Origin of the sequence: Sorangium sp. So ce119 (assembly GCF_051524405.1) — a bacterium.
Classification (GTDB): Bacteria; Myxococcota_A; Polyangia; order Polyangiales; family Polyangiaceae; genus Sorangium; species Sorangium cellulosum_G.
Genome location: NZ_CP150310.1, coordinates 2,031,029 through 2,087,965, shown reverse-complemented (window position 1 = coordinate 2,087,965; position 56,937 = coordinate 2,031,029). Strand labels below are relative to the sequence as shown.

Annotated in this window: 47 protein-coding genes and 1 tRNA gene (2 of these 48 only partly in view); 23 read left to right on the top strand and 25 right to left on the bottom strand. The window is 73.5% G+C overall.

Annotated elements, in window-relative coordinates:
- Positions 1-527: the 3' end of a sensor histidine kinase gene (locus WME76_RS08215; protein WP_437959621.1), read on the top strand. It extends 541 nt beyond the left edge of the window; the window shows 527 of its 1,068 coding nt (coding positions 542-1,068); its start codon lies off the left edge, out of view; its stop codon occupies positions 525-527.
- Between the two features lie 49 nt (positions 528-576).
- Positions 577-1,281 (top strand): response regulator transcription factor, encoded by a 705-nt coding sequence (locus WME76_RS08210; RefSeq protein WP_061616527.1) that lies wholly within the window; start codon positions 577-579, stop codon positions 1,279-1,281.
- A gap of 121 nt (positions 1,282-1,402) precedes the next feature.
- Here WME76_RS08210 and WME76_RS08205 read toward each other — a convergent pair whose 3' ends face one another.
- Entirely contained in the window at positions 1,403-1,840 is a 438-nt protein-coding gene (locus tag WME76_RS08205) for a hypothetical protein (RefSeq protein WP_061616526.1), read from the bottom strand.
- A gap of 129 nt (positions 1,841-1,969) precedes the next feature.
- Positions 1,970-2,437, bottom strand: coding sequence for a DUF3293 domain-containing protein (locus WME76_RS08200; protein ID WP_061607955.1), 468 nt, complete (start codon positions 2,435-2,437; stop codon positions 1,970-1,972).
- A gap of 311 nt (positions 2,438-2,748) precedes the next feature.
- Between WME76_RS08200 and WME76_RS08195 the strand changes: the two genes are divergently transcribed.
- From WME76_RS08195 to WME76_RS08160, 8 genes are all read left to right on the top strand, one after another.
- The gene (locus tag WME76_RS08195) at positions 2,749-3,822 is read left to right on the top strand and encodes an ABC transporter ATP-binding protein (RefSeq protein WP_437959620.1); all 1,074 of its coding nucleotides are present in this window, start codon (positions 2,749-2,751) and stop codon (positions 3,820-3,822) included.
- Complete coding sequence (locus WME76_RS08190) at positions 3,819-4,565, top strand: ABC transporter permease (RefSeq protein WP_061618146.1); 747 nt, start codon at positions 3,819-3,821, stop codon at positions 4,563-4,565. Before WME76_RS08195 ends, WME76_RS08190 begins: the two co-directional genes overlap by 4 nt.
- Entirely contained in the window at positions 4,565-6,346 is a 1,782-nt protein-coding gene (locus tag WME76_RS08185) for a GldG family protein (RefSeq protein ID WP_437959619.1), read from the top strand. The genes WME76_RS08190 and WME76_RS08185 overlap by 1 nt, the downstream gene beginning before the upstream one ends.
- Positions 6,346-8,721: a DUF4340 domain-containing protein gene (locus WME76_RS08180; protein WP_437959618.1), complete on the top strand. Its 2,376-nt coding sequence runs from the start codon at positions 6,346-6,348 to the stop codon at positions 8,719-8,721. The genes WME76_RS08185 and WME76_RS08180 overlap by 1 nt, the downstream gene beginning before the upstream one ends.
- 63 nt (positions 8,722-8,784) lie before the next feature.
- Complete coding sequence (locus tag WME76_RS08175; RefSeq protein WP_437959617.1) at positions 8,785-9,699, top strand: SH3 domain-containing protein; 915 nt, start codon at positions 8,785-8,787, stop codon at positions 9,697-9,699.
- Positions 9,700-9,785: 86 nt separating this feature from the next.
- On the top strand, positions 9,786-10,589 hold the full coding sequence (locus WME76_RS08170; protein WP_437959616.1) for an alpha/beta fold hydrolase: 804 nt from the start codon (positions 9,786-9,788) through the stop codon (positions 10,587-10,589).
- A 223-nt stretch (positions 10,590-10,812) separates the two neighbouring features.
- Positions 10,813-11,385 (top strand): hypothetical protein, encoded by a 573-nt coding sequence (locus WME76_RS08165; RefSeq protein ID WP_437959615.1) that lies wholly within the window; start codon positions 10,813-10,815, stop codon positions 11,383-11,385.
- Positions 11,386-11,700: 315 nt separating this feature from the next.
- Positions 11,701-12,042, top strand: a complete 342-nt coding sequence (locus WME76_RS08160; protein ID WP_437959614.1) for a hypothetical protein — start codon at positions 11,701-11,703, stop codon at positions 12,040-12,042.
- A gap of 86 nt (positions 12,043-12,128) precedes the next feature.
- On the opposite strand, the gene WME76_RS08155 is transcribed toward WME76_RS08160, so the two are convergent.
- The 10 genes from WME76_RS08155 to WME76_RS08110 form a co-directional block, all read right to left on the bottom strand.
- Positions 12,129-12,614, bottom strand: a complete 486-nt coding sequence (locus tag WME76_RS08155; protein WP_437959613.1) for a response regulator — start codon at positions 12,612-12,614, stop codon at positions 12,129-12,131.
- A 325-nt stretch (positions 12,615-12,939) separates the two neighbouring features.
- Positions 12,940-13,012, bottom strand: a tRNA-Phe gene (locus WME76_RS08150).
- Between the two features lie 110 nt (positions 13,013-13,122).
- The gene (locus WME76_RS08145) at positions 13,123-14,097 is read right to left on the bottom strand and encodes a hypothetical protein (RefSeq protein WP_437959612.1); all 975 of its coding nucleotides are present in this window, start codon (positions 14,095-14,097) and stop codon (positions 13,123-13,125) included.
- On the bottom strand, positions 14,094-16,208 hold the full coding sequence (locus WME76_RS08140; protein ID WP_437959611.1) for a M1 family metallopeptidase: 2,115 nt from the start codon (positions 16,206-16,208) through the stop codon (positions 14,094-14,096). Before WME76_RS08140 ends, WME76_RS08145 begins: the two co-directional genes overlap by 4 nt.
- 110 nt (positions 16,209-16,318) lie before the next feature.
- The gene (locus WME76_RS08135) at positions 16,319-17,653 is read right to left on the bottom strand and encodes a hypothetical protein (protein ID WP_437959610.1); all 1,335 of its coding nucleotides are present in this window, start codon (positions 17,651-17,653) and stop codon (positions 16,319-16,321) included.
- A gap of 34 nt (positions 17,654-17,687) precedes the next feature.
- Positions 17,688-19,517 carry a molecular chaperone DnaK gene (gene dnaK, locus WME76_RS08130; protein ID WP_061619411.1) on the bottom strand — a complete coding sequence of 610 codons (1,830 nt, stop codon included), beginning with the start codon at positions 19,515-19,517 and terminating at the stop codon, positions 17,688-17,690.
- Between the two features lie 279 nt (positions 19,518-19,796).
- Positions 19,797-21,620 (bottom strand): DnaJ domain-containing protein, encoded by a 1,824-nt coding sequence (locus WME76_RS08125; protein ID WP_437959609.1) that lies wholly within the window; start codon positions 21,618-21,620, stop codon positions 19,797-19,799.
- Positions 21,621-21,718: 98 nt separating this feature from the next.
- Positions 21,719-22,321, bottom strand: coding sequence for a hypothetical protein (locus WME76_RS08120; protein WP_437959608.1), 603 nt, complete (start codon positions 22,319-22,321; stop codon positions 21,719-21,721).
- A complete protein-coding gene (locus WME76_RS08115) occupies positions 22,321-23,175 on the bottom strand; it encodes a hypothetical protein (protein ID WP_437959607.1) in 855 nt (284 codons plus the stop codon). Before WME76_RS08115 ends, WME76_RS08120 begins: the two co-directional genes overlap by 1 nt.
- Complete coding sequence (locus WME76_RS08110; protein ID WP_437959606.1) at positions 23,172-23,846, bottom strand: RNA polymerase sigma factor; 675 nt, start codon at positions 23,844-23,846, stop codon at positions 23,172-23,174. The genes WME76_RS08115 and WME76_RS08110 overlap by 4 nt, the downstream gene beginning before the upstream one ends.
- A 305-nt stretch (positions 23,847-24,151) precedes the next feature.
- Here WME76_RS08110 and WME76_RS08105 point away from each other — a divergent pair, with 305 nt between their 5' ends.
- From WME76_RS08105 to WME76_RS08095, 3 genes are all read left to right on the top strand, one after another.
- Positions 24,152-25,078 carry a rhomboid family intramembrane serine protease gene (locus WME76_RS08105; protein WP_437959605.1) on the top strand — a complete coding sequence of 309 codons (927 nt, stop codon included), beginning with the start codon at positions 24,152-24,154 and terminating at the stop codon, positions 25,076-25,078.
- A 142-nt stretch (positions 25,079-25,220) separates the two neighbouring features.
- A complete protein-coding gene (locus WME76_RS08100; RefSeq protein WP_437959604.1) occupies positions 25,221-25,925 on the top strand; it encodes a PA14 domain-containing protein in 705 nt (234 codons plus the stop codon).
- 127 nt (positions 25,926-26,052) lie between these two features.
- Positions 26,053-27,372 carry a GTP-binding protein gene (locus WME76_RS08095; protein WP_437959603.1) on the top strand — a complete coding sequence of 440 codons (1,320 nt, stop codon included), beginning with the start codon at positions 26,053-26,055 and terminating at the stop codon, positions 27,370-27,372.
- A gap of 30 nt (positions 27,373-27,402) precedes the next feature.
- Here the strand turns inward: WME76_RS08095 and rodA are convergent, their stop codons facing one another.
- From rodA to WME76_RS08055, 8 genes are all read right to left on the bottom strand, one after another.
- Entirely contained in the window at positions 27,403-28,536 is a 1,134-nt protein-coding gene (gene rodA / locus WME76_RS08090) for a rod shape-determining protein RodA (RefSeq protein ID WP_437959602.1), read from the bottom strand.
- Positions 28,533-30,488, bottom strand: coding sequence for a penicillin-binding protein 2 (gene mrdA / locus WME76_RS08085; RefSeq protein WP_433935566.1), 1,956 nt, complete (start codon positions 30,486-30,488; stop codon positions 28,533-28,535). The genes rodA and mrdA overlap by 4 nt, the downstream gene beginning before the upstream one ends.
- Positions 30,485-31,009 carry a hypothetical protein gene (locus WME76_RS08080; RefSeq protein ID WP_061608177.1) on the bottom strand — a complete coding sequence of 175 codons (525 nt, stop codon included), beginning with the start codon at positions 31,007-31,009 and terminating at the stop codon, positions 30,485-30,487. Before WME76_RS08080 ends, mrdA begins: the two co-directional genes overlap by 4 nt.
- Before the next feature lie 4 nt (positions 31,010-31,013).
- A complete protein-coding gene (gene mreC, locus WME76_RS08075) occupies positions 31,014-31,871 on the bottom strand; it encodes a rod shape-determining protein MreC (protein ID WP_433935565.1) in 858 nt (285 codons plus the stop codon).
- Between the two features lie 147 nt (positions 31,872-32,018).
- Positions 32,019-33,053 (bottom strand): rod shape-determining protein, encoded by a 1,035-nt coding sequence (locus tag WME76_RS08070; protein WP_276598056.1) that lies wholly within the window; start codon positions 33,051-33,053, stop codon positions 32,019-32,021.
- 114 nt (positions 33,054-33,167) lie between these two features.
- The gene (rpmG, locus tag WME76_RS08065; RefSeq protein ID WP_061616520.1) at positions 33,168-33,329 is read right to left on the bottom strand and encodes a 50S ribosomal protein L33; all 162 of its coding nucleotides are present in this window, start codon (positions 33,327-33,329) and stop codon (positions 33,168-33,170) included.
- A gap of 194 nt (positions 33,330-33,523) precedes the next feature.
- The gene (locus WME76_RS08060; protein ID WP_437959601.1) at positions 33,524-34,459 is read right to left on the bottom strand and encodes an RNA recognition motif domain-containing protein; all 936 of its coding nucleotides are present in this window, start codon (positions 34,457-34,459) and stop codon (positions 33,524-33,526) included.
- Between the two features lie 514 nt (positions 34,460-34,973).
- Positions 34,974-35,936: a prolipoprotein diacylglyceryl transferase gene (locus WME76_RS08055; protein WP_433935562.1), complete on the bottom strand. Its 963-nt coding sequence runs from the start codon at positions 35,934-35,936 to the stop codon at positions 34,974-34,976.
- A gap of 227 nt (positions 35,937-36,163) precedes the next feature.
- Here WME76_RS08055 and WME76_RS08050 point away from each other — a divergent pair, with 227 nt between their 5' ends.
- From WME76_RS08050 to carB, 5 genes are all read left to right on the top strand, one after another.
- Positions 36,164-36,688 carry a MogA/MoaB family molybdenum cofactor biosynthesis protein gene (locus tag WME76_RS08050; protein ID WP_437959600.1) on the top strand — a complete coding sequence of 175 codons (525 nt, stop codon included), beginning with the start codon at positions 36,164-36,166 and terminating at the stop codon, positions 36,686-36,688.
- The gene (locus WME76_RS08045) at positions 36,685-37,902 is read left to right on the top strand and encodes a molybdopterin molybdotransferase MoeA (protein WP_437959599.1); all 1,218 of its coding nucleotides are present in this window, start codon (positions 36,685-36,687) and stop codon (positions 37,900-37,902) included. The genes WME76_RS08050 and WME76_RS08045 overlap by 4 nt, the downstream gene beginning before the upstream one ends.
- A 195-nt stretch (positions 37,903-38,097) precedes the next feature.
- Entirely contained in the window at positions 38,098-39,816 is a 1,719-nt protein-coding gene (locus tag WME76_RS08040) for a carbamoyltransferase family protein (RefSeq protein ID WP_437959598.1), read from the top strand.
- Between the two features lie 355 nt (positions 39,817-40,171).
- Positions 40,172-41,338: a glutamine-hydrolyzing carbamoyl-phosphate synthase small subunit gene (carA, locus tag WME76_RS08035; RefSeq protein WP_437959597.1), complete on the top strand. Its 1,167-nt coding sequence runs from the start codon at positions 40,172-40,174 to the stop codon at positions 41,336-41,338.
- Positions 41,339-41,341: 3 nt separating this feature from the next.
- Complete coding sequence (gene carB / locus WME76_RS08030) at positions 41,342-44,614, top strand: carbamoyl-phosphate synthase (glutamine-hydrolyzing) large subunit (RefSeq protein ID WP_437959596.1); 3,273 nt, start codon at positions 41,342-41,344, stop codon at positions 44,612-44,614.
- A 282-nt stretch (positions 44,615-44,896) separates the two neighbouring features.
- Here the strand turns inward: carB and WME76_RS08025 are convergent, their stop codons facing one another.
- Positions 44,897-46,048, bottom strand: coding sequence for a collagen-like protein (locus WME76_RS08025; protein WP_437959595.1), 1,152 nt, complete (start codon positions 46,046-46,048; stop codon positions 44,897-44,899).
- An 824-nt stretch (positions 46,049-46,872) separates the two neighbouring features.
- On the opposite strand from WME76_RS08025, the gene WME76_RS08020 reads away from it, so the two are divergent.
- Positions 46,873-47,019, top strand: coding sequence for a hypothetical protein (locus WME76_RS08020; RefSeq protein WP_437959594.1), 147 nt, complete (start codon positions 46,873-46,875; stop codon positions 47,017-47,019).
- A 99-nt stretch (positions 47,020-47,118) separates the two neighbouring features.
- Here the strand turns inward: WME76_RS08020 and WME76_RS08015 are convergent, their stop codons facing one another.
- The 4 genes from WME76_RS08015 to WME76_RS08000 form a co-directional block, all read right to left on the bottom strand.
- Complete coding sequence (locus WME76_RS08015) at positions 47,119-47,733, bottom strand: HMA2 domain-containing protein (protein WP_437959593.1); 615 nt, start codon at positions 47,731-47,733, stop codon at positions 47,119-47,121.
- Positions 47,730-48,017 carry a hypothetical protein gene (locus tag WME76_RS08010; RefSeq protein WP_437959592.1) on the bottom strand — a complete coding sequence of 96 codons (288 nt, stop codon included), beginning with the start codon at positions 48,015-48,017 and terminating at the stop codon, positions 47,730-47,732. Before WME76_RS08010 ends, WME76_RS08015 begins: the two co-directional genes overlap by 4 nt.
- Positions 48,014-51,190, bottom strand: coding sequence for a cation-translocating P-type ATPase (locus WME76_RS08005; RefSeq protein WP_437959591.1), 3,177 nt, complete (start codon positions 51,188-51,190; stop codon positions 48,014-48,016). The genes WME76_RS08010 and WME76_RS08005 overlap by 4 nt, the downstream gene beginning before the upstream one ends.
- 164 nt (positions 51,191-51,354) lie before the next feature.
- Positions 51,355-52,452, bottom strand: a complete 1,098-nt coding sequence (locus WME76_RS08000) for a polyprenyl synthetase family protein (protein WP_437959590.1) — start codon at positions 52,450-52,452, stop codon at positions 51,355-51,357.
- A 279-nt stretch (positions 52,453-52,731) separates the two neighbouring features.
- Between WME76_RS08000 and WME76_RS07995 the strand changes: the two genes are divergently transcribed.
- The 4 genes from WME76_RS07995 to WME76_RS07980 form a co-directional block, all read left to right on the top strand.
- Positions 52,732-53,118: a hypothetical protein gene (locus WME76_RS07995; RefSeq protein WP_437959589.1), complete on the top strand. Its 387-nt coding sequence runs from the start codon at positions 52,732-52,734 to the stop codon at positions 53,116-53,118.
- 226 nt (positions 53,119-53,344) lie between these two features.
- Positions 53,345-54,556: a TolC family protein gene (locus tag WME76_RS07990; RefSeq protein WP_437959588.1), complete on the top strand. Its 1,212-nt coding sequence runs from the start codon at positions 53,345-53,347 to the stop codon at positions 54,554-54,556.
- Positions 54,553-55,908, top strand: coding sequence for an efflux RND transporter periplasmic adaptor subunit (locus WME76_RS07985; RefSeq protein ID WP_437959587.1), 1,356 nt, complete (start codon positions 54,553-54,555; stop codon positions 55,906-55,908). Before WME76_RS07990 ends, WME76_RS07985 begins: the two co-directional genes overlap by 4 nt.
- Positions 55,909-55,922: 14 nt before the next feature.
- Positions 55,923-56,937: the beginning of an efflux RND transporter permease subunit gene (locus WME76_RS07980; RefSeq protein ID WP_437959586.1), read on the top strand. The gene runs 2,201 nt beyond the window's last position; 1,015 of the gene's 3,216 nt are visible here — the first part of the coding sequence; the start codon lies at positions 55,923-55,925; its stop codon lies beyond the right edge, outside the window.

Here is a 56,937-nt window from a genome sequence, read left to right as displayed (position 1 = left end):
ACATCGACGTCGACGCGAACCTCCCGCCCGTGCTCTGCGATCGGAGCGCGCTCGTCGACGCGATCGTCAACCTGCTCTCGAACGCCTACAAGTACGGCGGTCAGCCGAGGAAGATCTGCGTCTCCGCCCATGTCGTCAACCGGTCGGCGCTGATCACCGTGCGAGACAACGGCAAGGGCATCGCTCGCAAGGAGCACAAGCGGATCTTCGAGAAGTTCTACCGGGTCGACGATCTCCTGGCCCGGCAGCAGGAGGGCTCCGGGCTCGGGCTGTCGATCGTCAAGCACGTCATCCGCGCGCACCGGGGCAGGATCCTCGTGGACAGCGAGCCGGGGAAGGGCAGCACGTTCACGCTCGTGCTGCCGATCCGGAACGCGCCCAGGACGAGCCCCGCCGGGAAGCGTTCGCCCAACGCGCCGGGCGCGCCGGGCGCCGCGCCCAACGCCGTCCCCGCGCGTGACGCCGTCGCCGTCGCCGCGCCCCCCGAGGCCGCGAAGCACGCCGCCGGAGCGGACGCGCCGCCGTAGGCGCGGCGCCTCCGGTCCGGACATGGACATGCTAGAGGACGTCCCCAGCATGACCCGGAACCCTCAAGCCTCAGCGCGGACCGTCCTGCTCGTGGAGGACGATCCCAGCATCGCGATGGGTCTCGAGATGAACCTGACCGCGGAGGGCTACCGCGTCCTCGTGGCCGAGGACGGCGAGCGCGGCCTCGAGCTCGCCCGCGCCGGCGGGATCGATCTCATCATCATCGACGTGATGCTCCCCCGCCTGAACGGCTTCGAGCTGCTCCGCATCCTGCGGAGCGAGCGGCGCACCCTGCCGGCGATCATGCTGTCCGCGCGCGGCGCCGAGATGGACAAGGTGATGGGCCTCGAGCTCGGCGCCGAGGACTACGTCACGAAGCCGTTCAGCCTGGCCGAGCTGCTCGCCCGGGTGAAGGCGGTGCTCCGGCGCGACGCGATCGCGCGCGCGGACGCGGAGCAGCTCCGCGCCGGCGACATCGTGATCAACGCGGCGACGCGCGAGGTCCGCCGCGGCGACGCGCTGATCGAGCTCACGGCGACCGAGTTCGACGTGCTGCTCTGCCTCGCCGAGGCGTGCGGCCGGGTCCTGTCCAGGGAGCAGATCCAGGCCAAGGTGTGGGGCCCGACGCACCACGGGACCCCGCGCACGATCGACAACTTCATCCTCCAGCTCCGCAACAAGCTCGAGGACGACGCCGCCGCGCCGCGCCACCTCGTGACGGTGCGCGGGGTCGGCTACCGCTTCGTGCCCTGATCACGGGTCGCTAGGCCGTGGACAGGCGCGCGCGTCGTCGCGCCGCGCGAGGCGCGCGCGCCTGCCTGTCCACGACCGGCGCGAGCGCCCCGCCGAGCCCGGCCCCGGTGGGCCGGCCTCTTCAGGGCGCCTGACAGAACTTGTTGATGTTGTCGACGAGCGGATCTTCCTGCTTGATCGCCTTCTCGATCGCGGCCTGAGCGGTGTTGCTCTTCTCCGCGTCGTTCGCGTCGGCCGCGGTCGCGAGGTCGCGCGCGGCCTTGGCGACGTCCTTGGCCATCGCCTGGTACTCGCCCGAGAACTTCTGCAGCTCCGGGGTGGTCAGCTTCACCTGCGCCGCGTCGGCCGCCACCTTGTCCATCGCATCGGCCATCGCCTTCAGCTCGCTCGACCCGCCCTGGTCGGTGCCAGCCTTGGTGCCCTTCTCGATGCTCTGAACGCCCTTGTTGATGACCTCGATGAGCGCGTTGCACTCCGAGACCTTGTTCTGGCCGCAGCCGCCAGCGCCGGCGACGAGCCCGAGCGCGGCGAGCGCCGCGAGGGTGACCTGGGTGCGCATTCTGCTGTGTCTCCTCATGTGGTGAGCGAGGCCGGTCCGCCCATCCCTAAACGCCTGGGCATGAACCCACATTTTGCGGGTATGTTTCAACATGGAATCGGCGATCCGCGTCCGCGGCCGCCCCCAGCGTCACGACCGAACGCGCCAGTTGCCCTGGAAAGTTCGGCCGATGTCGTCTGCCGTCGGGTCCGTGATGATGAGCTCCGGCCGGCCGCCTTGCGCGAAGACGATCGTGTTCTGCCGGAAGACCCGGCCGAAGGCGATCGCCTCGTCGCGGTCCATGCCGTGGACGAGCCAGGCCGGCTCGCGCCAGATGCCCTCCGGCTCGGCCTCGGATCCCACGCACGGCTCCACCCGGTAGCACCCGAGGATCAAGAGATCGCGGAGCACGTGGTGGCGCTGATCGTTCACCCGGCGAGGGATGAGCATCGAGCGCGGGTTGTAGGCGGTGAGCACGGCGAACTTGCGGGTCAGGAGGTCGGGGAGCCCGGCCTGGTCCTGGACGATCTCGCCGTCCAGCGACACGCGCAGCGTGCCCGCCGCCGTGGGGAACTCGTAGATGGTCGAGAAATACGACCGGAGGAGCGTCTGATCCATCGTGAAGCGGTGGGTGTGAGGGGGCCGCGGCGCTCGGCGCACCGGGTGCGTCGCACGGCGGAGGGGCCCGTGGCCTGAGCGCCCGGGCCGCCGGGCACGACGGCGGAGGGTTACCAGAGACGCGCGGCTCTGGCTACTCGGCGGCGATCGACGCGCCCCGCGTCCGCCGCGGCGCCCGGACGCCCGGCGCGCGCTTCCCCTACCCCGCCCGGTGCGCTAAGCGTTCCGCGCGATCGTTCCAGCGTGCGTGCGCGTGCCGGCGCGCGCAGCACGGTTCGCCGCGCCGACGGCCCCGACCCCCCGATGTCCCGATGATCGAGGTCGAGCACCTCTCCAAGTCCTACGGTCCTCACCAGGCGGTGAGCGATCTCTCGTTCCGGGTGAACCAGGGCGAGATCGTCGGCTTTCTCGGCCCGAACGGGGCGGGCAAGAGCACGACCCTGCGCATCCTCGCGGGGTTCCTCGGCGCGACCTCCGGCCGCGTGCGGGTGGCCGGGTACGACATCGCGGAGGAGCCGATGCGCGCGCGGGCCTCGCTCGGGTACATGCCCGAGACCTCGCCGCTCTACCCGGAGATGCGCGTCTCGGAGTACCTCGCCTTCCGCGCGGAGCTGAAGCTCGTGCCCCGGCGCGCGCGCCGCGACGCGGTCGCGCGCGCCCTGCGCGACGCGCGCGTCGAGGACGTGGCGAGCGTCATGATCGGCCACCTCTCGAAGGGCTACCGGCAGCGGGTCGGCCTCGCGGACGCGCTCGTCGGCGACCCGCCGCTGCTCATCCTCGACGAGCCGACGGCGGGCCTCGATCCGAACCAGATCCGCGAGGTGCGCGCGCTCGTGCGCCGGCTCGGGCGCGACCGCACCGTGCTCCTCTCGACGCACATCCTCTCGGAGGTCGAGGCGACCTGCACGCGGGCGGTCGTGATCGCGCGCGGGCGGCTCGTCGCCGAGGGGTCGATCGACGAGCTGCGCGCGATGCGACGCGCCTCGGGCGTTCGCCTGGTCGTGCGCGGCGCGGCGGACGCGGCGCTCGCGGCGGCGCGCGGCGCGGCGGACGTCCGCTCGGCCGAGGCGGAGCCGGCCGGCGAGGCGGCGCGGATCACGGTCGAGTTCGACGCCGCCGCCGACCCTGGCGAGGCCACCGAGCGCCTCGTGCGCGCGCTGGTCGGCGCGGGCATCGGCGTGCGCGAGCTCGTCCCGCACGCCCCCTCGCTGGAGCAGGTCTTCTCCGAGCTGACCGCCGGCGACGACGGCGGCGAGCAGGGCGCCGCCGGGGGGCCGGCCGCCCCCGGGCCGGTCGGCGGCAGCGAGGCGCCCCCGCGGGCGTCCCGGAAGAAGGGCAGCGCGGGGCGCCGCGGCACGGGCGGCACGGAGAAGGAGCGGCGGTGAGGGGCTTCTGGCCGATCTTCAAGCGCGAGCTCTTCTCGCTGTTCGTGACGCCGCTCGCGTGGGTGCTGATCACCACGTTCCTGCTCGTGCAGGGCGTGCACTTCTTCCTGATCGCGACCCAGTTCGCGGGCGAGGTGGAGCTCTCGGCCGACACGGGCCCGGTGCAGGTCTTCTTCGGCCAGACGATCCTGATCTACCTGCCGCTGCTCTTCGTGTGCCCGCTGCTCACGATGCGGCTCTTCGCCGAGGAGCGCAGGAGCGGCACAATCGAGGCGCTGCTGACGGCGCCCGTGGGGTCCACCGGCGTCGTGCTGGCGAAGTACGCCGCGGCGCTCGTGACGTACGTCGCGATGTGGGCGCCGACGCTGCTCTACGTGGTCCTCATCGGGAGGACCGGCGAGCTCGACTGGCGGGTCGTTGGGTCGAGCTACCTCGCCGTGGTCGCGATCGGCGCCGGCTACCTCGCGATCGGGACGATGACGAGCGCGCTCACGAAGAGCCAGCTCATGGCCGCGGTGCTCAGCACGATGGCGGTGATGGGCCTGTTCATCCTCGGCATCGGGGAGTTCATCTTCCCGGACGGCCCGGCGCACGACCTCTGCGCCTACGTCTCGGTGTGGACGCAGATGAACGATTTCTCCCGCGGGATCGTCGACCTGCGCCGGCTCGTGTTCGACGCCACGGTGATCGCGCTCCCGCTGTTCGTGACCGTGCGCGCGGTGGACGCGTGGAGGTGGGGCTGATGGCCGAAGAGCAGCCCCGCCAGGCCCCGCCGTCTCCGCAGGCCGGGACTCCGCCTTCGCGGGTCCCTCCGTCCGCGCAGGTCGGGACTCCGCCTTCGCGGGTCCCTCCGTCCGCGCAGGCCGGGCCCCCGCCTCCGGGCACCTCGCTCGGCGAGAAGCTGTCGGCGAGCGTCGGCATCATCGCCGCGATGGTGCTCGCGGTGCTCGTCAACCTGCTCGTCGCCCGCCACTACAGGCGCTGGGACTGGACGCAGGGCGGCCTGTACACGCTGAGCGACGCGACGGTCTCGACGCTGCGCGCGCTCGAGGAGCCGATCCGCGTCTACGTCCTGCTCTCCGAGGGCGACCCGCTGACGCTCTCGGTGCGGCACCTGCTCGACGCGTACCGCGCCGAGACGTCGCGGATCCAGGTCGAGGTGACCGACCCGGACCGGCGCCCGGCCGAGTTCCTGGCCGTGCAGCAGCGCTACGGCGTCGTGGCGGGCAAGACGGAGGACGGGCGGATCGTCACGGACGCGGCCATCATCGTCGCGCGCGGCGACAGGCCGCACTTCCTGACCGCGAGCGACCTGGTCGAGGTCGAGGAAGAGGACGACCTGCGGGCGCGCCCGCGGCTCGAGCAGGCGCTGACCGGCGCGATCCGCAGCGTCGTGCGCAGCGAGCGGCCGATGGTCTGCTTCGCCGGCGGCCACGGCGAGAAGTCGATCGAGGTCGGCGGCGCCGGCGGGCTCGCCGCGCTCAAGGACCGGCTCAACAAGAACAACTACGAGGTCGTGGAGCTCGACGGCGGCCACGGCGATCACGACCACGACCACGATCACGGCGACGAGCCCGGCGCCGCGCCGAAGGAGCCCGCGCCGGAGGTCGATCTCGGCCGCTGCCGCGTGCTCGTCCTCGCCGAGCCGAGCCAGCCCGTGCCCCCGCGCGACGTGGCCCGCTACCGCGCGTTCGTCGAGGAGGGCGGCAGCGCGCTGCTCGCGCTCGGCCCCGTGCCCGACGAGAGCGACCAGCGCTACGTGGACCTCGGGCTCTCGGGCCTCCTCGCCGTGGCGGGGGTCGAGCTCCGGTCGGACTTCGTGTTCGAGCTCGATCCGAAGCTCCGCTCGACGCAGGGCTTCGGCGAGACCTTCTCGCCGATCGTGAAGCCGCACCCGATCACCGAGGGGCTCGTCAAGGCGGCCGATCTGGGCCTCGGCCCGGTGCTCACGGTGGCGAGCTCGCTCGCGCCCACGAAGGGCGGGCCGATCGCCCCGGCGCCGCTGCTCGTCACGAGCGACCGGGCCTTTGGCATGGTCGATTTCTTCGGCTGGGCCAGGGACCCGTCCGAGCCGAAGCCGCGCGACGGCGATCACCCGGGGCCGCTCACGGTCGCCTACGCCGCCGAGCTGCCGAAGCCCGCCGGGTCGACCGCCGCGCACGGGCCGCGGGTCGTGGTGATCAGCTCGCCGGGCGCGCTCTACGGCGCGAACTGGCAGAGCCCCGAGCTCCGCGGGACGGCCGTGTTCGTCGAGAGCGCGCTGTCCTGGCTCGCCGCGAGCCCGCCCATGCTCGACATCCCCGACAAGCCCGCGGTCACGGCGGGCCTCCGCCTCAGCGAGGACTCGCTCGCCGGCATCTTCCGCTACGTGGTCGTGTACATGCCGCTCGCGGCCGCCTTCTTCGGCCTCGCCGTGCACCTCTCGCGGCGCGGCTCCGAGCGCCGCGCCGGCGACAAGGGCGGCCCCGGCTCGCCCGCCGGGCGCGGCTCGCCGGGCGGATCCGAGCGCGAAGGGGCCCCGTGATGCGGTCCCTCCGCCGGCACGCGACGACGCTGATCCTTGTCGCGCTCGCCGCCGCGGCCGCCGTCGCGCTCCTCGTGCTCGACCGGGGCTCGGTGTCCACGGACGAGGCCGAGCGCCGCCGGAAGAACCTCTTCGAGGCGTGGCGGCCCGACGAGATCACCGAGCTCACCGTGACGATGGCGTCGCCCGGCGCCCCGCAGACCGCGCGGCTCACCCGCGGCGAGGTCGACGACGCGGGCCAGCGCCCCTGGAACGTCGAGATCGACGGGCAGCGCTACCCGGCCGACGAGCCCACGGTCGACCAGCTCCTCGGCACCCTGGAGTTCGCGACGGCGGAGCGCCGCGTCTCCGCGGAGGCGGCCGACGCGGCGGCCCTCGGCCTGGCCTCGCCCCGGCTCACGATCGCGCTCGCGATGGGCCCGCGCCGCGAGCGGCTGCTGCTCGGCGGCAGCGCCCCGACGCCGCCCGGCGCCGTCTACGCCGAGGTCGCCGGCCGGGGCGTCTTCGTCATCACGAAGCAGCTCGCCGCGGCGCTCGACATTCCGCCGGATCGCCTCCGCTCCCGCAGCTTCGTCCCCTACCTCGCCACGGAGCTCTCGGGGCTCACGCTCGACGGCGACGGCGGCCCGCGGCGCTTCTCGCGCGCCCCGTGGGGTGGCGGCCGCGGCGCCGGCTTCCGCTTCGCCGAGGGCGCGCCCGAGGGCAGCGGCGTCCGGGTCAGCGCCGAGGCGATGGACCGCGTGCTCTCGACGCTCGGCCGCCTGCAGGCCGATGGGTTCCTCCCCGACGAGGTGGCGCAGCAGGCCGCGGCCTCCGGCGGCCCCCGGGTCACCCTGACGCTCCTGCCGAGCGACCCCTCGGCGAAGCCCGGCGTGATCGAGCTCGGCGGCGCCTGCCCGGACCGGCCCGACCACGTCGTCGCGGTGCGGCGCGAGCCCACGCGCGCGGCCGCCTGTGTGCACGAGAGCGCGCTCGATCCGCTCACCGAGGACGCGTCCCGCTTCGTCGACCTCGCCCTCGTCGGCGCGCCGCTCGACGAGGTCGCCGAGGTGAAGCTCGCGGTCGGCGACCGCCGCGAGGGCGGCGCGCGCTCGCTGGAGCTCGCGCGCGCCGGCAGCGAGTGGCACCTGCGGGCCCCGGAGGACCGGCCCGTCCCGACCGAGACGGGCCGCGCGCTCGTGCAGGCGATCCTCGACGTGCGCGCGACGCGCCTGCTCCCGACGGCGAGCGACCCCCGCGCGCTCGGCCTCGATCCGCCGCGGGCCACGCTCCGCGTCCTCTCGACGCCGGCGGAGTCCCCGCGCGAGGGCGAGCCGCAGGAGCGGATCGAGACGCTCGAGATCGGCGCCGAGCAGGCCGGCGTGGTGCACGTCCGGCGGCTCGAGGACGGCGCGATCGCCGAGATCCCGGCCGCGGCCGCCGGGGCGCTCCTCCCCTCGGAGGTCTCGCTGCGCTCCATGCAGGTGTTCGATTTCCCGCCCGATCGGATCAGCGCGCTGCGCGTCGAGCGCCCCGGCCTGGTCCAGCGGCTCCGCCGGACGGGCGACGGCGCCTGGCAGCTCGTCGAGCCGAGCGGCGCGGGCCTGGCCGCCGACGACGCGCTCGCGGAGGAGCTCGCCGAGCTGCTCGGCGGCCTCAAGGCCGAGCGCTGGCTCGCGCCGGACCCCGGCCAGGGCTACGGGCTCGCCGCGCCCCGGCTCGTTGTCGAGGCCGAGCTCAGCTCCGCGCCCGACCCTGGCGGCGCCGCGGGCGACGCCGCCGCGCGCGCGGCCCGGGTCGAGATCGGCGCGCGCGCCGGCGCAGGCTCGTTCGCGCGCGCCGGCGCAGGCGCCGCGGTGTTCGTCGCGCCGCCGGCGCTCGAGGCCGCGGCCGGGCGCCTGCTCCTCCGCCGCGACGTCTTCGCCGTCGCGCCCGAGGACGTCGCGCGGGTGACGCTCACCCCGGCCAGCGGCAAGCCGGTCGTGCTCGAGGCCTCCCCGGGCGGCTTCACCGTCGCGGGGGCGGCCGATCAGGCGCGCGCCACCGCCGCCGCCGCGGGCGTCCGCGACGCGCTCGCCGACCTGCGCGCCGAGGGCGCCGTCGCCCTGGGCAAGCCGGAGCAGCACCACGGCCTGACCCCGCCGCGGCTCCGGATCGCCGTCGATCTGGCCCGGCCGGCCTCCGCGCCCGCCGGGGGCGGCGCGGGCGCGCCGCGCCCCCCGGGGGGGTCCTTCACGATCGCGATCGGCGCGGGCGACGCTTTCCGCGGCACGAACGTCGTCTATGCCCGGCGCGACGGCGTGAGCGCTGTCTACGCCATCGCGCAGTCCAGGGTGCGACCGCTCCTCGAGGCGGCCGGCGTCGCGGCGGCCGCAGCGCCCGCGGGTGCTCGCTGAGCGGCCCTGCTCGAACGGACTATTTCGTTCTGGCGGCCCACCTGTGCTAGGCGACGTGCAGGCATGGCGAAGGCGGACATGGCGAAGCGGCAGCGCCCGCTGACGGTCGACATCCCCCGTCCCGGCGATGAGCAGCCGGTCTGGTCACGGGTGGGGGTGATCGCGCTCGTGGGGTTCGTCGTCGGCGTCGCCTGGCCCAGGCTGGCCGGCGTCCGCATCGGCCCGAGCGTCCCTGGCGACCTCAAGCCGACGACGGCCGAGAGCGCGGCCCCCGCGGCGCCCTCCCCCGCTGCCGCCGCGCCCGGCACCGCCGAGCCCGACGCGAAGCCCCCCGAGGCCACCGCGAAGAACCAGCAGCAGATCGTGGTCGGCCCGGGCAGGATCACGCGCTGCTCGGACAAGAAGAACAAGAAGATCGAGGAGTGCGGCGAGCTCCAGTTCGACCCGCTCGCGCTGCCGCGGCTGAAGGAGCTCGCGCAGTGCCCGGCGGCGCTCGGCGTCGAGGGCAAGCTCCCGATCGGCTTCGAGCTCGACTTCGAGAAGAAGGAGGTCCAGGTCGTCAAGGGGAAGAAGACGGGCCTGCCCTCCTCGACGGTCAGCGGCATTCTCCAGTGCGCCGCGCGCGAGTTCTCGAACGTTTCCCTCGAGGAAGTCCCCCACAAGTACCGCCGTTACTCCCTTGTTTACACCGCCACCTTCGTCCCCCCGGGCGCGCAGCCGGAAGCTCCGAAGACCGAGGCGGGCGGCGAGGAGCAGGAGCAGGCTGCCGGCACGACCACGAGCGAGACCGCGGCGAGCGGCCTCGCCACCGTGAGCTGGGATACCGCGCTCGTCCGTGGGGCGCCCAAGGAGGGCGATGTGGTCATGCGCCTCGTGCGCGGGACTCGCGTCAAGCTCGTTGGCCGACAGAACGATTGGTACAAGATCGAGCACCGGGGGAAGACAGGATGGATGTACCGCGGCGCCATCGGCCTCTAGCCGGGTTTGCCGCGGCCGGCGCCGCGCTGACGCGCCGGGGTGGCCGCGCCTGACCAGCCTGGGACCGATCCTCCAGGAGGTGCTCGATGGCTCGGTTGGACCTCGGAGGTTGTGAGCTCTACTACGAGGAGCTCGGGCACGGTCGTCCGATCGTGTTTCTCCACGGCGTCTGCATGAGCGGGCGTTTCTTTCACCGCCAGCTCCCGTACTTCTCCGCCGGCCACCGCGCCGTCGCGCCCGACCTGCGGGCGCACGGCCGCTCGACCCAGGTGCCGTCGGGCCACACCCTCCCCACCTATGCGCGCGATCTCCGCGTGTTCCTGGAGCGGCTCGCGCTCGACGGGGTGGTGCTCGTCGGGTGGTCGATGGGTTGCCTCGTGATCTGGGAGTACGTGAGGCAGTTCGGGACCGCGCGCCTCGCGGCGACCGTGCTCGTCGAGCAGTCTCCCTCCGACTTCAAGTGGCCAGACTGGCCGCTCGGCGCGTTCGACCTCCCGGCGCTGACAGAGGCGATGGAGCAGCTCCAGACGGACCGCGACGCCTTCGCGCGCGAGTTCATCTCTCTCATGTTCAAGGATCCGCCGGGCGAGGCCGACCGGCGGTGGATGTTCGATGAGATCACCCGCATGCAGGAGTCGATCGCCGGGTCGATCCTCTTCGATCAGACGATGCGGGATTATCGTCCGGTCCTCCGTTCGCTCGCGGTTCCATCGCTGGTCGTCATGGGGCGGGACGAGAAGCTGGTCCCGGTCGCGGCCGGCGAGCACCTCGTTCGCCACCTCCCCGACGCGCGGCTCCTCGTCTTCGAGGAGAGCGGCCACTGCCCCTTTCTCGAGGAGCCGGACCGGTTCAACGAAGAGGTCCACCGGTTCATCCGATCGCTGCCGTGACGGGGCGCCCGCAGGCCCCGCGCGCCCGGCTGCGCGCATCGCCCGGGCGGATCCCGGAGCGATTCCAGGACGCGCGCCCGGCTGCGCGCGTCGCCCGGGCGGACCCCGGTGCGATTCCAGGACCGCGCGCCCGGCTGCGCGCATCGCCCGGGCGGATCCCGGAGCGATTCCAGGACCGCGCGCAGGCGGGCGCGCGCCGGTTCGCGTAGAATGGGCCGGTCCGATGTCGCGCAAGCTCTCGCTGCCCCTGGTCAAGCTGGACAAACTCGTTCGCGTCGCGGCGTCCGCCTCCCCGAAGCCGACGGTGGACGCCGTGCGCGAGCGCCTCGGCGGGCGCGCGTCGACCGAGCCGGGCGTGGGCGACCTGGTCACGCTGACCACCGCCGCAGGCAAAGCGCTGCCCGGCGTGGTCCTGTTCAGGCGCGGCGCCACGGTCGACATCTGGATCGACGCCACGGAGACCCAATCTTCCGTCCAAGACGAACAAAGGCGCTCGTTGCTCGCGCACGCCACCACCAGTCGCGGCGTGGTTCACCGCGCGCAGCACGCGGACACCGCGCCGCTGCGCGTCCCCGCGCCGGAGGCGCTCGTCGCGGTCGCGTCCGACGCGCGCGTCTTTGCTGCCCTGAGCGAGGGTCAGCGCATCCGGTTCCAGGACGGCGGCGATCTGGCCGAGGGCACGCTGGTGGAGAAGTGCCGTTTCGGCGGCCTGGTGCAGCGCGACGACGGCGTCCTCCTCGGCGTCGGCTTCCGGCGGCTCTGGCCGGCGCAGCCCGCGGACGCGAAGCGGAACTGAACGAGACCGCGCGAAATCGCGCGTTCTGTGCGATGACGGGTCGAGAACCCCGCATGAGCGGGTATCCATGTCCGACATCGCTCGTCGCCGGCGCGGAGTATCCGCCGTGGAGGCGTCCGATCTCGCTCATGTTGCCTGGCAGCAGCGGAGTCACCGCGGACCCGCGCGGGCCGCGGGAGCGCGACGGGGAGCTCGCGGAGGCCGCGCCGAGCGCCCCGGGACGGCGAACGTGCGGCTTGTACCTCCTCCGCGGACGCGATAGACAAGCCACATCATCGTAGCTCGCGCGCCGCGCGACCAAGTTGGAGGTACACGTTGAAGCTCGCTTGCTCGTTCACGGTCGCCCTTGCGCTCGCCCTGCTCCCGGGCTGTGGGAGCTCGATCTCGAGCCTGTGCGAGGACAGGTGTGATTGCACCGGGGACTGCAGCCCGGATGACGAAGACGACTGCATCGACAACCTGGAAGACGCCGAGCACGAGGCGGAGGCACAGGGCTGCGAGGAGCAGTTCGACGCGGCCATCTCGTGCGTGGAAGACGAGTTCGCGTGCCGGGGTGGGGACGTCGACGTCGACGGGTGCCGTCAGGAGGTCGACAACCTGGGGAGCTGCACCGATCTCCCGACCGGCCTCCTGTTCTGGGCCGCCATCAATGACTGAGGGGTGACCGCGCGCCGCCCGCCTGTTCGTGCGGAGGTCTGGCCCGGCCCCTGGAGCCCCGCCTCCGACGCCCCGACGCGAGCTGCCTATTCGCCGAGGTGGGTGCGGACCTTCGTGAGCAGCGTGTCGCTGTCAAAAGGCTTGATGAGGTAGTCGGTGCATCCGTTGGCGAAGCCGATCTTGATGCTCGTCTGATCGCTCCTCGTCGTCATCATGATGATCGGCACCGTCTTGGTCGCGTCGAACGCGCGGAGCCATCTACAGGCCTGAAAGCCGTCCATGGCGGGCATGACGACATCCATCAGGATGAGATCGGGGCGCTCGGCCACCGCCTTCGCAATGGCCTCCTTGCCGTTGCGCGCGATGACGATGTCGTAATCGTCCACGCCGAGCGTGAGCTGCTGCGACAGCAGGGAAGTCAGCGAGTCGTCGACGACGAGGATCTTCTTCTTCTTCGCTGCCTCGCTGGCCTGGTTAGCTGGCGCGGTCGGCCGGCTCCGCGGCGCCGAGTCGGAAGCGGAGGCCGTTTCCGGAGAGCTCTTTCGCGAGGAGTCGACACGACGATCGGTCATGAGGGAGCCTCCATGAGGAGGCGCCGTTCCCTGGGGCGCCTCCGGAGTGTTCAGGTTGCAACGAGTGGTCCCCCCGCCACCTTATCAGGATCGCTACCGCACCGGAACCAAGTTCCACTGTCACCCGATGTGGGCCAAACCCGCGAAAGTACTCCTGAACAGAGCGTCGCGCCCACGCCGGCGACCCGCTGTTGAGATCGCCTGAGAAAGGCGGAATCAACCTGGATGCAACAACACGAGCGGATCCGGGCGAGGCAGAGGCTCACGCACGAACGTGAGGACGGAGCGGCAGCGCCTGCTCGCCGGCACAAGAAGGAAGGAATAGTGCCCAGGGACGGAATCGAACCGCCCACACGAGGATTTTCAATCCTCTGCTCTACCAACTGAGCTACCTGGGCTTGCTGCGGGCCCCGCGCTTACGCCGAGGCGTCGGTCACGGGCGGGCTACGTTACGCGGATGGGGGGCCATGTCAAGCGATTCTGCATCGTGTTCCGCCCGTTCATGCTTTCAAAGCCCAGGAGCCGCGGCGCGATCGGACAGCCGCAGGGCGGCCGCGAGCCAGGAGGCGCGCAGGTAGGCGGCGACGGCGAGCGCGATGAGCTGCGCGGCGAAGGCGGCGGCGACCCGCGGGCCGGTTCCGACGCCGGCGAGGTGGATACCCCACGCCCCGCAGGCGAGCGCGACGATCGCGAGGGCGCCGCGGGAAGCCCAGGCCCAGGCCGCCGCGAGCGGCGCGGCCTGCAGGGTGGCGAGCCCCCTCGAGGCCGCGGCGTAGAAGCCCCGCTGCTCGTCGACGAGGGCGACGCGCGCGAGATCGTGGAGCAGGCCGATGGCCGCGACCGGCACCAGCGCGGCCGCGGCGACGACGACCGCCGCGATATCGCGGCTGCGCGGCAGGACCAGGAGCTCTGCGCACAGCTGCATCCCGGGGAGCAGGACGAGCGCCGCCGCGGTGACCTGGGCCCCGAGCGCCAGGCCCCAGAGCAGCGCGAGCGGGCCGAGGGCGCGCGCCACGCGGCCTCCGAGGGCCTGCGCGGAGAGCGGCCCGCCCTGGCTCAAGGCGGCGAGGAGCACCGCGAGCGGGACCAGCCCGAGCGCGGCGGCGATCAGGGCGCCCGCGCCGAGCTGGGCGGCCAGCGACGAGGCGGCGACCGCCGCGAGGCGGCCGAGCTCGGTGAGCATCAGCCCGCCGGGGTCGAAGAGGATGGCGTCGCCGCGGGGGTGGTGGCCGACGACCTCGGCCGCGAGGACGGACAGCGGGGTCGCGACGACGACCGAGGCGACCGCCCGGTGGCCGAAGTAGAGCGCGACCGCGCCGAGCCGCTGGTGCGCGGCGGGGCGCCGTGGGGCCGGTGGGGCGCCTGGCAGCTCGGCCCGGGTGACGGCCGGCGAGCTCGGCGTCCTCGTGGCCTCCTCCGCTGCGGCCCCTCCTGCCGCCGGCGCGCCCTCCTCCGTCGCTGCCTGCTCCGCCGGCGCGCTCATGGTCCGAGGAGCGTGAGCGCGAGCCCGACGCCGAAGCTCGCGCGCGAGAGCACCGCGGGCGCGAGGAGGTCTCGGTCCGAGCGGCGCGCGTTGTTCGCGAGGTCGTCGTCGAGCAGCACCCGGCGGTCGGGATCGATCACCACGGCGACGAGCGGCGAGGCGCCGGCGTACGCGATCCTGGCGACGCTCTCGCGCGCCGGCCACCGCGCCCGCTGCACGCCGCCGTCCGCGCCGTGCAGCTCGACGTCGACGGGGAGCACGAGGGAGCCGCGGCGCCGCACGACGGCGTGCCCGCGGTAGGCCGGCGCCTCGCTGCCGCCCTCGGGCGGAGCGTCCGCCCCGGCGTCCGCGGGCGGAGCGTCCGCCCCGGCGTCCGCTGGGGGAGCGTCCGGCGCGGCGTCCGCGGGCCACGACTGGAACGTCGCGACGGCGTAGTCGACCCATGCGCCCTCGAAGAGCCCGGCCCGGAGCGCCTCGGCCGCCTCGTCGCCCGCCTCCCGCCGCATCGCTTCGAGCAGCGCCTCGGGGCCCGGGTGCCGGAAGCGGTTCTCGCGCGCGTAGCGGCCGACGGCGCGGCGCACCACGTCTTCCCCGTACACGCCCGCGAGGGTCGCGAGGAGCACCGCGGGCCGCGTGTACGCGAGCCCGGCGTAGTCCTCGCCGTCGATGAACGCCGTCGCCGGCTGCGCGACGGCGCCGTTGTGGCCCGACGCGATCGCGCCGACGCGGTACTGCGCCAGGAGGTCGAGCTCGATCCCGAGCAGCCGCGCCGCGGAGCCGTCACCGTAGCGCGCGCGCAGCGCGTCGGCCTCGGCGTACGTGGTGAGGCCCTCGTCGAGAAACGGGTGGCGGTGCTCGTTCGTGGCGACCAGGCCGTAGAACCACTGGTGCGCGAGCTCGTGCATCGTGACCGTCTCGACGAAGCGCACGCCCACCGCGGGCCAGAGCCAGCTACCGCCGGTCGTGATGAGCGTCGGGTACTCCATCCCGCCGGCCTCCTCGGCGCCCTCGGGCGGGTGCACGATCGTGAGCGTGCCGTACGGGTAGCGGCCGAACGCCGCGCCGAGGCGCGACAGGCCGAACCGGACCAGGTCGATCTCGAGCGCCGCCTCGCGCTCGTTGCCCGCTGGGAACAGGCACCGGATCGCGACGCCGTCCTCGGTCGTCGCGCGCATCTCGCGGAAGCGGTCCCACGCGGCGAACGCGAAGTCGTGCACGTCGTCCTGCACGAACCGGCGGACCGCCCGCCCGTCGCGCCGCTGCTCCTCGACGAGCCGGCCCGTGGCCCCGACCGTGAAGCCCTCCGGCACGTCGACGGTCACGTCGTACGCGCCGAAGTCCGCGTAGAACTCCGAGAGCCGGTGGTAAGCGAAATGCGCCCAGGTCCCGTCGGGCTCGAGGCGCGCGATCTTCGGGAACCACTGCCCCACCATGTGGAAGCTCCCGTGGTGGCCCGTCCTCAGCGCGAGCGAGGGGAGGTGCGCGTCCCACGCGAGGTCGATCGTGATCGCGTCCCCGGGCGCCACGGGCTGCGGCAGCTCCACGCGGATGTCGGTCTCGTCCTCGGGGTCGCCGGGCGTCGTGGGCTTCCCCCCGGGCCACACGTCCGCGCCTCCCATCTCGCGCACGGCGAATCGCGTTACCTGGATGTGCCCGTAATCATACAAAATTTCGCTGCCGCGAAAGCCGCCGACGGGCGCGCGGAGGAAGGCGGTGCGCGGGTTCTTGAAGCCGTTCAGGTAGAGGTGGACGAACAGCTCGCGCTGCGGCGCGCGCGAGGCGTTGCGCCAGACCAGCGTCCCCTCGCCGCGCATCGTGTGCTGCGCCGGATCGAGGCTCGCCCGCAGCGTGTAGCTCGCGATCGGGTCGGCGCGCGCCGCCAGCGCGGCGTCGGGTGAGGGCGCGGACGCCGAGGGGGCCGGCGCAGGAAGGACGGCAGCGGCAGCGCCTGCCGGGGCGGCAGCAGCGGCAGCAGCGGCAGCGCCCGCGAGGTCGGTCGGCGGCGGCGGCGAAGGGGCGCCGAGCGCGATCGTGGCGAGGAGCGACGCGCCCGCGCGGCCGGCGAGCAGCGCGAGGAGGAGACCGACAGCGGCCTGGAGAGCCGTGCGCACCCGCGCAACCTAGCGAGCCAGGGCCATCGCGGAAAGCTGTGTCGGGGGTCGCCGCGGCCCGCCCGGCGCGATCCGGGGCACGACGCCGCGATCTCAGGCCATCCCGGCGGCTAGGCGCTGCAGACGATCCCCTCCTGCACGAGCTCGTACAGGATCCGGAGGGCCTCGAGCGTCTGCATGCCCGACACGTCGAGGATCTCGTCGATCGAGCTGTACCCATCGATGCACGACAGCAGGAAGCCCGCGCGGTGATCGAGGTTCAACGAGCGGAGCTGGTCCGGCGACACCGCGATGCGGAGCACGCGCGAGCCGTCGCCGAGGCGCGACTGGTACATCTGCCGCAGCATCTCGACGCAGCTATCCGCGTACTGCCGCGCCACCCAGTCCTTCGGGTTCTCCTCGAGCAGGCCCTCCGCGAGCACGAGCGCGCCGCCGAAGTCGCCCTGGTCGAACCGGTGCTGCATCTGCTCCCGCGGCCCCGGGATGCTGAGCTGGGGCGCGGTCGCGCGGGAATGAACCCCCCGGTCACCCCTCGTGGCGGACGCCGGCGAGCGCTCGGTCTCGAGCGGGCGCGGCGCGCGCGGACCGCCCTGCACGTCGCCCGAGACCTGGTACGAGGTGGATCCGGCGAGCGCGCCCGTCCCGCCGCGGAAGGCGGGCTCGTCGTCCTCCACGATCAGGCCGTAACGGAGCGTGCCGGGCGGCGGCGTGATCGGCTGCTCTTCCAGGGGAAGGCCCGGATCCTCGAAGCCGAGCCCGAGGTCGAGGCGGAAATCGATGCCCAGCGGCCCGCCGTCGTCCGGACCGGGCGCGCGGCCCCTCGCGATCGACGGGATGCGAACGTCCCGCGAGTCGACCGGGGGGCCGCCGAAGACGTCGATCTCGCCGAAGCCGTGCGGGTACGGCTCGCCCGGCTCGCGCAGGAGATCGTCGTCGAGGTCCGGCCCGAGCTCGCGCTCGACGTCGAGCGACCCGAACCCCAACCGCCCGCCGGGACGCGACGGCACCCCCGGCTCATCGCACTCCAGGCCGAGCTGCGCGCCCTCCCGGGACGGCGCGCCGTGCTTGCCCGAGAAGGCGCTGCCGGGCGGCGGCTCCCAGGGGATCGTCCTGCGGGCGGGCGGCGGCGGGTACCCCTCCGCCGGGACCTCGGGCGGGCGCGGCCGCTGGGCGGTGATCTCGGAGCTCGAGTGAGAGCGACGGGTCATCATCTTTGCCACGTATTCGCTGACCGGGATCGGCGGCGGAAGGGTGATCTTCCCCTCGGCGTCCGGCTTCAGGGGAACGCCGGACGGCGGGGTCTCCATGCGGGGTGACCCCTGCCCCTCGCGCGCGCGCGCGGCGTGCGCGAGGATCTCCTTGGAGGCGACCGGCTGGGTGTCCTCGAGCTCGTCCACCTCGTCGTGCCCCCAGGAGGCATCCAGGGTCTTGGAGTCAGGCGGCACCGACCGCATTGTCTTCCCTCATCGCGGCCACGGTTCACCCCTGCGGCCGGGCTACGACACCCTTGAACATCCGGTGGGTGCGCGAGAGCGCCTCCATCTGCTCCTTGACCGCGGCCGCGTCGCGCCGGCCGATGGCCTGACGCGAGCGGTCGACGATCCCGCGCGCCTTGCCGATGGCGTCGCGGCCGAAATCGCTCGACGCCACGATCTGCTCGACCTGCGGGAACATGCGCTCGATCTCGGCGATGAGCTTCTCGGCCTCCTGCCGGACGCCCTCGAACTGGTCGCTCGCGCGGCGATCGACGAGGTACTCCTTCGCCGCCTCCATCATCTCGCCGACCTCCTCCTTCGTGAGGCCGCTCGAGGCGGTGACCTGGATCGACTGCTGCTGGCCCGTCTCCAGATCCTTCGCGCTCACGGAGACGATGCCGTCGCTGTTGATCTCGAACGTCACCTCGATCTCGACCTGGCCCTTCGGGGCGCGGCGCAGGCCGGTGAGGATGAACTCGCCGAGCAGCTCGTTGTCGGTCGCCTTCGTGTGCTCGCCCTGCATGACCAGGATCTTGACCGCGGTCTGGTTGTCGCGGCTCGTCGTGAAGATCTTCGACCGGGCCGTGGGCACGGTCGTGTTCTGCGGGATGAGCTCCTCGAAGTTGGACCCGAACGTCATGATGCCGAGCGCGTGCGGCGTGACGTCGAGCAGGATCATCTGCTTCGTCTCGTCCACGAGCGCGGCCCCCTGCACCGCCGCGCCGAGCGCGACCACCTCGTCGGGGTGCACCCCCTTGCACGGCTCGCGCTCGAAGAAGTCGCGCACGGCCTCCTGCACCCGCGGCATGCGGGTCATGCCGCCGACGAGCACCACGTCCTCGATCTCGTCGCGCTCGAGCCGCGCGTCCTCGAGGGTCTGGCTGCAGATCTCGATGCACCGCTCGACGAGGTCCTCGCACAGCCCCTCGAGCTCGGCCCGCGAGAGCGTGCGCTGGAGGTGCAGCGCCTCGTTCCGCGCGCTCGAGATGATGAACGGCAGGTTGATCTCGGTCTCGAGCACGCTGGAGAGCTCGCACTTCGCCTTCTCGGCCGCGTCCTTGAGCCGCTGGAGCGCCATCCTGTCCTGCCGCAGGTCGACGTCGTGCTGCTCCTTGAAGCCCTGCACCAGCCAGTCGATGACGCGCGCGTCGAAATCCTCGCCGCCGAGGAACGTGTCGCCCGCGGTGGCGATGACCTTGAAGACCCCGCCCGCGCCGATCTCGAGCACCGAGATGTCGAAGGTGCCGCCGCCGAGGTCGAACACGGCGATCGTCTTCTCGACGTTCTTGCCGAACCCGTACGCGAGCGCCGCCGCCGTCGGCTCGTTGACGATGCGGATGACGTCGAGCCCCGCGATCTGGCCCGCGTCCTTCGTCGCCTGCCGCTGGTTGTCGTTGAAGTAGGCGGGGACGGTGATCACCGCCTTCGAGATCGGCTCGTTGAGGTAGTCCTCGGCGAACAGCTTCATCTCCTGGAGGACCATCGCGCTGATCTCGGGGACCGAGTACGTCTTGTCGCGCAGCTGGATGCGGACGTCCCCGTGCGGCCCCTCGACGATCTTGTACGAGGCGGTCAGGATCGCGTTCTTCACCTGCGGGGACGACCACTTGCGGCCGATCAGCCGCTTGGCGGCGTAGACCGTGTTCTCGGCGTTGGTGATCGCCTGCCGCTTCGCGATGTGCCCGCAGAGCCGCTTGCCGGCCTCGGTGATCGCGACCATGGACGGCGTCGTCTTGTACCCACCGCGATTCGGGATGACGGTCGGGACGCCCTCCTCGACGATGGCAACACACGAGTTCGTGGTGCCAAGGTCAATGCCGATGACACGCTCCATCGATGCCGCTGCTCCTCTTGTGATCTTCGGCCCGAACGGCCGCCGAGGTCACGATGCTAGAACGTTTCGCGGAGCCGAGCGGGCCAATCGTGCGGTGCCCCCGCGGAAGTCGGCGCCTCCCCGCCCACCCCGGGTCGGCGCGGCGGAGCCATCACGCGACGAGCGGCCACGACGCACACGCGCGCGCACCTGTCGACGCCTGAAGGAAACAGGGCTTCGTCCCTCGCGAAATTCAGCCGCCGGGGAGCCGAAGCGCCGGCGGGATCTGCGGCGGCGGCACTAGACTTGCTTCCCGTATCGCTTCGCCTGCTCGCGCGCTTGCGCGACGAGGCCGCGCAGCCTGGGCTCGTTGCCCGCCAGCTCGGCGGCGCGGTCGAACTCGCCGTTCGCGCTCTTCGCGAGCGCGGCGGCCGAGTACGCCAGCGCCAGCGTCAGCCGGTACTCCACCGACGAGGGCACGAGCTCGACCGCACGCCGCGCGAACTCCACCGCGCGCCGCGTGTTCTCGCCGGTCTGCAGCGTCGCGTAGGCGACCCGCTCGTGCGCGCCGGCGTCGTCGGGGCGACCGTTACACACCTTCGCGTAGCTCAGCGCCGCGTCGAACCAGCGCCCATTCTGCGCCTCGTAGTGGGCCTGCTTGAGGTAGCCGTCCGCCAGCGTCGCCGCCGCGAGGCGCTGCGCGTCGGCCGACGCCTTCTGGAGCGCGACGTCGTCCGGCGCGAGCGACGCGGCGATCCGGTACGCGTTGGCCGCGGCCGCGTAGTCGTTCCGCTCGAGCGCGACCCGGGCCGCCTCGGCGTGCCGGGCGATCTGGTTGCGCAGCGCCTCGCTGCGCGCGGCGTCGTACCGCGCCTTGAGCGACTCGACCGCCCGCATCGACTCGGGCGAGCGGAGGCCGGCCGGGGCCCTCGGCGTGGTCACGACGACGGTCGTCGCGACAGGCGCCGCAGGAGACGCCGCGACCGACGCCGCGGCGGTCGCCGCGGAGGGCGCGCCCGCCGGCCCGCGCCGCAGGCCCCCGGTGAGCTTGCGCGCGAACGTCTCCCGTCGATCCTTCGCGCTCGGCGCGGGCGCGACCGGCGCGCTCGCCGCCGCGGCCCGCGCCGGCGCGCCGCCGTCCGCCGAGCTCCCCTCGTGGGACGGCGGCGCGGGCGTCGCGGCCCAGGCGGACGTCGCGGGCGCGGCCTGCTCCGCGGCGGGCGGGCGCGCAGCCGCCTGCTCCGCGGCGGGCGGGCGCGCAGCGGCCTGCTCCGCGGCGGGCGGGCGCGCAGCGGCCTGCTCCGTGGGCGCGCGGTCGGAGGAGTAGCGCCCGGGAGACGCGGCCACATCGCGCGGATCGGCGAAGGCGGCGCGCACCGAGGCGTCGACGGCGGTGGTGATCGTGGCGATGTCGCGCGGCGTCTGCTCGATGAGCGCCGCCATCGCCCGGTTCTTGTGGGTCTGCTCGAGGTACCCGTCGTACTCGGCGCGCCGCTGCTTCGACGTCAGCGTGTCGTGCGCGAGCGTGACGCGCGTGAAGATGGCCTCGATCTTCTGCTTGTACGAGCCGAGCTGCTTCCGGAAGTAGGTGTCGGGGTGGAACTCCGGCGCGAGCAGGTAATAGGCGCTCTTGATCTGCTTCTTGTCCGCCTGGTCCGAGACGCCGAGCAGCGCATAGTGGCTGAGGTCATCGAGCCGGTAGTAGAGGTCGAGGATCCGCCGCTTCCGCTCGGGGGTGAGCTCGACCGGCTCGTCGAGCTCGGCAGGATCGTAGAGCGGCGGGGATTCCACCTGATGGAGCGCATCCCGGCCGAGCGGCGGGACCGGCTCGCCCCCGGATGACATCGCCCTGTCCGCGTCCGCCGCGCCCCCGCGCCGCCCGGCGTCGGAGGCGCCCCGCGGCGGAGGCTGCCCGGCGACGTCGCCGTCCAGCGTGATCGCGCCGAGGTCGCGCAGGCGTCGCAGCGTCTCCACGGTGTCGGCGTGCGACATGCCCGTGATCAAGGACAGATCCCGATCGGTCAGGACGCCGTCGATCCGGGAGAGGAGAAACGCCTCCGCGGGTTTCAGCGGGAGCGACTTGAGGTCGTACCCGGGCTTAAGCCTTGGAACACGGAACGTCATCGGCTCGGGCAGCGGCCCCTCTCGACGAGTCTAGCGAGGAACGCGCGCGCGTCGCAATTGCAGACCACGGCGGCCGCGCGCTTCCTCGGACGCGCGCTTCAGCGCGGGTTTTCGGGGGCGCTCTTCAGGGCCTCGGTGATAACCTGGTCCTGGATCGAGATCGCGCGCTCCAGCAGCCCGACCGCGCGCTTGCGGACCTGCGCGGCCGCCTCGCGCTCACCCCGCTCGTCCAGCGACTTCGCGCGGCGCTCCTCGACCACGCCCGCCACCTCGTAGAGGTGGCCCTGGAAGTGGGACGGCGCGGGCGCCAGCGCGAGGCCCGCCTCGACGTCGCGCGCCGCGGCGTCGAACTCGCCGGCCTCGCCCCGGATCTCCGCCAGGCGGGCGTAGGTGTCCGCGATCACCTCGGCGACCTCCGGCGGCGTGCCCGGCGGCCTCGGCGCGGCGATGATCCCCTCGAGGGCTCGGATCGCGGCGGCGCGATCCCCGGCGCCGAGCGTCACGTCGGCCGTGTGGTGCGCCGCGCGCGCCCTGGAGAGAAAGGCGAGCAGCGTCGGGTCGACGACCTGCGTCGGGGCGCACGCGCACGCCGACTCGCCCCGGGCGCCGGTGGCGCGCGCCTGCGCGTCGTCGCGCGCGCACCCGACGTGCGCGGCCGCGAGCAACGCCAGGCAGGCGGCGGCGAGGCGAGCGCGCAGCATCAGCGCACCCCCCACGCCGCGTAGCGGTTCTGGCGCAGATCGGACGCGCGCGCGGCGGCGATGCGGTCGATCCGCGCCGTGTGGCCGCCCTCCCTGGGGAACGGCGCGGCCGGATCGAAGAGCGCGGCGGTCGAGCGCGCCTCGATCAGCGGGAGCAGCGGCGCGGCCGCCGCCGCGGCCTCAGCGGCGGGCGGGCGCGCGCCGGGAGCGTGCGCGACGGGGGCGCGCTCTTGCCGGATCTCGCCGAAGAGCAGCGCCGCGGCCGCCGCGGCCGCGGCGAGGGTCGACAGCGCCGCCATCGTGACCGGCGCGATGCGCCTGGCGCGCGGCGCGGGCGCGGCGCGGAGGGCGCCCTCGACGAGCGCGCGACTCCGGAGCTCCGGGAGCTGCGCCGGGCGCCACGCGGCCCGGAGCGCGACGGCGAGCTCCGCGAGCGCGTCGCTCGGGCCGCGAGTCCCCTCGCCTCCGGCGCCGCCCCCGCGCCCCGGCGCGCCCTCGGCCCTCGGCTCGAGCGCCTCCCGCAGGCGCTCGGCGGCGCGCCGCTCGGCCCTGGTCGGCGGCGCGTCCTCGTCGCCGAGCGCGCGCGCGAGCAGCGCCTCGTGGTCCGCCCTGTCGAGCCCGACAGGGCGGGCCGCCGCGCGGAGCGCGTCCGCGAGCGGGACCTCGCCGCGATCGAGCGCCTCGGCGAGCTCGCGCGCCGCGCGCAGCTCGGCGGCTCCCGCGGGCGCGAGCGGATCCTCGTCCGGCGCCGCGACGAGCGCCATGTGCCGGCCGTGATCCGCCCCGGCGCGGCGCTCCAGCGCCTCGTCTCCAGCCGTCGGCGCGCGGGGTCCCGAGGGCAGCCGCGGCTTCATCGCGACCCTTCCTTGGGCTCCGCGCGCGACGCGGCAACCCCCGCGGCGAGCGCCTTTTTCAGCGCGGTCATGGCGCGGTGCAGGACGACATCGAACGTCGCCACGCTGACCCCGAGCGCGAGCGCCACCTCGTCGCGAGAGCGCTCCTCGAGCACCCGGAGCCGGATCGCCTCCGCGTAGCGCGGGTTGAGGCGCCCGAGCGCGTCCTCGACGCGCGCCCGCGCGTCCGCGAGATCGCGCTTCTCGCAGAGCTCGACCTCGCCGCGGGCGGTGAGATCGGTCTCCGCGGCGTCGATCTCGCGCTGCAGATCGTCGGGCTCGAAGAGCGCCTCGCGGCGGCGCGCGCGGAGCATGTCGAGCGCGATGCGCAGCGCGATCACGCGGAGCCAGGGGTAGATGCCGCAGCTCTGCCACTGGAACTGGGAGAAGCGCTCGACGACGCGCGCGTACGTCTCGGCCAGGGCGTCCTGCGCGGCCGCGTCGGAGCCGAGGCGGGGGAGCAGCACCGAGCGGTACAGCGCGGGCCCGTACCGGCGGAGCAATAGGCCGAGCGCGGCGCGATCGCCCTGCGCGGCGCGCTCGCACTGGAGGCGCTCCGCCTCCAGATCCGGCCTCACTGCTGCCACGGCGGTCACGGCCGCGACGATACCCGGACGTCGAGAGGATCGCACCGGTGACCGCCTCGCGCCCGCGGCGGGACAGCGCGCCCGGCGGCCCAGGAGCGTGGGAGCGCCGCCGAGGTGCGGCCGCGCGCCGCCGCGAAGGGGCCATGCGGCGGCGAGGACCGGGCGCGGGAGGGCTGCCGCATTCACACCTCGACAACGGGCCAAACCCGTGGACCTTACGGCCAGGAGCCGCCACAGTGTGCCGGCCTGGGCGGCCGTGCGTCCGCCGTGAAAGGAGCCCTGGTGACCGTCGATACACGATTCACGCTGCGCGCACGCCCCGGGGCTGGGCGGCGGGTCGGGCTCGCCCTGTGACGGCGGGACCGCCTGGCGAGCGGGGGCGCTCGCTGCACTGCGCGCGCTGCAGCGCCCTCAACGGCAGAGATTTCGACCGGTGCATCCGCTGCGGCGCGCCGCTCCTCGCGCCTGCGGTCCACGCGGCGCCGGCGCGAGGGCGCCTCGACGGGCGGAGCCTGCTCGCGACCAAGGTGCTCGTCGGGATCACCGCGTTCGTGTTCGTGGGGCAGATGGTGGCCGCGCACGCCCGCGGCCTCGGCCTGCTCTCGGGGTGGGACGCGTCGAACTACCTCCGCTTCGGCGCGCTCCTGATCCTGCCCGGCGCCTCGTTCGAGCCGTTCCGCCTGCTCTCCGCGGTCTTCGTCCACATGGGCGTCCTCCACTTCGCCATGAACATGATGACGCTCGGCATGCTCGCCCGCGCCGCCGAGCCCGCCGTCGGCTCGGCGCGGTTCGCGATCGCCTACGTCATCACGGGCCTGTTCGGCTTCGCCGCCAGCGCCGGCTGGAACATCCTCGTCCAGCCCGAGGTCGTGTGCACCGCGGGCGCGAGCGGCGCTGTGTTCGGCGTGATGGGCCTGCTGCTGGGCTGGCTCGTCCGCCGCCGCGATCCGCGCTGGAAGGACCTGGCGCTCCAGGCCGTCTTCTACATCGTCCTCTTCGGCTTCGTCGTGAACGCGTCGAACACAGGGATCCGCATCAACAACGCCGCGCACATCGGCGGGCTGATCAGCGGCGCGCTGCTCGGGGCGATCTACGCGGTCCCGGGGCGGCGCCGGTACGAGGGTGTGGTGAACGCCGGCGCGCTCGCCGGCGTGCTCGCCTGCGTCGCCGCGCTCGCCCTCGCCCAGCGCTCGCCGATCTGGCGCGCCGCCGAGTCGCTCGAGGGGCTCTCGGAGCTGGAGCCCCCCGGGATCGAGGAGCGCCTCGAGCAGCCCTGAGACCGGGGCGGCCGGGTCGCGCGCGGGCGGGCTCGGGGCGTGGCGCGACGCTGATTGCCGCGCCCTGCCCGAACGTCTAAGCGGCATCCTCGCATTCACGTGGGGGGCGGGCCCGTGCGTCCGTTCCCTCCCAGGAGACGTCATGGTCCGAACCTCATCGCGCATCGCCTCGTGCGTGCTCGCCGCGTCGCTCCTCGGCGGCTGCCATGTCACCATCCAGAGCGGCGAAGGGCCGGCGGAGGCCTCACGGCCGCCCCCGCCGCCCCCCGCCAAGACGGCCTCCCGGGGGCGCAAGCCGGCGAAGCCCGACCCGGAGCCGGCGCGCCGCAAGCAGCCGAAGTGGCGCCTGCCCGCGAGCAACGCGCCGCGCATCACCGCCCCGAACGCCTTCGGCAACGGGGAGGGCGGCGCCTTCCGGGGGCTCGCGTACGTGATCCCCGAGAACACGAAGAAGGTCCCGAGCTTCGACGGGCTCGTGCCGTTCGCGATGCTCTTCACGGACAAGTTCGAGGTGAAGTCGCAGGCGTTCTCCGGCGGCTTCCCGGGCGCGCTCGTGCAGAACGAGTGGTTCGCCCTCCGGTTCGAGGGCGAGTTCCAGGTGCCGAAGGAGGGCGTGTACCAGTTCCGGCTCACCTCGGACGACGGCGCGATCCTCTACGTGGACGACAAGCGCGTGGTCGCGAACGACGGCATCCACACCGCGAAGACCGAGGACGGAGAGACCCGGCTCGCCGAGGGGACGCACCGGCTGCGGCTCGACTACTTCCAGGCGGCGCGGGGCACTGTCGCGCTGATGCTCCAGATGGGACAGAAGGACAAGTTCGAGCCGCTCGTCGGCCTCCGCTGACGACGCGCGGCGTGCGGCCGCCTGGAGCGTGGATCATGCGGTCCCGGGGGGGGCGCCGCGCTCCGGCGTGCGCGCGCGCACGCTTCGGCGCCCTCGATCCCCTTTTCGTGTATCGTCGCCGCCGCCCATGGCGTCGGTGAACCCACTGTCGCGCGAGCTCGTATTCAAGATCGTCTATTACGGGCCCGGTCTGGGCGGCAAGACGACCACGCTGGAATACCTGCACGCCACGGCGAAGCCGGAGTACCGCGGCAAGCTCGTGTCCCTCGCGACGCCGGTCGACCGGACGCTCTACTTCGACTTCCTGCCGGTCCGGCTCCCCCAGCTCCGCGGGATGAACGTGCGGCTCCAGCTCTTCACGGTGCCGGGGCAGGTCTACTTCAACGCGACCCGCAAGCTGGTGCTCACGGGCGCCGACGGCATCGTCTTCGTGAGCGACTCGCAGGCCGTCCGGGCCGACGCGAACATGGAAAGCCTGGAAAACCTGCGCGACAACCTCGCCGAGCAGGGGCGAGAGCTGCGGCAGGTCCCGCTCATCTTCCAGCACAACAAGCGGGATCTGCCCGAACTCCTCCCGCTGGAGGACCTCGACGCGACGCTGAACCCGTTCCGCGCCTTCTCGCTGGCCACCTCGGCGAAGACGGGGCTCGGCCTGTACGAGGGGCTGGAGGAGATCAGCGCCGCCGTCCTGCGCGCGTTCGAGAGCCGGCTGCCCGACGCGATGGGGAGCGGGCTCGGCGGGTTCGACGCCATCGAGGGCGGGCTCGTCACGGCCCTGCGCGACGCGTCGCCGCCGCCGTCGGCGCCGCTCGACGCGGTGATCTCGCGCCTCGCGCCGCCCAGCAAGCCGTGGTCGACGATGCCCCCGGACTCGACGATCGGCGACCCGAGCGAGGGCGAGGCCGCTCCCGGCGCGACCGGGCTGCCGAGCTTCGGGGCCGCGCAGCGCAGCGCCGGAGGGCCGCGCAGCGCCGGCGTCCGGGAGCCGGCGAGCCGCGAGATACCGTCGTCGCTGCGGCTCGCGGCGCGGCGGCTGGCCGCGTCGGCGGAGGCGCCGGCGACCGCGCGCGCGGACGGCCCGTCCGCGGCGACGAGGCACCTCGCGCAGCCGGGCCTGTCGTTCGTGGCGCTGTGGCCGACCGCCGAGCGCGAGGTGGTCGCGGAGATCGAGGCGGCCATCGCCGCGGAGCGGTACGCCGTGGCGGTCGCGCGCTGCGACGCGATCGTCACCGAGATCTTCGACAGGGCCGCGGAGCTCGCGGGCGCGAGGGAGGCGTCGCGCGACCCCGCGGCCGTGCCGGCGCTGCTCGGCCTCGACGGGCGCCGCTACCTCGGGTTCCGCGCGGCGGTCCGGAGGGCCCGCTCCGGCGGCGAGGTCACCGAGCGCGACGCGCTCAAGGCGTTCGCCTTCGTCATCGACGCGCGCCTCGCCGAGAGCGCGGTCTGACGTGGCCGGGGGGCGCGCCCCCCCGGGACCTCACAGCCGATCGAGCGAGGCGACGCCGGAGTAGCGGCGCATCGATACGCTCATGAGCAGCGCGATCGCGACCATCACCGTGGTGACGCTCGATCCGCCGTAGGAGAACAGGGGCAGCGTGACACCGACGACCGGCAGCACGCCCGACGTCATGCCGAGGTTGATGACCGCGTGCCAGAAGATGATCGCCGCGCAGCCGACCCCGAGCACCGCGCCGAAGCGGTCCTTGGCCATCGACGCGATGCGGATCCCCCACACGACCAGGAACGCGTAGAGGCACACGAGGACCACGCACCCGACGAACCCCCACTCCTCGGCGAAGACGGGGAACGGGAAGTCGGTGAACTGATCCGGCAGGAAGAGGAACTGGTTCTGGGTGCCCCTCAGGTACCCGTTGCCGAACAGGCCGCCGTTGCCGATCGCCACGCGCGAGTGGTGGGCGTGCCAGCCGCGGTGCAGCAGGTCCTCCTCGGGGTGGAGGAACACGAGCACGCGGGCGCGCTGGTAGTCGAGCAGCACGTACTCCCAGACGATCGGGATCGCGATGACGATGGACACGACGAACAGCGCCGCGCTCCGCCAGCGCACGCGCGTGACCGCCGCGATCGTCAGGAAGACGAAGACGAGGATGAGCGCCGTCCCGAGATCGGGCTGCTTGAGCACGAGGAGCGCGGGCACCGCGGTCAGCGCGGCCGGGATCGCCAGGTCGCGCAGGGTGCGGCCCTCGTTGCGCGGGTCGTCGTGCAGGTACTTCGCCAGCGCGATGACCAGGAACACCTTCATGAACTCGCTGGGCTGGAAGCGGAAGGCGCCGAACTCGATCCACCGCGCGGAGCCGCGCACGTCGCGCGCGAGCACGAAGACGAGCGCCAGCGAGAAGACGCCGAACGTGTAGAGCACGTACCCGAGGCGCTCGAGGTGCCGGTAGTCGACCGCGATCAGCACGCCGCCGATGATGCCGCCCATGAACAGCCAGTAGACCTGGCTGATGTAGAGCTCCGCGCGCGACCCCGAGTAGACGCTCGTCGCGCTGTAGAGGTTGACGACGCCGAGCAACGCGATCGACACCGCGGCGATGAAGAGCGGCCAGTCGAAGTGGTCGCGATCGCGCGAGAGAGAGTCGCCCCGGATCATGGCGTGCGCCCCGACGCGGCGGGCGCGCGGCCCGCGCTGCTCTTGCCCGCGCGGGGCCCCTCGTTCGGGCCGCCGCGCCGCTCCTTCGCGAGCTCCTGGTACGCGCGGACGACCTCGAAGGCGACCGGCGCCGCGTGCTTGCCGCCGGCGCCGCCGTGCTCGACCAGCACGACGACGGCCACCTCGGGCGCGCGCGCCGGCGCGTAGCCGGCGAACCAGGCGTGCTCACGGTTGAAGTACCAGACCCGCTCGGCCTCGACGCCGCGGGTGAGCCGGTGCGAGACCTGCGCGGTCCCGGTCTTGCCCGCCATCTCGACGCCGGCGACGCGCGCCTTGAAGGCCGTGCCGCCCTCCTCGTTCACGCCGGCGACCATCGCCTTGTGCACGAGGGTGAGGTTCTCCGGGCGGATGTCGATCTGGCGGCGGACGCGCGGCGTGAACTCCTGCACGACCGTGCCGGCGCTCGTCTCGACGGCCCGCACGATCTGCGGCTGGTAGAGCGTGCCCCCGTTCGCGAGCGCGGCGTACGCGAGCGCGAGCTGGAGCACGGTGACCGTCGTCGCGCCCTGGCCGATCGCCGCGTTCAGGCCGAAGCCGAGGCGGAACTGGCCCTTGTTCCGGAGCGTCATCCACGCCCGGGTCGGCATCCTGCCGCCCGCCTCGGCGTTGATGCCGAGCCCCGTGCGCGCGCCGAGCCCGTAGCGCTGCCCCATCTCGGCGATGACATCCATGCCGACGCCGTACTCCGCCGCGAGCCGGTAGAAGAAGACGTTGCACGACTCGGCGATCGCCTTCTGCATCGCGACCGGGCCGTGGACGTGCGTGCACCGGAAGGTGCGCTTGCCGAACGTGAGGGCGCCGCGGCAGCGCGTGGACTGGCGCGGATCGATGAGCCCCTTCTCGAGCGCCGCCAGCGCGGTGAACGGCTTGAACGTCGAGCCGGGCGGGTACGCGCCGGAGAGCGTCTTGTCGAGCGCGGGCTTCAGCGGATCGGAGTAGAGCCGCCGGAAGGCGTCGCGGATGACCTGCTTGCCCGAGCCGCCCGAGAGGGCGTTCGGGTTGTAGCCGGGCTTCGAGTAGAGCCCGAGGATCCGCCCGGTGCGCACGTCGATGACCGCGACGCCGCCGGCGAGCTCGCCGCGCATCGCCTTGTCGATCGCCTTCTGGATGTCGGCGTCCAGCGTGAGCCGGAGATCGCGCCCGGGGATCGGGTCGACCCGCCGCGGCTCCTCGATGATCCCGTCGCCGCCCGCCCGGCGCCGCCCCTTGGCGTCGACGAGCACCTTCTCCCAGCCGCGCGTGCCGCGGAGGTAGCTCTCCCACGCGCGCTCGATCCCGGTGACGCCGATGCGGTCGCCCTCGATGTAGCCGACGCTCCGGAGCGCCGCGAGCCGCTCGGCGTCCACCTCGGCCATGTAGCCGAGGACGTGCGAGCCGACCTCCTCGTAGGGGTAGTAGCGCACCGGGACCGGCACCACGTCGACGCCCGGCAGCTCGGCGTCGTGCGTCGCCAGCGTCGCCACCGCGTCGCGCGAGATGTCCTCCTTCAGCAGGATCTGCTGGCTCTTGCGCGGGCCGTCGTCGGCGCGGATCGCGGTGATGAGCGCCTCGAGCCGGGCGCGCTCCTCGATCCCGACGCCGAGGTACTCGACGAGCTTCGGCCAGGTCGTCTCCATGTCGAGGCGCCGCGGGACGACGTACACGTTGTACGAGGGACGGCTCGCCGCGAGCACCTTGCCGTTCTTGTCCCGGATGATGCCGCGCGTGGTGGCGAGCGTCACCCGGCGCACGATGTTCTCCCGGGCGACGGCCTTGTTCTCGTCGGCCTCCAGGATCTGGAGGTAGAACATGCGCCCGATGAGCACCATGAAGCCGACGACCATGCCGAGCGCGATCCACCGGAAGCGCCGGCGGAACTCGCTCACGTCGGAGCGCTGGACGAGCAGGCTCACCGCGGGCTCTCCCCCGGCCGCGGGACGTTGATCGTCGCCTGGTGCACGCGCTCGGCCAGCCGGAAGACGAACGGCGCGAAGATCGCCGTCGACACCGCGTGCGGCGCGACGAGCAAGGCGAGCGCGCGCGGGCGCGCCGCGTCGCCCCCGAAGATGGCGGTGAGGATCACGATGAGCACCCCCTCGACGAGGCCGAAGACGAAGGCCAGCGCGATCTTGGTGAGCAGCGTCTGCGCGGCGAGCCGGACGCCGGCCGCCCGCGACACGACGAAGGTCGCGACGGTGATGAAGGTGAACAGGCCGACCGGCGCGCCGGCGAAGAGGTCGAGCAGGTACCCGAGCAGGAACGCGAGCGCGGCGCCGCGCGCGATCGAGTACTCGTGCACCCCCATGAACACGACGAGCGGCAGGAGCAGGCTCGGCGTGGAGCCCGGGATGTTCAGCTTGCCGATCAGCCGGAACAGGTTCGACTGCACGATCAGCAGGGCAGCCCCCATGAACAGGAACGCGGAATTCCTCATCGCGTCACCTGCGCTGCGCCTGCGGCGGCGTCTCCTCCGGCGGCGTCGTCGTCACGATGAGCACCTCCTCCAGCCGGGAGAAATCGACCGCCGGCGCGACGTACACCTGCTGGTAGATGCCGAAGTCGCGGCGGACGACCTGCGTCACGGTCCCGACCGGGATCCCCTTCGGGAAGCGCCGGCCGACGCCGCTCGTCACGAGGAGGTCGCCGACCTCGATCTCGTCGGTGCGCTGCACGTACTCCACGCTGCACGAGTACTTGGTCTCGTCGCCGGTGCCGCGCACGAAGCCGCGCGCGCCGGTGCGCTCGACGACCACGTCGACGCCGCTGCCGCCGTCGACGACGAGCCTCACGTCGACCGTATCGCCGGCGCTCTTCAGCGTCGTGCCGACCACCCCGTCCGCGGAGAGGACCGGCAGGTTGGAGCCGATGTCACGCGCCTCGCGATCGAGCGTGACCCGCACCACGCGGAAGAAATCGTTGGTGCTCTTGCCGACGACCTGCGCGCTCACGACGTCCGTGCGGAGGCTCTGGCGCAGGTCGAGCAGCCTGCGCAGGCGACGGTTCTCCTCCTCGAGCGCCTCGAGCTTGCGCACGCGCTCGCGCATGCGCGCGATCTGGGAGGCCTGCCTGGCGTTGTCCTCCTTGACGTCGACCAGGTAGATGTAATCGCCCCAGAGGTTCGAGATGCCGCGCGCCAGCGTCGCGGCCGCGTACTGGATCGGCGCGGCGATGCCGATGATGATCCGGTCGGCCCCCGTGTTCTGCTTCGGGTCGCGCATGCTGGCGCGCAGGAACCAGAACGGCACCGCGAGCGCCAGCAGCACGATCACGAAGTCGCGGTAGCGTTTGAGGTTCACCGTGGCTCCCGGACCCAGGTAGTACGAGGCGCCCCGCGAGGCCACCCCTGTCGACGCCGCGCGCGGCGCCCGCGCCGAGGAGGCGCGCGCCGCGCGCCCCAAGAGAGCCCCGCCGGCAAGCTCACGGGCGGGGGACGAGACGGACGATCAGCTGATCGTGACCTCTTTCAGGAGCTCGAGGTGATCGAGCGCCTTGCCGCTGCCGAGCACCACGGCGCTGATCGGGTCGTCGCACACCATGACGGGCAGCCCTGTCTCCTCGCGGAGGAGCACGTCGAGGTTCTTGAGGAGCGAGCCGCCGCCGGTGAGCACGATGCCCTTGTCGACGATGTCGGCCGCGAGCTCCGGCGGCGTGCGCTCGAGGGCGATGAGCACGGCGTCCACGATCGCGTTCGTCGGCTCGCTCAGCGAGTCGCGGATCTCGTCGGAGTTGACCACGACCGTCTTGGGGATGCCCGCGACCATGTCGCGCCCCTTGACCTCCATCGTGAGCTGCTGCTCGAGCGGGTACGCGTTGCCGATCGTGATCTTGATGCGCTCGGCGGTCTGCTCGCCGATGGCCATGTTGTACTTGCGCTTCATGTAGGCCATGATCGACTCGTCCATCTTGTCGCCGCCGACGCGCACGCTCTGCGAGTAGACGATGCCGGCGAGGGAGATCACGGCGACCTCGGTCGTGCCGCCGCCGATGTCGACGACCATGTTGCCGCTCGGCTCGGTGATCGGCAGCCCGGCGCCGATCGCCGCCGCCATGGGCTCCTCGATCAGGTAGACCTCGCGGGCGCCGGCGCCCTCGGCGCTCTCCTTCACGGCCCGCTTCTCGACCTCGGTGATGCCGAACGGGACGCAGATGATGATGCGCGGCTTGACGAGCGTGCGGCGGTTGTGCGCGCGCGCGATGAAGTACCGGAGCATCGCCTCGGTGATCTCGAAGTCGGCGATGACGCCGTCGCGCAGCGGCCTCACCGCCTGGATGTTGCCGGGGGTGCGCCCGAGCATCTCCTTCGCCTCGCGGCCGACGGCGAGCACCTTCTTGCCGCCGCGAGCATCGCGCTGCACGGCGACCACGGAGGGCTCGCACGACACGATCCCCTTGCCCTTCACGTAGATGAGCGTGGTGGCGGTGCCGAGATCGATCGCGAGATCGTTCGAGAACAGGCCGTAGAGCCAGTCGAAGATCATCGCTGCGTCCTAGAAATGAACAAGGTCAAGCCGAGCACCGCGGGGTGCGCAGGCGCCTGACCCGAGGCCCACACGCGCGGGCCTCGGCGGCAGCAGCCAGCGGCGCAACGTGGCCTAGCCCTTCGAGATCTTGCCTTCTTTGTGCTCGGTGTGCTTGCGCTCGGTCGGGCAGAACTTCTTGATGACGAACTTGTCCGTCATCGTCCGCTTGTTCTTCGTCGTGTGGTAGTTCGCGCGGCCGCAGGTGCCGCACGTGAGCTTGATGATGTCGCGCATCGGAGGTCTCCGCGGACAGGGCCGGCCTGTTTCCACAGACGGCCCTGGTTGAACCTGGGCGCGGGCAGCACGGGAAGCGCTGACACCGCAACCGAAGGGGCTCCAGAGGACGTGAGCGGGGTCAGCGACGCCCGACCGCCCGTCCGGAGGGCGCCTACCCTACGGGAAACGGTGCAGTTGTCAACCGGGAGAGCTCATTCGTCATCCCAGTCGTCACCGGTGCGGCCGGTGTCCCATTTCTTGTTGTTGCTGCGACGGCCGGCGCCTCCGGCACCACCACCACCGCCGGGAGGGCCGTCGCCGTCGTGAGCGCCGCGCCGCCGGCGATCGTCGAAGGTCTTGCGCGCAGGGGGCGGAGGCGCGCCGCCGCCAGCCCCACCACCACCGAAGCCGCCGCCGCCGCCGGCGAAGCCGCCGCCACCACCGCCGAAGCCGCCGCCGCCACCGGCGAAGCCGCCGCCACCACCGCCGAAGCCGCCGCCGCCACCGGCGAAGCCGCCCGGGCGCTCCGCCGGTCGCTCGCCCTTCGGGTGAGCGAGGTTGACGACCAGCCGCCGACCGCGCACGTCGGCGCCGCGCAGCGCGTCGATCGCGGCGCGCGCCGCCTCGGCGCTGGCCATCGTCACGAAGCCGAACCCGCGCTTGCGACCATCAGGATCCATGGGGAGGTGGACCCGCACCACCGGACCGGCGCCCGTCGCTCCGATGAGCCCCTCGACCTCCTCGACGCTCGCGTCGTAGGGGAGGTTGCCGACGTAGAGGGTGCGATCCGGCGCCGCGGCTGGCCCACCGCCCATACCACCGCCGGGGCCGCCTGGACCGCCGCCCGGACCCCCGCCAGGGCCCATGGGGCGCCCCTCGCGCCGCGGCGGCTCGGCCTGGAAGGGCCGGACCGAGATCGACTTCCCGCCCTGAAATGAGCCGTCGAGCGACTCGCGCGCGGCGTTGGCTTCGCCGGTCGTCGAGAGCGTGACGAAGCCGAACCCGCGCGGACGACCTGTCGCGCGATCTTTCGGAAGACTGACCTCGACGACGTTGCCGCCGGTGGCCTCGAAGAGCTGCCGCAAAACGTCTTCGGTGATGGAGTCGGGCAAGCCCGCCACGAACAACTTACGCGAATCTTCAGCCATTGTAGAAAAACCTGGGGTTGGCCCCTGCGTTCCCTCTTTTTTGGTCCACTCGCTCCGTGATCGATGTCGATGATGCGGAGCCTCTCGCGAGCGCGCCTCGATCGACCCCTCCTTCGGCGGAAGGAGCAACCGAGCTCAATCGAGCGAAGGTCGGCGGGCCGACCCTCTGGTGCAAACTCCACCCCACGATATCTAGTGCCCCAGGCGCGTCAAGGGACCCGCCGCGGGCGAGCGAGCCAAATGCAGGCCCTGACGGAGCGCTCCCGACCCCCGCGCCCCGAGGTGCGGGTCCGCGGGCGGGGGTATCAGGGGGTCTCAGCGTATACCGCCCCGTCGCCTCCGTCGCAGGCGGGCGGCGCGGAACCACGGGCAAACAGCGCGAAAACCTCGCTCGGGAGCCAAGGACGGAGTGGTCCAGCGGTGACCGGCGCATCAGGTCATTACCTGATGTCGAACTACCCGACACGACGGCGGGACGACGGCGCCCCGACCCCGGAAAACCCGGCAGGGCGGGCTACCGTCCAGCCCGGGCGCGGGGCGCACGCGGCTCCTCGGCCCCGTCGTCCGCGTCGTCCGCGTCGTCCGCGTCGTCATCCGCGACGCGCGGACCGCCGCTGAGCGGCCCTGCCCCGGCGCTCGACGCCTCGCCGCGCGCCGCCATCCGCAGGAAATACAGGCCCACCGCGAGCAGCCCGAAGCAGGCCCACTGCGCCGGGGTGAGGCCGCCGTAGCGCGGATCGCCGCCGAGCAGCGTGCCCTCGCGCTCGCGCAGGAAGTCGAGGCCGAACCGCACCGGAGCGTACGCGGTGCACATCACGCCGGTGTAGAACCCGAGCGGGCGATGGGGGTTCCTGCGCCAGAGCACCGCGAACGCGATCGCGAGCGGGATCGTGAGCAAGCACTCGTAGAGGCCGAGATCGAACCGGCCGACGTATCCGTTCCCGAGGGGATATCGGACCGCGAACCACGCGTCGGAGAGGCGGCCCGGGTGATCGTGGACCGACGCGCAGCCGGCGCGCCCGAACACCCACGCGAGCGGGAAGGCGCTGTTCACGACCTCGCAGTACGGCAGGATCTTCTCGCGTCGATAGAAGCGCCACGAGGCAGCGCCGATCAGGGCGCCGGTGAAGCCGCCGAAGCTCGACAGGCCGTCCCAGAGCGCGAAGAGGTAGAGCGGATCGCGCGCGACCCGATGCGGGTGATAGAAGATCGCATCGAAGACGTGACCGCCGATGAAGCCGGCCGCCACGACCCAGAAGATGAACTCGCTCATCTTCTTCTCGTCCAGCCGCCGCTCGCGCGCGTGCCGCGTCGCGACCACGGCGCCGATGTAAACGCCGAGCGCCACCAGCGTGCCGAACGGCTTGATCGAGGGCGGCTTGGCCGGATCGATGTACTGGCCCACGATCGGGATGTGCTCCAGGAACGAGAGCGGGATCTCGGGGAGCTGGATGTAAGGGATCAGGGGGCCGGACACGCCGCTCCCCTAGCGCAGCGGCGCCGCGAAAGCCATCCACCGTCGAGGGCAGCCGCGCCGATCCCCGGTTCGCGGCGCGCCGCTGACGCGTGAACGCGGCCTGCGCTGGCGAGCGCAAGGCCGCGCGCGCCCGCGCGGACGCGGCGCGCGGGCAGGCCAGGCCCGGCGGTCGGGCCGGCGTCATCAAGTGTTCGCCAACGGCCGGCGAGCGGCGTAGATCTCGCCGCATGAGCCGCTCCACCGTGCGCGTCGCGACGCTGACGCTCAGTGATACCCGCACCATAGAGGACGACGAGGGTGGCAAGCTCCTCGGCGCGCTCCTGACGAGCGCCGGCTTCGCCGTGACGTCCCACGCCGTCCTGCGCGAGGAGCCCGAGCTCCTGCGCGCGGCGATCGAGCAGATCGCGAGCGCAGGATCGGCCGACGCGATCGTCACCACCGGCGGCACGGGGATCGCGCCGCGCGACAGGACCTTCGAGGCGCTGGCGCCGCTCTTCGACAAGACGCTCGACGGCTTCGGCGAGGCGTTCCGGCGCCTGAGCTGGGACGCCATCGGGCCGAACGCCATCCTGTCGCGCGCGGCCGCGGGCGTCGTGCGCGGGCTCGTCGTGATCGCGCTGCCGGGCAGCCCGAAGGCGGTGGAGCTCGCGGTGACACAGCTCATCGGCCCCGTCCTCGCGCACGCGGTCGCGCTCGCGTCCGGCAAGGGCGGACACCACCGGCACGCGCAGGAAAGGGAGCAACGCGGATGATCCCCTTCGAAGAGGCGCTCGCTCGGCTGCTCGCGGCCGCGGTCCCGGTCGGCCCCGAGCGGGTGTCGCTCGACGACGCGGTTGGGCGCGTGCTCGCCGAGGACATCGCCGCCGCCGACGCGATGCCCGCGTTCGATTACAGCGCGATGGACGGCTACGCCGTGGCGTCGGCCGATCTCGCGGGCAGCGGGCCGTTCACGCTCCCCGTGCGCGGCGAGAGCGCGGCCGGGCGGCCGCTGCCGGCGCTCGACCCGGGCACGGCGTGCCGGATCTTCACCGGCGCGCGGTTGCCGCCCGGCTCGGACGCGATCGTGCCGCAGGAGGACGTGGCGCGGAGCGGCGACGAGATCACCGTGAGGGAAGCGCCGCGCGCGGGCGCCTGGGTGCGGCGCAGGGGCGCGGACCTCGCGCAGGGCGCCGTCGCGCTGCGCCGCGGCGCGCGCCTCACGCCGGGGAAGGTCGCGCTCGCGGCCGCGCTCGATCGCCCGAGCGTGCTCGTCGCGCGCCGGCCCGTGGTCACGGTGCTCTGCTCCGGTGACGAGCTGCGCGCCCCCGGCTCGCCCGGGCCCGCCGGCACGGTCGCGGAGTCGAACAGCTACTTCGTGGCCGCGACGGCGCGCGCGGCGGGCGCGGCGGTCCGCATCGCGCCCTTCGTCCCGGACGACGCGGAGCGCGCCGCGGAGGCGGTGTCGACGGCGCTGCGCGGGTCGGATCTCGTGGTGACCGTCGGGGGCGTGAGCGTCGGCGACCACGATGTGGTCCGGCCTGCCCTCGAGGCCGCGGGCGTGACGCTCGACTTCTGGCGCGTCGCGATCAAGCCGGGCAAGCCGCTCGCGGTGGGCCGCGCCGAGCTCTCGCGGGGCGGCGCGGTGCACGTGCTCGGCTTGCCGGGCAACCCGGCCTCCGCCTCGCTCACGTTCGTCCTCTTCGGCGTGCCGCTGCTCCGCGCCCTCCAGGACGACGCGGCGCCGCTGCCGCCGCGCGTGGTCGTCCGCGCGGCCGGCGCGCTGCGGCGCCAGACAGGGCGCGCCGAGTTCCTCCGCGCCCGCCTCGAGATCTCCGGCGGCGAGCTCGTCGCGCGCATCTCCGCGAACCAGGCGTCCGGCGCGGTCACGAGCTTCGCCGAGGCCGACGCGCTGATCATCGTACCGGCCGACCAGGATCGCATCGACGACGGCGACCGCCTTCAGGCCATCCGCCTCGCCGAGATCTGACCGCGCGCACGCGCGTTCACACGCGCACGCGCGTTCGCAGGGCCCCGTTGCCTTGCAGGGGAGCGCGCGTTTTTATCTCACGAACTCAGCTTTGATCTTGTTCAGCGCGTCATGCGGGATGGCTGATGACCGCGCGGCGCCCGCGGGAGGGCTCGCCTTGATCTTCGCGCGCGGGCACCAGAAGATGGCCTTCGCATGCTCATCCTCGGGATCAACGCCTACCACGGTGATGCGTCGGCCGCGCTCCTCGTCGACGGGCAGCTCGTCGCGGCGGCGGAGGAGGAGCGGTTCAGCAGGATCAAGCACTGCGCGGGGTTCCCGCGGCTCGCGGTCGAGTACTGCCTCAGCGCCGCCGGCGCGCGCGTCGAGGACATCGACCACATCGCGATCGGCCGCGACACGAGGGCGCACCTCGGCGACAAGCTCCTCTACGCGCTGACGCGGCGCTCCCCCGCCGGGATCCTCAAGGGGTCCTTCAGCGCGAGCGATCCGAAGGTGCACCTCGGCGCCGCGCTCGGCATCGATCCGAAGCGCATCCGCGCCGCGTCGCACAGCGTCGAGCACCACCGCGCGCACCTCGCGTCGGCGTTCTTCCCCTCGGGCTTCGACGACGCGGCGGTCGTGTCGATCGACGCCTTCGGCGACTTCGTCAGCACGATGTGGGCGCGCGGCCGCGGCAACAAGCTGGAGATCCTCCGGCACGTCGGCTTCCCGCACTCGCTCGGGCTGTTCTATTCGGCGCTGACGCAGTACCTCGGGTTCCCCAAGTTCGGCGACGAGTACAAGGTCATGGGGCTGTCGGCCCACGGCCAGCCCGAGCTGCTCGACAAGCTCCGGCAGGTGGTGCGCGTGAAGGAAGGGGCCTTCGAGCTCGGGCTCGAGTACTTCCAGCACCACACGAAGGGCATCGCGATGACGTGGGAGGGCGAGCCCCGCTACGGCGCCATCCACTCCGAGCGCCTGATCGACCTGCTCGGCCCCGCCCGCAGCCCGAAGAGCCGGATGGAGGACCGCTTCAAGGCGATCGCCGCGTCGACGCAGGCGGTGTTCGAGGAGGTCTACTTCGAGCTGCTCGCGACGGCGAAGCACCTCACCGGCTCGCCGCGGCTCGCGCTCGCGGGCGGCTGCGCCTACAACTGCGTGGCCGCCGGGAAGATCCGGCCGAAGGGGCTGTTCGACGACGTCTTCATCCAGCCCGCGGCCGGCGACGCCGGCACCTCGTTCGGCGCGGCGCTGTACGTCTACCACCACACGCTCGACAACCCCCGCCGCTTCCAGCAGACGCACAGCTACTTCGGCCCTGCCTTCTCGCAGGAGGCGATCGAGGAGCTGCTCCGGCAGGAGCAGGTCGCGTTCGAGACGCTCCCCGACGAGGAGCTGATCCCCCGCGTCGCCAGGGCGCTCGGCGACGGCAAGGTGGTCGGCTGGTTCCAGGGGCGGATGGAGTTCGGCCCGCGCGCGCTCGGCAACCGCAGCATCCTCTGCGACCCGCGGCGGCAGGACACCAAGGACATCATGAACGAGCGGATCAAGCGCCGCGAGATGTTCCGCCCGTTCGCGCCGGCGCTCCCCCTCGAGCGCGTCGGCGACTACTTCGAGCAGACCTCGCCCGACCCGTTCATGGTCAAGGTCTCCAGGATCAAGCCCGAGCGCCGCGACGAGATCCCCGCCGTGACCCACGTCGACGGCACCGGCCGGCTCCAGACGGTCACCGCCCAGGAGAACCCGCGCTACCACGCGCTCCTCCACGAGTTCGGCCGGCTGACCGGCACGCCCGTCCTCCTGAACACGTCGTTCAACGCGAGCGAGCCGATCGTTTGTACCCCAAAGGAAGCGCTCGACTGCTTCCTCCGGACGAAGATGGACGTGCTCGTCCTCGAGCGGGCGTACCTCGAGCGCGCGCAGGTCGCCTAGGCGGCGCCGCGCGGGCCGAGGAGCTCGTGAAAATCACTGCGGAAACGGCCGGGAAAGCTCAGGCGATAATTCCTGGTTGACGTGGAGCGAGGGGACGGCAAATGGGCGTCCCCGGCATGTGGAAGAACGGGACGGCGGGCGCCATGCCCACCTCGACGGAATGCCGGAGCGAGCGGGTCCGGCATCCAGGGGTGCTTGAACGCCCAGCCTCGAGCATGATGCCGGCCCGCCGCGCGGCGCGCGCGCGGACCTGCTCACCCACGGGCCCACGGCGCGGCACGCGCCCGAGGCTCCCCCTGCGTAACGGTCCGCGCCGCGGCGGCCGAGGCGGTCAATGAGGATGGATGCGAATCGGATGAAGCTCGTACTCGAAGACGGCACGACCATGACGGGCCGGTGCTTCGGCGCCCCGCGCGCGGTGAGCGGCGAGGTCGTCTTCAACACCGGCATGACGGGGTACGTCGAGACGCTCACGGACCCCTCGTACAGAGGCCAGATCCTCGCGATCACGTACCCGCTCGTGGGCAACTACGGCGTGCCCGCGCCGCGGCAGGCAGGCAGCGTCGACGGGCCCTACGAGGCCGACCGGATCCAGGTGCAAGGGCTCGTCGTGCAGAGCTACGTCGAGCGCTACAGCCACCACGCTGCGGTCCGCTCCCTCGGCGCCTGGCTCGCCAGCGAGGGGATCCCGGCGATCACGGGGATCGACACGCGGACGCTCACGCGGCGGCTCCGCGAGGCCGGCACCATGAAGGGCTGGCTGTTCCCGGCCGAGATGGACCTGGAGCGGGTGAAGCGCTCGGCCGAGGCGGTGGACATGCGCGAGGAGGTGTTCCGCCTCGTGTCGCCCCGCGAGCCGATCACCTACGAGGGCGGCCCCCTGAAGGTGCTGCTGATCGACGCGGGCGCGAAGGACAACATCGTCCGCTCGCTCCTCCAGCGCGGGGTCACCGTCATCCGCGCGCCCTTCCACGCGCCCATCGCCGAGCTCGCCGAGGCCGCCGACGGCGTCCTCATCGGCAACGGTCCGGGCGACCCCAAGGACCTCGGCCAGCTCGTCGCCGCGGTGCGCGGCCTGCTCGGCACGTACACCAAGCCGATCTTCGGCATCTGCCTCGGCAACCAGATCCTGGCGCTCGCGGCCGGCGGCGACACCTACAAGCTGCCGTACGGCCACCGCGGCGTGAACCAGCCGGTGCAGGACCTCCTGAGCCGCCGCTGTTACGTCACGAGCCAGAACCACGGGTACGCGGTGAAGCACGAGTCGCTCCCCGCCGAGTGGGAGCCGTGGTTCATCAACATCAACGACGGCACCAACGAGGGCATCCGCTCGCGGCTGCGCCCCTTCTTCAGCGTCCAGTTCCACCCCGAGGCGACGCCCGGGCCCGAGGACGCCGGGTACCTCTTCGACGACTTCCTGCGCCTCTGCGGCGCGATGAAGGGGTCGGCCGATTCGCGATTCAAGACCGCAGGGACCGCCACCGCAGAGCCCCGCGCCACCCCCACCGCAGGAAGGAGCTGAGCCATGTACGGCGCCTATCTCCCCAAGAAACCCCGGCGCGTCCTCGTGCTCGGCTCCGGCGCGCTCCAGATCGGTCAGGCCGGCGAGTTCGACTACTCGGGGTCGCAGGCGATCAAGGCCCTCAAGGAAGAGGGGATCGCCACCGTCCTCGTGAACCCCAACATCGCGACCATCCAGACGAGCGAGGGGCTCGCCGATCGCATCCACCTCTGCGCGGTCACGCCGGAGTTCGTCGAGCGGATCATCGTGAAGGAGGAGGTCGACGCGATCGCCCTCTCCTTCGGCGGCCAGACGGCGCTCAACTGCGGGCTCGAGCTCCACGACGCCGGGATCCTCGACAAGTACGGCGTGCGGGTGCTCGGGACGCCGATCAAGGCGATCCGCGACACCGAGGACCGGCGCCTCTTCATCGACCGCCTCGACGAGATCGGCGTGAAGACGGCCAGGAGCCGCGCTTGCCGCTCGCCGGCCGAGGCCATGGCCGCGGCGCGCGAGATCGGCTTCCCGGTGATGCTCCGCGGCGGCTACGCGCTCGGCGGCAAGGGCAGCGGCATCGTCGAGAGCGAGCGCGACCTCGACGACGCCGTGCGGCGCGGCTTCGCCGGCGGCGTGCCCCAGGTGCTCGTCGAGGAGTGCCTCCGCGGCTGGAAGGAGATCGAGTACGAGGTCGTCCGCGACGGGCGCGACAACTGCATCACCGTCTGCAACATGGAGAACCTCGACCCGATGGGGATCCATACCGGGGAGTCGATCGTCGTCGCCCCGTCGCAGACGCTGAACGACGAGGAGTACCAGCTCCTCCGCTCCGTGGCGCTGAAGACGATCCGCCATCTCGGCATCGTCGGCGAGTGCAACATCCAGTATGCGCTCAACCCGCACAGCACCGACTACCGGGTCATCGAGGTGAACGCGCGCCTGTCGCGGTCGAGCGCCCTGGCCAGCAAGGCGACCGGCTACCCGCTCGCGTACGTCGCCGCGAAGATCGCCGTCGGCTACACGATGCCGGAGATCGCCAACGCGATCACCCGCAGGACGACCGCGTTCTTCGAGCCGGCGCTCGACTACCTCGTCTGCAAGATGCCGCGCTGGGACCTCGCCAAGTTCCGCGGCGCGTCGACGCGGATCGGCAGCGAGATGAAGAGCGTCGGCGAGGTCATGGCCATCGGCAGGACGTTCCCCGAGGTCATCCAGAAGGCGCTCCGGATGCTCGACATCGGGGTGAAGGGGCTCGACCCCGACGCGTTCACCTTCGAGGACCTCCCCGACGCGCTGAAGAACGCGACGCCGCACCGGATCTTCGCCGTCGCCCGCGCGCTGCAGGAGGGCATGTCGGTCGACGCGATCCACGATCTCACCAAGATCGACCGGTGGTTCCTGAACCAGATCGAGCCGATCGTGCGGATGCAGCGGGACCTGAAGGCGCTCAAGGTCGCCGTCCCGGCGCAGGCCGACAGGGCCGCGCCGGTGCAGGAGCCCGCGATCGACGAGGCGACGCTCCGGGAGGCCAAGCAGCTCGGCTTCAGCGACCGGATGATCGGCACGCTGACCGGCGCGGCGCGCGGCTCGATCCGCGAGCTCAGGAAGCGGCACGGCGTCGTGCCGCACCTCGCCCAGATCGACACGCTCGCGGCCGAGTTCCCCGCCGAGACGAACTACCTCTATTCGAGCTACCACGCGTCGGCCACGGACGTGGCGCCGTCGTGGCGCAAGAAGATCATGGTGCTCGGCTCGGGCGCTTACCGCATCGGCTCGAGCGTCGAGTTCGACTGGTGCTGCGTCAACGCGATCCGCGCGGCCTCGGAGCTCGGCTACGAGACCATGATGCTGAACTACAACCCGGAGACGGTCAGCACCGACTACGACACGTGCGACAAGCTGGTCTTCGACGAGATCAGCTTCGAGACGGTGCTCGACATCTACGAGCGGGAGCAGCCCTACGGCATCGTGGTCAGCATGGGCGGCCAGGTCCCGAACAACCTGGCGCTCCGGCTGCACCAGGCGGGGGCCCGCATCCTCGGCACGAGCGCGGGGAGCATCGACGCCGCCGAGGACCGGAAGAAGTTCAGCGATCTCCTCGACCGGCTCGAGATCGATCAGCCGCGCTGGGCCCACGTCACCGACGCGGCCGAGGCGGGCGAGATCGTGAACAGGCTCGGGGGCTTCCCCGTGCTCGTGCGGCCGAGCTACGTGCTGAGCGGCGCGGCCATGAGCGTGGCGCACGAGCCCAACGAGCTCGATCGCATCCTCGCCCGGGCCAAGGCCGTCTCCCCCGTCTACCCCGTGGTCGTCTCGAAGTTCGAGACCCACGCCCGCGAGGTGGAGATCGACGCGGTCGCCGACCGCGGGGAGATCATCCTCTGGGCGATCAGCGAGCACGTCGAGAACGCCGGCGTCCACAGCGGCGACGCGACGCTCGTCCTGCCCCCGCAGTCGCTCTACATCGCGACGATCCGCAGGATCAAGCAGATCGCCCAGCAGGTGGCGCGGTCGCTCTCGATCACCGGGCCGTTCAACATGCAGTTCCTGGCCAAGCACAACACGGTGAAGGTGATCGAGTGCAACCTGCGCGCGTCCCGGAGCTTCCCGTTCGTGTCCAAGGTCACGGGGAACAACTTCGTCCGGGAGGCGATGCGCAGGATGCTGGGCGTGTCGCAGCCGGTCGAGAACCGCGGGCTCGACCTCGATTACGTGGCCGTGAAGGCGCCGATGTTCTCGTTCTCGCGCCTCGTCGGGGCCGATCCGATGCTCGGCGTGGAGATGGCGAGCACCGGCGAGGTCGGCTGCTTCGGGGACGACATGCACGAGGCGCTGCTCCACGCGCTGCTCGCGACCGGCTTCCGGTTCCCGAAGAAGGGCGTGCTGCTGTCGCTCGGCCCGCTCGAGGACAAGTACTGGTTCGCCGACGAGGCGCGCGTCATCGCCGAGCACCTCAAGCTCCCCATCTTCGCGACGCCCGGCACGGCCGAGGCGCTGCGGGCGCTCGGGCTCGCGTGCACCACCCTCGCGAAGCAGCCCGATGAGGGGGAGACGGCGATGAGCGCGATCGAGCAGGGGAAGGTCGATCTCGTGATCAACATCCCCCGCGAGTACGACCAGCTCGGCCGGCCCGACGGCTACCTGATCCGCCGGCGCGCTGTCGACGCCAACATCCCGCTGATCACGGACCTGCAGCTCGCGCGCGCCGTCATCGGGGCGATGCGCGCGAAGCGCATCGAGGATCTGCGCACCCTCGCCTACGACGAGTACATCGCGCGGAGCCCGGTGGCGCTGCGCTGACGCACGAGCCCGCGCGCCCTCGACAAGGGCGCGCGGGCGCCTCCACGAACAACGAAGCCAGCGCCCGGTGTCGCTCCGCGGCGCCGTGGCGGCGGACGCGCCCAGCGTGCGGCCGGGCGCCATCAGCCCGCTGCCGCGGCCGGGCGCCGTCAGCCCGCTGCCGCGGCCGGCGCCCTCAGCCCGCTGCCGCGGCCGGACGCCCTCAGCCCGCTGCCGCGGCCGGGCGCCGTCAGCCCGCTGCCGCGGCCGGACGCCCTCAGCCCGCTGCCGCGGCCGGCGCCCTCAGTCGTCCCTCGTGACGATGAACCAGCCGTTCACGATCGAGCCGGAGCCCACGATCGGGTTGGCGCCGTCGTTACGAAGGCACATGCCAATGTTCCACGTCCCCTCGCCCAGCACCGTCGTGGCAGACACGGAGTAGGTGGCGCGCGCCGGCGAGAACGGGTGGTGTGCGAAGCCGGCCCCGAAGAAATTGATGAGCTCGGCAGTCGCCCCCCCGACCTGCTGATAGCAGAGGCCCACCATGGAGATCTGGGCGGGGATGCCCGCTTGCAGCCCGAGCGGAGCGGAAGCCGAGCCGGTCACGCGCTGGCTCCCCTCGCGGACGGTCACCAACGCCGGAGGACCGACCCAGTTGTAGACGGCGCTGTTGGCCGTGAAGCTGGGAGCGACGTTGCCCGCCAGCGCGATGGTCGCCAGGACGCCCGACGGACCGACCGGCCCCGGAGGCCCAGGCGGTCCCTCGGGCCCGGTGGCCCCCGGCGGCCCCTCGGGTCCCTCGGGCCCCTCAGGGCCCCGCTCGCCGGGCGGGCCCGCCACGCCAGGCAGCCCCGGTAGCCCCTGGGGCCCCTCGGGCCCCGGAACCCCCTGCGGTCCCTCGGGACCCCGCTCGCCGGGCGAGCCGGGCGGCCCATCGGCCCCCGGCGGCCCCTGACGCCCCTCCGGCCCGGCGATGCCGCTCGGGCTGCCCACCCAGTTGCCGTTCTCGTCGATGACGACCTTGTCGCCGATCTTCACCCGCTTCGGCGTGATCTCGCCGATGGCGTTGTTCGCGACCATCGCATAAGGAACGCTCCCGATCGGCGTGCGAGGCTCCATCTCGGGATCGTTCCCGACCGTGATGCCGAGGTAGCGAACCGACCCGTCGAAGACCTTCGTGGCCTGCTCCTCGCTGAACTCGAGCACCGTGGAGAAGTAGCCGTCGTCGAACGTGATCGCGATCGACTCGCTCCAGAGAGGCTCCTCGCCCTCCTCGGCGTCCGCGGAGGCGTAGACGGTGAACGTCACCGGAAGCGCGTTGTCGACCGGATCGCCGTTGGCCCCGAAGAGCCGCCCCTGATGCGTGATCTGCGCTGGCACCGCGGCGGCCGCGCCGCGCACGAGGCCGAGCGACGCGGCGAGAAGAACACCAACCGCGAGGAGACGCGGTCCCATCCAGTTCATGGCAAGCTCCCGTTCGCCCCCACCAGACCGCCCTGCATGCGGTAGCTCGGTGAGGTCGTCTTTCCCTGATTCTGAGTCGGCTGGCCGAGCGTGAAGACCATGCGATAGCTGGGACTCCTCACGACCTGGCCCGCGCTGACCACATCGCTCGCGGCACGACCCCGGTCCGCGACCTCGGACACCCCACCCTCACCGCCCCCGCCCTGCGCAGCCACCCCAGGGGAGCCACCCGCCCCGTCGCCGCCAGCGCCGCCGGATCCCCCGACGCCCACCGGCACCCGCGCGCCCTCCGAACCGCAGCTGCAGCCGGGCGATACGGCGACCAACACAACGGTCAGCCCGAGCCACGCAGAAAATTGCAATCGCGCCATCAACGGGTTCCCCTCTGCTTCCGGGGCTCACAATCCGGAACACAAGGTACGCGCGCCGGCCACGAGGTTCAATCTCTATCCAGAGCCATCGCGAGGGATCAGGGCGTATGTCGAGGTCAACGGGCGCGACACGAACATGAAAACGCGCCGGCACGCCCCGGCCACGAGGGGATGTCCAGAGGCAGATGGGCGCCGAGAATCATGTCCTCTCCGGCGGAATGCTCTGTCTCCGTCCTTTTCTCCCCGTGTGTCGTCAGGCGGACCCCGTAGTCCCCCTCCCCGAACGCGCTGAGTCGCCCTCGCCGAGCCGAGGGCTGGGCTCCGGATTGGCCTGACTCCGAGGAGCGTTCCGCCGCGGAGCATGCTTTTTCAGGCCAATCGATCCGAGAGGCCTTCTGGCCACCTTCTGGACGTTGTTCCTGCCGAGCTCAGCGACCCGCCCTGGTGCTGATCACGCTCACCACGGTCGCGCTGGCCGAGGTGGTCAACTCGCGCCTCGACCCGCGCTGGACTCAGGGGCTCGCCGGCGCCCTGCTCATCGTGACGGGCGGCATCAACCTGGTTGGCGCGCTCCGTCCGGCCGCGGGCTAGCCCCCGCCGCCGGGGCGCCGACCGCGCCGCCGAGGCACCGACCGCGCCGCCGGGGCGCCGACCACGGCCCGCGCTCGCCGCCGCGCGCCGCGGGGGGCGCTACAGATCGCCGCCGGGCGGGCACGCCTCGCCGCGCTCGCCGTCCTCCCCGTCCTCGCCGCCCGGCGCGCCGCCGGCAGCGTGGCGCAGCTCCTCCGACACGGCCCCCGGGTTGAACGTCATGAACCACCGGAGCGACCACCAGAGCAGGTTGAACCACGCCGGCGCAGGCAGCCGGCGCGTCACGCCGACCTCGGCGAGCCCGGCCGTCGCGAACACGACGGGCAAGAGCGTGCCGAGATCCGCGCGGTAGTCCAGCGCCTCGCGCACGTCCGCGTTGATGCCGGCGAACGCGTGCGCGAGCGCGCGGGCGACGCGCGTCGGGCCGGGGTGGGCGTCGGGCCGGGGCGGGGCGAGCAGGCGGCCGTCGTCGTCCCGCGCCTCGCTCACCAGCTCGGCGAGCCGGCCGCGGAGCCGCTCCGGATCGAGCCCGCCCTCGAAGCGCTCGACGATCACCGAGCCCGTGGCCGGGCGGGCCGTCACGACCTCGCAGCCGGGATCGCCCGCGAGCTGCGCCGCGACGCGCGCGCACGCGCCGCGGTGGCCGGCCAGCGCGGGCGCGCGCAGCCGGACGCGCCGCTCCAGGGCGTGGGCGACGAGCACCGGCGCCCTCATGACGACGGCTCGCCGTGGAGCGCCGAGGCGCCGTTGCTCTTGCGCGAGGCGCGCTCGCGGCGCGCCCCGCCCGCGGCCCGGCGCCGCGCGCGCTCGGCGACCTCGGCCCAGAGATCCTCGGCGTGCTCCCGCTGGCGCTCGACCAGGGCGAGGCCGAGCTTGCCGAGGTGGACCCCGAGCGCCGCGATCTCGACGATCACCGGCCGGAGGTGCTGCTTCTTGCCCATCAGGAGGACGGCGCTGCCGACCCCCAGGGCGAATGACGGCGGATGGAACCTCATCATGCGGTGCCTCCCTCGCGCGCCGCGCACACGCCGCGCGCGCCCTGCTCCGCGCGCCCCATGCGCGCGGCGTCGACGACGATCACGATGTCCCGGCCGGCGCCCGGGAAGAGCCCGAGCCGGCCGCGCAGCAGCGAGGGGAGCGCGCCCGCGGCCACGGCGAGCGCGAGCTCCCCGGCGCGGAGGCGCGTCGCCCCGAGCAGGCCGCCGAGGGAGCGGGAGCCGAGCGCGAGCGCCTGGAGCGCGGCGGTCGCGGCGAGCGCGCGGGCGACGTGCGGGTTGCCCCGGTGGGGGGCGGGCCCCGGCGCGCCATCCGCGGCGACCGCGCCATCCGCGGCGACAGCGCCATCCGCGCCATCCGCGGCGCCGGCGCGGCAGGCGAGGATGTGGAGGAGCTGCGCGGTCACGAGCGCGGTGAACGCCCGCGTGCCCGCGGCGGCGCGGCCGCCGAGCGCGTACGCCGCGAGCGAGGCGCCGGACATCAGGGCCGCGTCCGCGCCCAGCGCGCGGACGTCGCGCGGGCCGAACAGCCGCGCCCGGGGGTCGCGCGGGGGGCGCCGCATGACGCCCGGCTCGGCCGGCTCCAGCGCGAGCGCGAGCGCGGGCGCCACGTCGGTGAGCAGGTTGATCCAGAGGAGCTGCAGCGGCGTGAGCGGCGAGGCGCCGGTCAGGGCGCCCGCCAGCATCGCGAGGACCTCGCTCGCGTTCGTCGCGACGAAGTACGCGATCGCGCGGCGGACGTTGTCGTGCAGCCGCCGGCCCTCGCCGACCGCCTCGGTGAGGCTCGGCAGGTCGTCCTCGGCGAGGACCACGTCGGCCACGGCCCGCGCGATGTCGGTGCCGCGCTTGCCCATGGCCACGCCGACGTCGGCCGCCTTGAGCGCGGGCCCGTCGTTCACGCCGTCGCCGGTCATCGCGACGATCTCGCCGCGCCGCTGGAGCGCCCGCACGATCTCGAGCTTGGCCTCGGGCGTGACCCGGCTGTGCACGGCGTCCTCCGGGATGCCGAGCTCGGCGCCGATCGCGCGCGCGGTCCGCTCCTGGTCGCCCGTGAGCATCAGCGCGCGGATGCCCGCGCCGGAGAGCGCCGCGAGCGCCTCCCGCGCGCCGGGGCGCGGCGGGTCGCGGAGGCCGACGAGGCCCGCGAGCGCGAGCGGGGCGTCGTTGTCGGGGCGGCCGTTCTGCCGCCACGCGAGGGCGAGCACGCGCAGGCCGCGCGAGGCCATCGCCTCGTTGCGCCGGAGCACCTCGCCCCGCGCCGCGCCGAGCGCGTCGCAGCGCGCGACCACCTGCTCGGGCGCGCCCTTCACCAGCTCGATGTGCCCGAGCTCGGGGTGATCGTGGACCGTCACCATGAACGCGCGCTCCGCCGAGCGGCGCTCCTCGCTCACGCGCCGCGCCGCGAGGCGCCGCGCGGACACGGGGTAGCCGGCCGCGAGCGCGAACTCGACGAGGGCGCGCTCGGTGCCGCTGCCCTGGACGACCTTGCCCACCTCGCTCAGCTCGACGTCGGCGTTGAGCGCGGCGATGCGCGCGATCGCGTGCACCGGCGCGGCGCCGACGTCGACCTCGCGCCCGTCCTCGGCGAGCAGCGCGATCTCGCGCCCGGGCGCGGCGCCGGCGGCGTCGGCGCGGGCGCGGCCGCCGCGCTCGACGCGCAGGACGCCCTCGCCGGGGAGGAAGATCTCGGCGACCCGCATCCGGTTCTCGGTGAGCGTGCCGGTCTTGTCGGCGCAGACGACGGTCACCGCGCCCAGCGTCTCGGCCGCGGCGAGGCGGCGGATCACGATGCCGCGGCCGAGCAGGCGGCGGCTCGCGAGCGCGAGCGCGGTGGTGCCCACGGCGGGGAGCCCCTCGGGGATGGCCGCGACGCCGAGCGCGACGGCGCTGCGCGCGAGCGCGCGGATCGGCCGCCGCCGCGCGAGGCCGACCACCACCACCGCCGACGAGCTCGCGAGCGCGAAGGCCGCGAGGCGCCGGCCGATCCAGGCGAGCTCCTGCTCGATCGGCGGGGTGCGCTCGCCCTCGCGGGAGAGCGCGCGCTGGATGTCGCCGAGCGCCGTCCGCCGGCCCGTCGCGACGACGACCGCAGCCCCCTCGCCCGAGGCGACCGTGGTGCCCGCGTAGACCATGCTGCGGCGATCGGCGAGCGGCGCGGCCGCGTCGACCCGCGCGACGCTCTTCTCGGCGGGCTCGCTCTCGCCGGTCAGCGTGCTCTCGTCGGCGGCGAGGTCGCGCGCCGCGACGACGCGCGCGTCCGCCGCGACCGGCTCGCCGGCGCGCAGCGCGAGCACGTCGCCCGGCACGACGTCCGAGGCGGCGAGCCGCTGCTCGCGGCCGTCGCGCACGACGCGCGCCCACCCGACCTGGAGGTCGCCCCACGCGTGCAGGAGCTCCTCGGCCCGGGATTCGGTGTACGTGCCGACCGCGGCGTTCGCGCCGACGACGAGGAGGACGGCGCCCGCGTCGATCACGTCGCCGAGCGCGAGCGACAGGCCCGCCGCGCCGAGGAGCAGCGCGGTGGGCACTGTGAAAATCTGCTGCGCGAGGATGTCGAGCGACGAGCGGGTCGCGACGCCCGCGAGCTCGTTCGGGCCGAGGTCGCGGAGGCGGCGCTGCGCCTCGGCGGCGCCGAGCCCGGCGCGCGGGTCGACGCCGAGGGCGCGGGCGACCTCGCGCGCGTCCTCGGCGTGGGCGTCGTGGACCCTGTCCGGCGCTCGCCGCGCGCGGGGATCGTCCTCGCGCGCCGCGCCGTCGCGGGCGAGCGCGCGGACCGGGCCGCCGCGCGCCGCGCGGACGAGCGCGCCCGCGCCCTCGGCCATGGCGCGCGCGGCGCGGCGCGCGGAGGGCGGCGGCGGGGCGCCCGGCACGGCGTGCGCGCCGAGCACGGCGGCGGCCGCCTCCGCCGCGTCCTCCCGGAGCCGCACGAGCACCCGCCCGGTCCGCGCGCTCGCCCGCGACGACACGACGCCGGGGATCGCGGCGAGATCCCGCTCGATGCGCGCGGCCCGCGCAGGATCCCCGAAGAGGCCGGCGACCTCCGCGCGCACCCGCGCGATCCCGGCGCGCCCGTGCAGATCGCGCCCACGCGCGCCGCGGAGCCACCCGGCGATGCGCCCGCCGCGGCCCCCGCCCTCGCCGGGGTGCCCGATCCAGCCCGTGCCCGAACGCTCCATGATCCTCCGCGCTGGGCCGGAGACCTCTTCAAAGGTCGAGCCAGCGCCGATGTGCGGGCGGGCCACATCGATCGGACGAGCCGCGCCGGGCCGCGCCGAGCCGCGCCCAGGCGCGCCGGGCCGCGCCGACCGCGGGGCCAGCGCGGCGGCACGCGCGGGCCGCGTCAGCCGTAGCTCTGCTTGAGCAGCTCGATCTCGCGCTCGAGCTCGACCACCGGCGGCGCGCCCCCGACCGCGGCCCGGAGCGCGGCCAGGGCGCCGCCGAGGTGGCGCGCGACGCGGATCCGCCCGGTCGCCTCGACCCGCTCGCGGAGCAGCTCGGCGACGGCGCGGAGGTCGCGCTCGTCCTCGGCCACGCGGAGCCGCCGCTGCGCCTCGGAGAACGTCCGCGGATCGGCCACCTCGGCGAGCCACGCCCACGGCCACGTGGAGCGGCGGTGCCGCAGATCCTCGAGCCCCTTGTCGGCGCGCGCCCTGGAGGTGATGCCGCCGAGATCGTCGAGCATCTGCAGCCCCACGCCGACGTCGCGGCAGCACCGCGCGACGCGCCGCACGAGCAGCGCCCCCGCGCGCGCCGCGCGGGCGCCGACGTAGCCGCAGAAGCCCATCAGGCTGCCGGTCTTGAGCCGGGTGATGCTCGAGACCACCCCGGGCACGAGCGGCTGCTCGAGGTCCGCGACGCGCACCGTGAGGTCGAGCGCCTGCCCCTCGTGGCAGCGCATCAGGGTGCGGCCGAGGCGGCGGTAGAGCGCGAGCCGGGTCGCGGCGCCGAGGGGGGCGCGGCCGAGCAGGTCGAACGCCCAGAAATACATCCAGTTGCCGGTGTTGATGGCGAGCGGCACCCCGCAGACGCGATGGAGCGCCGGCGCGCCGCGACGCGCCGCCGAGTCGTCCTGGACATCGTCGATGATCAGCGAGCCGGCGTGGAGGATCTCCACGAGGAGCGGCAGCTCGTCGGGGAGCTTGCCCGGGTCGCCGCCGCCGAGCGCCCAGCAGAGCGCCACGAGCCGGGCGCGGAAGTCCTTGCCGGGGCGCTGCAAGAAGTCGCGCGCCGGGCCGATCAGCGCCTCGCCCCACAGCGCGTCCGGCAGCGCCGACGGGAGCGCGCCGGGCGCCGCGCCGAGCGCCCGCTCGAAGGCGCGGCTCAGGGGCGTCTGGCCCTGGTGCGCCTCCGCGGCGTGGCCGTTGACCCGTCGCTCGTCTTCAGGAGGCTCGTCGAGAAGGAGGGTTGCAGGAGGAAGGCTCGACCGCGGCTCGCTCATGGATCCATCGCTCGTGGCGGACCGGGTGACACGGCGTCGCGCCCGCCTCACGCGGCGCCGTCGCGCTCCGAGGACCGCGCGCGCACAGCATCGATCGCATGAACCAGGAGCGCCAGCGCGGCCCCCTGCAGCGCGGGCGCGCGTTCCGGACGCCGACGCCGCGACGTCGCGGCGTCGCGGCGCGCGGGACGCCGGCGCAGCACCCGCGCAGGGACGTGGCCGCGCGCCGCGCGCTTCCGCCTTGACGCCCCGCCGGGGGGCGCCCCATCCTTGGCGGGCATGCTCCGCGTCCGGCACGCGCACCGACGGCGTGGCCCGCTCCTCCGCTGGCTCGGCGCGGTCGTGTCGGTCCTGCTCGTGATCGGCCTGCTCGGCCAGGGCCACACGTTCCAGACGCTCGGCATCGCCGTCGCCTGCACGCACCCGGCGGCGACCGCCCTCGCGGACGCACACGACGACGGCGACGGCGGCTCGCACAGCGACTGCCCCCCCGACTGCCACGATTGCGCCTGCGGTCACGTGCCCATGACGCTGCCGCTCGTCGAGCCGCCAGCCCTGTGCGTGCTGCTCGCCGCCTTCGAGCTCGATGAGCTCGCGCCGCCGGAGACGCCGGGGCGCGCCGCGCTCGGCCGCCTCGAGAGACCGCCCCGCCAGCCGCGCGCCTGAGGCCCCGCGTCAGGAGAGGCGCATCGCCGGGACGCGCGCGCCGCGCGTTCCGCGTGCCTCGCTTCGTGGAGCGCGCGCACGCCGTGCCGCGCGCGCGAAGCGCGGCGAGCGCCCCTCGCCTCGCCTGACGACCGGGATCATCGCGGCTCTTGCACGAGCGCTGTGCGCTCGGGGTTGCCCGGCCATGTCTCTCTCGTTTGCGCGTGCTCTGTCCACCGTCGCTCCGTTGTTCGTCCTCTCCGCCCTCGTCCTCCCCGGGCCGGCCCTCGCGTCCGAGCCGGCGCTCACCCGCGCCCGGGTGATCGAGCTGGCCCGCGCCTCGCCCGCCTCGCGCGTCGCCGCGGCCGAGGTCGCCGTCGCGCGCGCCGCCGCGGGCGCGTCCGGCGCGCTGTCGCTCGAGAACCCGGTCCTCGCCGGCGCGGGCGGCGTCCGCTTCAACCCCGACGGGAGCAGGCCGGCGGCGGCCATGGCGTCGCTCGCGTGGCCCGTCGACCTCGGCGGCCAGCGCGGCGCCCGCGTCGACGCCGCGGAGGCCGAGCTGCGCGCCGCGGAGAGCGCGGCCGAGGACGGCCGGCGCGGCCTGGTGCTCGCGGCGCTGCTCCAGCACGCCCTGGTGATCCGGGACGAGCGGCACGTCGAGCTCGCGCGGGCGCGGCGCGCGCTGGGCGATCGGCTCCTCGCCGCGGCGGAGCGGCGGCGCAAGGCGGGCGAGGCGCCGGAGGTCGACGTCGCCGTGGCGTCGCTGCAGCGCGGCCGCGACGCGGCGGCCGAGGCGGCCGCGCAGGGCGCGCGCGACGCGGATCTGGCGGCGCTGCGTGTCCTGCTGGGGCTGCCCGCCACGGCGGAGCCGGGACGCCGCCTCGAGGGGCCGCTCGTCCCTCCGGACGAGCCGCCGGCGCTCGCGGCGCTCCTCGAGGGGCTCGCGCAGCGCACCGATCTGCGGGCCGCCGCGGCGTCGCTCGACGCGGCGCGGGCGAGGTCGGCGCGCGAGCAGGCCGCGCGCTGGCCCACGGTCACCGTCACCGCCCAGTACGAGCGCGACGACGGCGCCAACATCGGGACGCTCGGGCTCGCCCTGCCGCTGCCCCTCCTCAACGCGAACCGGTCCGGCGCGGCGACGGCGGCCGCCGAGGTGGACGTCGCCGCGGCCCGGAGCGCCGCCGCGCGCGCGGCCGCGGCCGGGAAGATCCAGGAGCTCCACGCGCGCTACCTGGCGACGCGGCGGGCGCTCGAGGCCCTGACCCCGGCGGCCGCCCTGGGCGAGAAGGCCGCCGCGCTCGCGGCGCGCGGCTACGAGCTCGGCGAGAACGACCTGCCGAGCGTCCTGCTCGTGCGCCGCGAGGCGCTCGAGACGCAGGCGGCGCTGCTCGACGCGGAGCACGCCCACGCGGCCGCCAAGATCGAGCTGCTCGTCGCCGCAGGGAGGATGCCCCGATGAGCGCTGACAACGGAAAATTCGAATTCACGCGGAAGCGCGTCGCGGCGCTGGCCGCCGGGGCGCTCGCGCTCGTCGGCGCTGCCGTGGGGGCCACCGTGCTCGTCGAGCACCGCCTGCACGGGCACGGCCACGCGGAGGAGCGCGGCGCGGGAGAGGCGCACGACCACGCCCACGGCGAGGAGGAGCACGACCACGGCGAGCACCGCGGGCACGACCACGGGGACACCGAGGATCGCCCGCGCGCCGCGCACGACGACCACGCGCACGACGACCACGCGCGCGGCGGCGAGGACGAGCACGCCGGGGGGAAGCTCAAGCTCTCGCCGGCGATGATCGAGAACGCCGGGCTCGAGCTCCTGACCGCCGGGCCGGGCAAGGTCGCGGTCACCCTGCGGCTGCCCGGCGAGATCGCGCTCAACGCGGAGGGCGTCGCGCACGTGACGCCGCGCGTGCCCGGCGCGGCGCGGGAGGTGGAGAAGCAGCTCGGCGACGCGGTGAAGAAGGGCGACGTGCTCGCCGTGCTCGACAGCCGCGAGCTGGCCGAGCTGCAGCGGGAGCTGCTCGCGGCAAAGGAGCGGCTCACCCTCGCGGAGGCGAGCTACGCGCGGCAGGAGGCGCTCTGGAAGGAGCAGATCTCCGCCGAGAAGGAGTACCTCGCGGCGAAGCAGGCGGTCGCGGAGGCCCGGATCGAGCACCGGAGCGCGGCGCAGAAGCTCGGCGCCGCCGCGGGCGCAGGCGGCGGCAAGGCCGGCGGGTACGCGCTGATCGCGCCGATCGACGGGACCATCATCGAGAAGCACATCGCGGTCGGAGAGGTGCTCAAGGAGGACACGCAGGTGTTCGTGATCGCGGACCTGTCCACGGTCTGGGTCAACGTGACCGTGTACGCGAAGGATCTCCACCGCGTGCGCGTCGGCCAGACCGCGTGGGTCACGGCCGAGGGGACCCCGGCGGCGGCCCGGGGGACGGTGACGTACCTCGGGCACGTGCTCGACGAGGGGAACCGCTCGGCGAGCGCCCGGGTCGAGCTCCGCGAGCCCGACAAGGGCTTCCGGCCAGGGCTGTTCGCGACCGTGGACGTGAGCGTCGAGGAGGTGGACGCGCCGGTGGTCGTCTCGGACGAGGCGATCCAGCGCGTCGACGGCAAGGAGGTCGTCTTCGTCCAGGAGGGCGACGCCTTCGAGGCGCGGCCCGTGAAGCTCGGGCGCCGGGGGGCCGCGGACCCCGCCGGGCAGGGCGCGCCCGTCGTGGAGATCGAGGCGGGCGTGTCGGCGGGCGACCGCTACGTGGGCAAGAACAGCTTCGTCCTGAAGGCAGAGCTCGGCAAGCCCGAGGGCGGCCACGCGCACTGAGGCGCCGAACGACCATGCTCACGCTCCTCTCGCGCCTCCTCGCCTTCTCGGTCCGGCACCGCTTCCTCGTCGTCGCGCTCACGCTCGCGGCGGGGGCGCTCGGGGCCTACAACTTCACCCGCCTGCCGATCGACGCGGTCCCGGACATCACCAACGTCCAGGTGCAGATCAACACGCAGGTGCAAGCGCTCTCGCCCGTCGAGGTGGAGCGCCGCGTCACCTTCCCCGTCGAGCACGCGATGGGCGGGCTCCCGCGCGTCGAGGAGGTCCGCTCGCTGTCGCGGTACGGCCTCTCGCAGGTCACGGTGATCTTCGAGGACGGCACCGACATCTACTGGGCCCGGCAGCTCGTCGCCGAGCGGCTCGCCGCCGCGCGGGAGAGCCTGCCCGACGGCCTCGGCGCGCCGCAGCTCGGCCCCATCGCGACGGGGCTCGGCGAGATCTACATGTGGACGGTCGAGGCGGCGCCCGACGCGCGGCGGCCCGACGGCGCGCCGTACGATCTGACCGACCTGCGCACGCTCCAGGACTGGGTCGTCCGGCCCCAGCTCCGGTCGGTGCAGGGCGTGACGGAGATCAACTCCATCGGCGGCCACGAGCGGCTCTACCAGATCGCGCCCGACCCGGCGAAGCTCGTCGGCTACGGGCTGTCGTTCCGCGACGTGCTCGACGCCGTGGCGGCGAACAACGCGAACGCGGGCGGCGGCTACATCGAGCACCGGGGCGAGCAGTACCTCATCCGCACGACGGGCCTCGTCGAGGGCGACGACGACCTGCGGGGCATCGTCGTGGGCCACCACGGCGGCGCGCCGATCCGCGTCGAGGACGTCGCCGAGGTCGTCGTCGGCCGGGAGCTGCGCACGGGCGCCGCCACCGAGGACGGCGAGGAGGCGGTGATCGGCACCGCGATCATGCTCCTCGGCGAGAACAGCCGCGCCGTGTCGCGCCGGGTCGACGAGCAGATGGCGACGATCAACCGGTCGCTGCCGCCGGGCGTCTCGGTCAAGACGATCTACGACCGCACCTACC

What these genes read in the sequence shown, in the direction of transcription:
- carB (WP_437959596.1), top strand. Translation starts at nt 41,342, where the DNA reads ATGTACGGCGCCTATCTCCCCAAGAAACCCCGGCGCGTCCTCGTGCTC.
- carA (WP_437959597.1), top strand. Translation starts at nt 40,172, where the DNA reads ATGAAGCTCGTACTCGAAGACGGCACGACCATGACGGGCCGGTGCTTC.
- WME76_RS07985 (WP_437959587.1), top strand. Translation starts at nt 54,553, where the DNA reads ATGAGCGCTGACAACGGAAAATTCGAATTCACGCGGAAGCGCGTCGCG.
- WME76_RS08200 (WP_061607955.1), bottom strand. Translation starts at nt 2,437, where the DNA reads ATGGATCAGACGCTCCTCCGGTCGTATTTCTCGACCATCTACGAGTTC.
- WME76_RS08060 (WP_437959601.1), bottom strand. Translation starts at nt 34,459, where the DNA reads ATGGCTGAAGATTCGCGTAAGTTGTTCGTGGCGGGCTTGCCCGACTCC.
- WME76_RS08100 (WP_437959604.1), top strand. Translation starts at nt 25,221, where the DNA reads ATGGTCCGAACCTCATCGCGCATCGCCTCGTGCGTGCTCGCCGCGTCG.
- dnaK (WP_061619411.1), bottom strand. Translation starts at nt 19,517, where the DNA reads ATGGAGCGTGTCATCGGCATTGACCTTGGCACCACGAACTCGTGTGTT.
- WME76_RS08210 (WP_061616527.1), top strand. Translation starts at nt 577, where the DNA reads ATGACCCGGAACCCTCAAGCCTCAGCGCGGACCGTCCTGCTCGTGGAG.
- WME76_RS08005 (WP_437959591.1), bottom strand. Translation starts at nt 51,190, where the DNA reads ATGGAGCGTTCGGGCACGGGCTGGATCGGGCACCCCGGCGAGGGCGGG.
- WME76_RS08010 (WP_437959592.1), bottom strand. Translation starts at nt 48,017, where the DNA reads ATGATGAGGTTCCATCCGCCGTCATTCGCCCTGGGGGTCGGCAGCGCC.
- WME76_RS08050 (WP_437959600.1), top strand. Translation starts at nt 36,164, where the DNA reads ATGAGCCGCTCCACCGTGCGCGTCGCGACGCTGACGCTCAGTGATACC.
- WME76_RS07995 (WP_437959589.1), top strand. Translation starts at nt 52,732, where the DNA reads ATGCTCCGCGTCCGGCACGCGCACCGACGGCGTGGCCCGCTCCTCCGC.
- WME76_RS08175 (WP_437959617.1), top strand. Translation starts at nt 8,785, where the DNA reads ATGGCGAAGGCGGACATGGCGAAGCGGCAGCGCCCGCTGACGGTCGAC.
- WME76_RS08095 (WP_437959603.1), top strand. Translation starts at nt 26,053, where the DNA reads ATGGCGTCGGTGAACCCACTGTCGCGCGAGCTCGTATTCAAGATCGTC.
- WME76_RS08080 (WP_061608177.1), bottom strand. Translation starts at nt 31,009, where the DNA reads ATGAGGAATTCCGCGTTCCTGTTCATGGGGGCTGCCCTGCTGATCGTG.
- WME76_RS08025 (WP_437959595.1), bottom strand. Translation starts at nt 46,048, where the DNA reads ATGGGACCGCGTCTCCTCGCGGTTGGTGTTCTTCTCGCCGCGTCGCTC.
- WME76_RS08045 (WP_437959599.1), top strand. Translation starts at nt 36,685, where the DNA reads ATGATCCCCTTCGAAGAGGCGCTCGCTCGGCTGCTCGCGGCCGCGGTC.
- WME76_RS08180 (WP_437959618.1), top strand. Translation starts at nt 6,346, where the DNA reads ATGCGGTCCCTCCGCCGGCACGCGACGACGCTGATCCTTGTCGCGCTC.
- WME76_RS08000 (WP_437959590.1), bottom strand. Translation starts at nt 52,452, where the DNA reads ATGAGCGAGCCGCGGTCGAGCCTTCCTCCTGCAACCCTCCTTCTCGAC.
- rodA (WP_437959602.1), bottom strand. Translation starts at nt 28,536, where the DNA reads ATGATCCGGGGCGACTCTCTCTCGCGCGATCGCGACCACTTCGACTGG.
- WME76_RS08195 (WP_437959620.1), top strand. Translation starts at nt 2,749, where the DNA reads ATGATCGAGGTCGAGCACCTCTCCAAGTCCTACGGTCCTCACCAGGCG.
- WME76_RS08170 (WP_437959616.1), top strand. Translation starts at nt 9,786, where the DNA reads ATGGCTCGGTTGGACCTCGGAGGTTGTGAGCTCTACTACGAGGAGCTC.
- WME76_RS08125 (WP_437959609.1), bottom strand. Translation starts at nt 21,620, where the DNA reads ATGACGTTCCGTGTTCCAAGGCTTAAGCCCGGGTACGACCTCAAGTCG.
- WME76_RS08205 (WP_061616526.1), bottom strand. Translation starts at nt 1,840, where the DNA reads ATGCGCACCCAGGTCACCCTCGCGGCGCTCGCCGCGCTCGGGCTCGTC.
- WME76_RS08165 (WP_437959615.1), top strand. Translation starts at nt 10,813, where the DNA reads ATGTCGCGCAAGCTCTCGCTGCCCCTGGTCAAGCTGGACAAACTCGTT.
- WME76_RS08040 (WP_437959598.1), top strand. Translation starts at nt 38,098, where the DNA reads ATGCTCATCCTCGGGATCAACGCCTACCACGGTGATGCGTCGGCCGCG.
- WME76_RS08015 (WP_437959593.1), bottom strand. Translation starts at nt 47,733, where the DNA reads ATGAGGGCGCCGGTGCTCGTCGCCCACGCCCTGGAGCGGCGCGTCCGG.
- WME76_RS08145 (WP_437959612.1), bottom strand. Translation starts at nt 14,097, where the DNA reads ATGAGCGCGCCGGCGGAGCAGGCAGCGACGGAGGAGGGCGCGCCGGCG.
- WME76_RS08155 (WP_437959613.1), bottom strand. Translation starts at nt 12,614, where the DNA reads ATGACCGATCGTCGTGTCGACTCCTCGCGAAAGAGCTCTCCGGAAACG.
- WME76_RS08115 (WP_437959607.1), bottom strand. Translation starts at nt 23,175, where the DNA reads ATGAAGCCGCGGCTGCCCTCGGGACCCCGCGCGCCGACGGCTGGAGAC.
- rpmG (WP_061616520.1), bottom strand. Translation starts at nt 33,329, where the DNA reads ATGCGCGACATCATCAAGCTCACGTGCGGCACCTGCGGCCGCGCGAAC.
- WME76_RS08070 (WP_276598056.1), bottom strand. Translation starts at nt 33,053, where the DNA reads ATGATCTTCGACTGGCTCTACGGCCTGTTCTCGAACGATCTCGCGATC.
- WME76_RS08185 (WP_437959619.1), top strand. Translation starts at nt 4,565, where the DNA reads ATGGCCGAAGAGCAGCCCCGCCAGGCCCCGCCGTCTCCGCAGGCCGGG.
- WME76_RS08120 (WP_437959608.1), bottom strand. Translation starts at nt 22,321, where the DNA reads ATGCTGCGCGCTCGCCTCGCCGCCGCCTGCCTGGCGTTGCTCGCGGCC.